Origin of the sequence: Nonomuraea sp. NPDC048901, assembly GCF_040649695.1 — a bacterium.
In the GTDB taxonomy this organism is placed as follows: domain Bacteria; phylum Actinomycetota; class Actinomycetes; order Streptosporangiales; family Streptosporangiaceae; genus Nonomuraea.
The window spans coordinates 455,887-513,557 of sequence record NZ_JBEZFW010000001.1; the positions used below are offsets into that span (position 1 = coordinate 455,887).

The 57,671-nt window shown below is 69.0% G+C and carries 46 protein-coding genes (2 of these 46 only partly in view); 32 read left to right on the forward strand and 14 right to left on the reverse strand.

Going from position 1 to position 57,671, the window contains the following annotated elements:
* Positions 1-522, forward strand: the 3' portion of a protein-coding gene (locus AB0C30_RS02345) for an NAD(P)-dependent alcohol dehydrogenase (RefSeq protein WP_357938703.1). Its footprint begins 519 nt before the window's first position; the window shows 522 of its 1,041 coding nt (coding positions 520-1,041); the start codon falls outside the window, past its left edge; its stop codon occupies positions 520-522.
* A 96-nt stretch (positions 523-618) separates the two neighbouring features.
* Here the strand turns inward: AB0C30_RS02345 and AB0C30_RS02350 are convergent, their stop codons facing one another.
* The 4 genes from AB0C30_RS02350 to AB0C30_RS02365 form a co-directional block, all read right to left on the reverse strand.
* On the reverse strand, positions 619-861 hold the full coding sequence (locus AB0C30_RS02350; protein ID WP_357938705.1) for a hypothetical protein: 243 nt from the start codon (positions 859-861) through the stop codon (positions 619-621).
* A 305-nt stretch (positions 862-1,166) separates the two neighbouring features.
* On the reverse strand, positions 1,167-1,292 hold the full coding sequence (locus AB0C30_RS02355) for a hypothetical protein (protein ID WP_357938707.1): 126 nt from the start codon (positions 1,290-1,292) through the stop codon (positions 1,167-1,169).
* Positions 1,293-1,397: 105 nt separating this feature from the next.
* The gene (locus AB0C30_RS02360) at positions 1,398-2,435 is read right to left on the reverse strand and encodes a class I mannose-6-phosphate isomerase (RefSeq protein WP_357938709.1); all 1,038 of its coding nucleotides are present in this window, start codon (positions 2,433-2,435) and stop codon (positions 1,398-1,400) included.
* A 15-nt stretch (positions 2,436-2,450) separates the two neighbouring features.
* Positions 2,451-3,449: a tagatose 1,6-diphosphate aldolase gene (locus AB0C30_RS02365; RefSeq protein ID WP_357938711.1), complete on the reverse strand. Its 999-nt coding sequence runs from the start codon at positions 3,447-3,449 to the stop codon at positions 2,451-2,453.
* Between the two features lie 463 nt (positions 3,450-3,912).
* Between AB0C30_RS02365 and AB0C30_RS02370 the strand changes: the two genes are divergently transcribed.
* Complete coding sequence (locus AB0C30_RS02370) at positions 3,913-4,692, forward strand: DeoR/GlpR family DNA-binding transcription regulator (protein WP_357938713.1); 780 nt, start codon at positions 3,913-3,915, stop codon at positions 4,690-4,692.
* 12 nt (positions 4,693-4,704) lie between these two features.
* On the opposite strand, the gene AB0C30_RS02375 is transcribed toward AB0C30_RS02370, so the two are convergent.
* The 4 genes from AB0C30_RS02375 to AB0C30_RS02390 form a co-directional block, all read right to left on the reverse strand.
* Positions 4,705-5,505 (reverse strand): ABC-2 family transporter protein, encoded by an 801-nt coding sequence (locus AB0C30_RS02375; protein ID WP_357938715.1) that lies wholly within the window; start codon positions 5,503-5,505, stop codon positions 4,705-4,707.
* Positions 5,498-6,304 (reverse strand): ABC-2 family transporter protein, encoded by an 807-nt coding sequence (locus tag AB0C30_RS02380; protein ID WP_357938717.1) that lies wholly within the window; start codon positions 6,302-6,304, stop codon positions 5,498-5,500. The genes AB0C30_RS02375 and AB0C30_RS02380 overlap by 8 nt, the downstream gene beginning before the upstream one ends.
* Entirely contained in the window at positions 6,301-7,227 is a 927-nt protein-coding gene (locus AB0C30_RS02385; RefSeq protein ID WP_357938719.1) for an ATP-binding cassette domain-containing protein, read from the reverse strand. The genes AB0C30_RS02380 and AB0C30_RS02385 overlap by 4 nt, the downstream gene beginning before the upstream one ends.
* A 229-nt stretch (positions 7,228-7,456) precedes the next feature.
* Entirely contained in the window at positions 7,457-8,440 is a 984-nt protein-coding gene (locus tag AB0C30_RS02390; RefSeq protein WP_357938721.1) for an LLM class flavin-dependent oxidoreductase, read from the reverse strand.
* 131 nt (positions 8,441-8,571) lie between these two features.
* On the opposite strand from AB0C30_RS02390, the gene AB0C30_RS02395 reads away from it, so the two are divergent.
* The 10 genes from AB0C30_RS02395 (at position 8,572) to AB0C30_RS02440 (ending at position 32,750) form a co-directional block, all read left to right on the forward strand.
* Complete coding sequence (locus AB0C30_RS02395) at positions 8,572-21,579, forward strand: hemopexin repeat-containing protein (RefSeq protein ID WP_357938723.1); 13,008 nt, start codon at positions 8,572-8,574, stop codon at positions 21,577-21,579.
* Positions 21,580-21,590: 11 nt separating this feature from the next.
* On the forward strand, positions 21,591-22,574 hold the full coding sequence (locus AB0C30_RS02400; protein WP_357938724.1) for a T3SS effector HopA1 family protein: 984 nt from the start codon (positions 21,591-21,593) through the stop codon (positions 22,572-22,574).
* A gap of 16 nt (positions 22,575-22,590) precedes the next feature.
* Positions 22,591-23,598: a T3SS effector HopA1 family protein gene (locus tag AB0C30_RS02405; RefSeq protein WP_357938726.1), complete on the forward strand. Its 1,008-nt coding sequence runs from the start codon at positions 22,591-22,593 to the stop codon at positions 23,596-23,598.
* 125 nt (positions 23,599-23,723) lie between these two features.
* Complete coding sequence (locus AB0C30_RS02410) at positions 23,724-24,425, forward strand: FCD domain-containing protein (protein ID WP_357938728.1); 702 nt, start codon at positions 23,724-23,726, stop codon at positions 24,423-24,425.
* Between the two features lie 17 nt (positions 24,426-24,442).
* A complete protein-coding gene (locus AB0C30_RS02415) occupies positions 24,443-25,690 on the forward strand; it encodes an extracellular solute-binding protein (protein ID WP_357938730.1) in 1,248 nt (415 codons plus the stop codon).
* A 22-nt stretch (positions 25,691-25,712) separates the two neighbouring features.
* Entirely contained in the window at positions 25,713-26,558 is an 846-nt protein-coding gene (locus AB0C30_RS02420) for a sugar ABC transporter permease (RefSeq protein ID WP_357938732.1), read from the forward strand.
* Complete coding sequence (locus AB0C30_RS02425; protein WP_357938734.1) at positions 26,555-27,364, forward strand: carbohydrate ABC transporter permease; 810 nt, start codon at positions 26,555-26,557, stop codon at positions 27,362-27,364. The genes AB0C30_RS02420 and AB0C30_RS02425 overlap by 4 nt, the downstream gene beginning before the upstream one ends.
* Entirely contained in the window at positions 27,364-30,411 is a 3,048-nt protein-coding gene (locus tag AB0C30_RS02430; protein WP_357938736.1) for a hypothetical protein, read from the forward strand. Before AB0C30_RS02425 ends, AB0C30_RS02430 begins: the two co-directional genes overlap by 1 nt.
* Positions 30,408-31,640, forward strand: a complete 1,233-nt coding sequence (locus AB0C30_RS02435) for an enolase C-terminal domain-like protein (RefSeq protein ID WP_357938737.1) — start codon at positions 30,408-30,410, stop codon at positions 31,638-31,640. The genes AB0C30_RS02430 and AB0C30_RS02435 overlap by 4 nt, the downstream gene beginning before the upstream one ends.
* A gap of 171 nt (positions 31,641-31,811) precedes the next feature.
* Positions 31,812-32,750: a hypothetical protein gene (locus AB0C30_RS02440; RefSeq protein WP_357938739.1), complete on the forward strand. Its 939-nt coding sequence runs from the start codon at positions 31,812-31,814 to the stop codon at positions 32,748-32,750.
* Between the two features lie 3 nt (positions 32,751-32,753).
* Here AB0C30_RS02440 and AB0C30_RS02445 read toward each other — a convergent pair whose 3' ends face one another.
* Positions 32,754-33,359 (reverse strand): TetR family transcriptional regulator, encoded by a 606-nt coding sequence (locus AB0C30_RS02445; RefSeq protein WP_357938741.1) that lies wholly within the window; start codon positions 33,357-33,359, stop codon positions 32,754-32,756.
* 110 nt (positions 33,360-33,469) lie between these two features.
* On the opposite strand from AB0C30_RS02445, the gene AB0C30_RS02450 reads away from it, so the two are divergent.
* Genes AB0C30_RS02450 through AB0C30_RS02465 form a run of 4 tightly spaced genes read left to right on the forward strand, consistent with a single transcriptional unit; the run spans position 33,470 to position 36,078 of the window.
* Complete coding sequence (locus AB0C30_RS02450) at positions 33,470-34,333, forward strand: oxidoreductase (protein WP_357938743.1); 864 nt, start codon at positions 33,470-33,472, stop codon at positions 34,331-34,333.
* Positions 34,334-34,388: 55 nt separating this feature from the next.
* A complete protein-coding gene (locus AB0C30_RS02455; RefSeq protein ID WP_357938745.1) occupies positions 34,389-35,000 on the forward strand; it encodes a TetR/AcrR family transcriptional regulator in 612 nt (203 codons plus the stop codon).
* Positions 34,997-35,671, forward strand: coding sequence for a VC0807 family protein (locus tag AB0C30_RS02460; RefSeq protein WP_357938747.1), 675 nt, complete (start codon positions 34,997-34,999; stop codon positions 35,669-35,671). Before AB0C30_RS02455 ends, AB0C30_RS02460 begins: the two co-directional genes overlap by 4 nt.
* Before the next feature lie 23 nt (positions 35,672-35,694).
* Positions 35,695-36,078, forward strand: a complete 384-nt coding sequence (locus AB0C30_RS02465) for a DUF6069 family protein (RefSeq protein WP_357938749.1) — start codon at positions 35,695-35,697, stop codon at positions 36,076-36,078.
* On the opposite strand, the gene AB0C30_RS02470 is transcribed toward AB0C30_RS02465, so the two are convergent.
* Genes AB0C30_RS02470 through AB0C30_RS02480 form a run of 3 tightly spaced genes read right to left on the reverse strand, consistent with a single transcriptional unit; the run spans position 36,075 to position 39,027 of the window.
* Positions 36,075-36,851: an SDR family oxidoreductase gene (locus AB0C30_RS02470; protein WP_357938751.1), complete on the reverse strand. Its 777-nt coding sequence runs from the start codon at positions 36,849-36,851 to the stop codon at positions 36,075-36,077. The genes AB0C30_RS02465 and AB0C30_RS02470 overlap by 4 nt on opposite strands.
* Positions 36,848-37,861, reverse strand: a complete 1,014-nt coding sequence (locus tag AB0C30_RS02475; protein WP_357938753.1) for a DUF4432 family protein — start codon at positions 37,859-37,861, stop codon at positions 36,848-36,850. Before AB0C30_RS02475 ends, AB0C30_RS02470 begins: the two co-directional genes overlap by 4 nt.
* The gene (locus AB0C30_RS02480) at positions 37,858-39,027 is read right to left on the reverse strand and encodes a DUF4185 domain-containing protein (protein ID WP_357938756.1); all 1,170 of its coding nucleotides are present in this window, start codon (positions 39,025-39,027) and stop codon (positions 37,858-37,860) included. The genes AB0C30_RS02475 and AB0C30_RS02480 overlap by 4 nt, the downstream gene beginning before the upstream one ends.
* A gap of 174 nt (positions 39,028-39,201) precedes the next feature.
* Here AB0C30_RS02480 and AB0C30_RS02485 point away from each other — a divergent pair, with 174 nt between their 5' ends.
* Positions 39,202-40,740 (forward strand): serine/threonine-protein kinase, encoded by a 1,539-nt coding sequence (locus tag AB0C30_RS02485; protein ID WP_357938758.1) that lies wholly within the window; start codon positions 39,202-39,204, stop codon positions 40,738-40,740.
* A 526-nt stretch (positions 40,741-41,266) separates the two neighbouring features.
* On the opposite strand, the gene AB0C30_RS02490 is transcribed toward AB0C30_RS02485, so the two are convergent.
* Entirely contained in the window at positions 41,267-41,860 is a 594-nt protein-coding gene (locus AB0C30_RS02490) for a hypothetical protein (RefSeq protein ID WP_357938760.1), read from the reverse strand.
* Positions 41,861-42,035: 175 nt separating this feature from the next.
* Here AB0C30_RS02490 and AB0C30_RS02495 point away from each other — a divergent pair, with 175 nt between their 5' ends.
* The 5 genes from AB0C30_RS02495 (at position 42,036) to AB0C30_RS02515 (ending at position 48,003) form a co-directional block, all read left to right on the forward strand.
* Positions 42,036-43,646, forward strand: coding sequence for an ATP-binding cassette domain-containing protein (locus tag AB0C30_RS02495; protein ID WP_357938762.1), 1,611 nt, complete (start codon positions 42,036-42,038; stop codon positions 43,644-43,646).
* An 85-nt stretch (positions 43,647-43,731) separates the two neighbouring features.
* Positions 43,732-44,532, forward strand: coding sequence for a hypothetical protein (locus AB0C30_RS02500; protein ID WP_357938764.1), 801 nt, complete (start codon positions 43,732-43,734; stop codon positions 44,530-44,532).
* Positions 44,533-44,700: 168 nt separating this feature from the next.
* Positions 44,701-46,146 carry a hypothetical protein gene (locus AB0C30_RS02505; protein ID WP_357938766.1) on the forward strand — a complete coding sequence of 482 codons (1,446 nt, stop codon included), beginning with the start codon at positions 44,701-44,703 and terminating at the stop codon, positions 46,144-46,146.
* A 9-nt stretch (positions 46,147-46,155) separates the two neighbouring features.
* Positions 46,156-46,824, forward strand: a complete 669-nt coding sequence (locus AB0C30_RS02510; RefSeq protein ID WP_357938768.1) for a hypothetical protein — start codon at positions 46,156-46,158, stop codon at positions 46,822-46,824.
* Positions 46,825-46,881: 57 nt separating this feature from the next.
* Positions 46,882-48,003: an NlpC/P60 family protein gene (locus AB0C30_RS02515; RefSeq protein WP_357938770.1), complete on the forward strand. Its 1,122-nt coding sequence runs from the start codon at positions 46,882-46,884 to the stop codon at positions 48,001-48,003.
* A 5-nt stretch (positions 48,004-48,008) separates the two neighbouring features.
* On the opposite strand, the gene AB0C30_RS02520 is transcribed toward AB0C30_RS02515, so the two are convergent.
* Positions 48,009-48,500: an inorganic diphosphatase gene (locus AB0C30_RS02520; RefSeq protein WP_225293326.1), complete on the reverse strand. Its 492-nt coding sequence runs from the start codon at positions 48,498-48,500 to the stop codon at positions 48,009-48,011.
* 72 nt (positions 48,501-48,572) lie between these two features.
* On the opposite strand from AB0C30_RS02520, the gene dacB reads away from it, so the two are divergent.
* The 10 genes from dacB to folK all read left to right on the forward strand — a co-directional run.
* Positions 48,573-49,994, forward strand: a complete 1,422-nt coding sequence (gene dacB, locus AB0C30_RS02525) for a D-alanyl-D-alanine carboxypeptidase/D-alanyl-D-alanine-endopeptidase (RefSeq protein ID WP_357938772.1) — start codon at positions 48,573-48,575, stop codon at positions 49,992-49,994.
* Between the two features lie 46 nt (positions 49,995-50,040).
* Positions 50,041-51,117 (forward strand): zinc-dependent metalloprotease, encoded by a 1,077-nt coding sequence (locus AB0C30_RS02530; RefSeq protein WP_357938774.1) that lies wholly within the window; start codon positions 50,041-50,043, stop codon positions 51,115-51,117.
* A gap of 6 nt (positions 51,118-51,123) precedes the next feature.
* Positions 51,124-52,116: a tRNA lysidine(34) synthetase TilS gene (tilS, locus tag AB0C30_RS02535; protein WP_357938776.1), complete on the forward strand. Its 993-nt coding sequence runs from the start codon at positions 51,124-51,126 to the stop codon at positions 52,114-52,116.
* A 10-nt stretch (positions 52,117-52,126) separates the two neighbouring features.
* Positions 52,127-52,678 (forward strand): hypoxanthine phosphoribosyltransferase, encoded by a 552-nt coding sequence (gene hpt / locus AB0C30_RS02540; protein ID WP_225293318.1) that lies wholly within the window; start codon positions 52,127-52,129, stop codon positions 52,676-52,678.
* A 225-nt stretch (positions 52,679-52,903) separates the two neighbouring features.
* Positions 52,904-54,901 (forward strand): ATP-dependent zinc metalloprotease FtsH, encoded by a 1,998-nt coding sequence (ftsH, locus tag AB0C30_RS02545; protein ID WP_357938778.1) that lies wholly within the window; start codon positions 52,904-52,906, stop codon positions 54,899-54,901.
* On the forward strand, positions 54,898-55,476 hold the full coding sequence (folE, locus tag AB0C30_RS02550; protein WP_357938780.1) for a GTP cyclohydrolase I FolE: 579 nt from the start codon (positions 54,898-54,900) through the stop codon (positions 55,474-55,476). Before ftsH ends, folE begins: the two co-directional genes overlap by 4 nt.
* Before the next feature lie 187 nt (positions 55,477-55,663).
* Complete coding sequence (gene folP / locus AB0C30_RS02555) at positions 55,664-56,470, forward strand: dihydropteroate synthase (protein WP_357939745.1); 807 nt, start codon at positions 55,664-55,666, stop codon at positions 56,468-56,470.
* Positions 56,467-56,910, forward strand: a complete 444-nt coding sequence (locus AB0C30_RS02560; RefSeq protein ID WP_214641971.1) for a nuclear transport factor 2 family protein — start codon at positions 56,467-56,469, stop codon at positions 56,908-56,910. The genes folP and AB0C30_RS02560 overlap by 4 nt, the downstream gene beginning before the upstream one ends.
* Complete coding sequence (gene folB / locus AB0C30_RS02565) at positions 56,900-57,265, forward strand: dihydroneopterin aldolase (protein WP_357938782.1); 366 nt, start codon at positions 56,900-56,902, stop codon at positions 57,263-57,265. Before AB0C30_RS02560 ends, folB begins: the two co-directional genes overlap by 11 nt.
* Positions 57,266-57,316: 51 nt before the next feature.
* Positions 57,317-57,671, forward strand: the 5' portion of a protein-coding gene (gene folK, locus AB0C30_RS02570) for a 2-amino-4-hydroxy-6-hydroxymethyldihydropteridine diphosphokinase (RefSeq protein ID WP_357938784.1). The gene runs 149 nt beyond the window's last position; only the first 355 of its 504 coding nucleotides appear in the window; the start codon lies at positions 57,317-57,319; its stop codon lies off the right edge, out of view.

Consider the following 57,671-nt stretch of genomic DNA (forward strand, 5'->3'; position numbering starts at 1 on the left):
CCGGGTACCCGCGTCGCCGTGGCGGGGCTTGGTGGCCTGGGCCATCTCGCGGTCAAACTCGCCGTGGCGCTCGGCGCCGACACCACGGTCATCAGCCGGTCGGCGGACAAAATCGACGACGCCCGTCGCCTGGGCGCCCACGACCTCATCGACTCCACGGATACGGGACAGATGGCCGCGAACCGGGACCGGTTCGACGTCGTCATCGACACCATTTCCGCCCCCCACGACCTCGGCCCGTACCTGCGGCTGGTTGCCTTGGACGGGACACTCAGCCACCTCGGACACCTCGGACCGGTCACCGTGCAGACCACCGATCTGCTCGTCGGACGGAAGAGGCTCAGCTCCGCGGGCAGCGGCGGGCGGCCCGCGACCGCCGCCATACTGGCGTTCTGCGCCGAGCGCGGTATCACCGCCGACATCGAGCTGCTTCCCTCGGCGCGCGTGAACGAAGCCCTCAGCCGTCTCCAGCGCAACGACGTCCGCTACCGGTTCGTGCTCGACATGTCTGACCTGTCCTGAACGAACGAGCAGGATGTGTTCATACTTGCTGCGCGGTCTCGACAGTGAGTGTGTAATCGACGGCCGTGTGGAAAGCGCCGGAGGACCCGCGAATGCTCAGTGTGTGATGGCCGGGCGGTAGTGGCTGGAAGCGCGCCCAGATGCCACAAGCGTAGAACGTGGTCGTACCCCCATGCCGGTCGCAGGATTGTCCGCCACGCTGGTCACGTGAACGACGGCGTCTTCCATCCGTTCCGGGGTGACCGGCTTGCCGTCAAGGGTGGCCTTGCCTTTGGCGGCGGCCATGAACTTCTTGCATCCGGCCCTGGTGGAAGCCAGATTCACCAGCGGGGCCAGCATGGGCCGCCCCGCAGGGACCCGGCAGGTCCGCTGCGCGGTGCCGCCGAAGGTCCCGGCGAGGAACCAGATGTCCTTTGGCTGATTCCGGTCGCAGAACTTCCCGGTCGGGTCCGATACAGGGTTAGTGCTCTCCTTTTCGGAGGACGCCCATGTCCACCAGCGTCCTTGGACCGGCTCGGGCGTTCCACAGGCGGAGAGGAGGCCGAGGAGTAATAGAAGTGGTAAAACCGATCTAGGGGGCATTTGAGAATCATTGCGTACACCGACTCGCACTGAAATGGCGGTTTCTGGCTCTGGGACGTCCGTCAAGGCCAGATGACGTCGTCCAGGAAGGTTTCGACTGCCGTCGTCACCTGACCAAGGACCTCGGCGGACTTGTGCAGCGGGCCGGGCAGCATCATGCCGTGGTCGGCGCCGCTGACCTCGAGCACGTACGGGGTCAGCTCTCGCGCCAGAGTGCTGTCCCAGAAGTCGTCCGCGGTGCCACCGATGAGCAGGAACGGTTCGATTCCCCTTCGGCCATGGCCGGAATATACCTACAAGCCTTCAGCGGACTTCAGGGCTGGTTTGCAGCGCACCGCCGCGGCGTCCCCGCGCAGAGTGCACCACCCGGCCGCGTACGGGAGGAGCAGCGTGTCTCCGGCCTTGACCGGGACCGGCGGGGCATGTTCGCTCGTGAGGATCCCGGCGCCATCGGTGACCGCGATGATCGAGTACGCCGGCTCCAGCACGCTGACGGGATCGGGACGCAGCCTCTCGGCGGCGAAGAACTCGTCGGCGAACTCGGCGAAGAGGCGGCGGACCCCGGGCCGGACGTCATCCGCCGGTTGGCGGGCGCGGCGTAGCTCGTTCAGCCGGTCCGCGCCCCAGCCGCTCCTGTCGACGCAGCCGAGCGCCTGGTCGTACCCGAGCCCCAGGTGCCCGACGGCGGGGCCGTCGACGGCGAAGCCCTCCCATTCGAGCAGCACGGAGAAGTCGGTCGGCTCCTGTACCTCCACCATGAGGGTCCCGGCTCCGATGGCGTGCGGCAGACCCGCGGGGCACACGATGGCGTCGCCGGCCCGCACCGGCACGCGGTTCGTGGCGTCGAGCATTTGATCGATTCGCTGGTCCGCGACCCAACGGGCGAGTTCGTCCGGCTCGACGTCCCTGGCGAAGCCGAGATGCACCGCCGCCTCCGGCTCGGCCGAGACGATCACCCATGCCTCGGTCTTCCCGTACGGCGAGGCCAGGTGGTCGGCGGCGAATCGCCGATCGGGGTGCACGTGCAGCGGTAGCCGTTCCCCCGCGTCCAGCAATTTCACCAGGATCGCGGGGTCGGCGCCGTGTTCCGCGACGTGTTGTTCGCCCAGCCACCACACGGGATCGCCGGCGATGGCCTCGGCTAGTGTCCGGCCGTCGGGCAGCGTGGTCAGTCCCGCGGGCGCCGCTCCGTGCCGGCTGGTGGTCGAGGCGACCCAATCCTCCGGGTAGTAGGGATCATCGGCGGACGGAATCCCGCGGAACCGGCCGATGCGCCCGGCACCCCGGTAGAACGAGCGCGGAGTGTTCGCGGGGAGAAGGAAGCTGGGCATGCATGTGCTCCGAGGTCAGCTGTTCCATGATCGGTACCATTCGCTGGGTAGTTCCTTGACCACTACGTCGAGTGGCCGGGCCGGTGTGAAGGGGCGCCCATACCGCCGCGTCACCTCGTTGAGCTCCTCGAGTCGCGCCCTGGCCGCCGCGGTGGCTTCCTCGCGGGCGGCGGGGTCGTGGGTGGACACGGCGTCGCGCCAGATCGACCGGCCGGCGAGGTAGCCGGCGGCGCCGGCCTGGCAGGCGATCTCGACCTGCGTCTTGAAGTCGGCATATTCCACCCCGGCGGACAGGATGACCCACGGTACGCTCACCATGGAGTCCAGCTCCGCGCAGGCGGCGGCTGCCTGCTCGCGTCCTTCTTCCGTGTCGATGTAGCCGGGGAACTCCACTTTGAGCATGTCGACGCCGAGCTTGTTGGCGGTCGCGGCGGAGGCGATGATGCCGCGCACCCGGGCGGCCTTCCACTCGGCGGTGGTCGGGTCCTCGCCCGGCAGCGGGTACCAGATCGGCTCGACCACCAGGGGCAGGCTGAGCTCGGCGCATTCGGCGACGAGGCCGGCCACGAGCTGCCGCTGCTGCTCGGCGACGACTCGACCGCCGTCGGGGCGGTAGAACCACAGCAACTTACACATGTCGGCGCCGGTCATCTTGATCTGGGTGGCGCTCCAGTTCGCGCGCAGCCGGGTACGGCGCGGTCCGTCCGCGTGCCGGTAGTCCTCGTCCTCGATGCTCGACATCAGCCCGACGGTGCCGGGCACCGCGCCGGAGGCCACGAGGTGGCCGAGGGCGTACAACGGGTCGAGCAGCACGGCCGAGATCGACGGGGCCACGGCGCGGACGACCGCGTCCTTCGCGGCGACGACATCGGCGAAGGTGACGCTCGCCGGATCGGGCGCGAGCAGTTCGGCGAAGTCGGATAGGTGGTCGAGAGCGCAGATGAGGAAATAACCATCGGCGCTGGTGACGCGCTGCAGACCACGGATCTTGCCAGGATCAATGATCGAGTTCACTGGGTGTCTCCAGGTGCTACTTGAACGTAGGGCTCAAGCGGTGGCCTGCTCCGGCTCCCCCGCTCATCGTGCGGGCAGTCGGAGAGCAGCACCCCGGCGACGAACGTGTCGTCGAGCCCGATCGTGGTGGGCCCGGATGGGCCAGGTACGGCGTCGGCCCGCCTGACGGGAACCACAGCAGGCCGGCAGCGGCGCCGTGGCCGCTGCGCCGCCAAGTCGCAGTGCGGCGCGCCGCATGAAGGGCCGAGGCCTGCTGGCTGTCATCGCTTCTCCTAAGACGCAGGAGTCTGAACACAGTGGTCCGGGGGATGACAAGGTTGCGGGTTCCTGCCGTATTCGCTCAGGCAGACTTGCCTACATCTTCCACAGTATGCTGGTTATTGCGAATGGGTCAATGGTTAGGTTGCAAGAAATCGCAGGAACCTGAAACTAGCCGCAATTAGCCGCATCGCAGGAGTGAATCATGCAGGACACGGCACTGCCCGCGAAGCGTCGCGCCGAACTCGTGAGGCACGTCCGCGAACGCGGTCACGCCACCGTCGCCGAGCTGGCAGAACGTTTCGCCGTGTCAATGGACACCGTCCGTCGTGACCTCGACCACCTCGCGGAGCGGCAGCTGATCGCCCGCACCCACGGTGGCGCGATGCGCACGGACGAACTGGCCACGGCCGACATCCCCTTTGACCGCCGCGCGGCCGTGCACCACCAGGCCAAGCAGGCCATCGGCATCGCGGCGGCGCAGCTCATCTCCAACGGCGAGACCCTGATCGTCAACGGCGGCACGACCACGCTCGCGGTGGTCCGGGCGCTGGCCGGCAAGCGTGACCTCACGGTGGTGACGAACAATCTGCGCCTGCCCCCCGAGATCCCGCAGGACGCCGTGCGCGACCTCTATGTCATCGGCGGCAGCTGCCGTATCTCGTCGAATGTCACCATTGGGCCGGTGACTTTCGCCGACACCCAGGGCATCAGCGCCGACACCGCGGTGATCGGCGTCGGCGGCATCTCGGCCAGTGGTGGGCTGTCCACCAGCAACCTGCAAGAGGCCCAGATGATGCGCCAGATGATCGACGCGGGCACGCGGGTCGTCGTGGTGGCCGACGCGTCGAAGTTCGGCAGGAGCGCTTTCGTGCACATCTGCGGCCTTGACCGGGTATCGGTCCTGGTCACCGACGCGCCGCCGCCCGAGGACCTCGCCGTGGCATTGAAGGACGCCGAGGTGGAGCTGGTCACCGTGGGATGAGGCCCCGACGTCCTAGCTGCCCACGCTCTGGTAGTGCCGGAGTTGGTGACACCAGAAGCGGTAGGCGAGGGCGAACAGGGCGATGCCCAGGAACGGGCTGCCGTACGCCACGAAGGCGGGTACGTTCAGCGACGCTGCCTTGCCCAGCAGTACGCTCGCCGGTACGTAGGCCACAAAAGCGACCGGCAGCACGAACGTCAGCAACCACTGCGTAACCCCGCCGAACACACTCATCGGGTACGAGCCGAACTTGCTGAACACGTCATCCAGGAACCCGCGCAGAGCGGCGGTGTCCAGCATGCGCATCGACAGGGACGCCAGCGACAGGTGGACCGAGGCCTCCACCAGCGCGCCGCCCATGACGGCCAGCAGGCAGAGAGCTGCCATGGACGGACTCCAGGCGGGGGCCGCCACCAGCAACAGGACCAGGCCGGTCAGCAGGTCGCCCACCTGGCCGACACCCATGCGTTTGGTCATGATCTGGAGGAGTGGGTTGAGCGGGCGGAGCAGGACGCGGTCCAGTTCGCCCTCCCGGACCAGCCATTCCATGAAGATGAGGCTGCTCAGCGGCAGCATGCAGAGCGCGTGGGCGGTCAGGCGCAGGCCGTACAGGAAGGCGATCTCCCGCAAGGTCCAGCCGGCCATGGAGGGGAAGGTGTGCATGACGACCCAGACGAAGGCGAAGCCGCTGCCCTGGTAGACCGCTCCGGTCGCGATGCCGATCAGCGCGTTGAGCCGATACTGCAGGGCGCCGCGCATGGTGGCACGCTGGAGTCGCCAGTACAGGCGCAGGGTGCGGGTGAGCTCAGCCACCGTTGATCACCACCCTGCGGTGGGCCCGCTGCCATACCGCCCAGAGCAGGACCGTGAGCCCGGCGACCCACGCGACCTCGGCGGCCAGCGCGTGCAGGACAGACGCGCCCGACAGGTGGCCTACGTAGACGGCCGCGGGGACATAGCCCAGGTACTTGAACGGCAGCGCCTCGGCCAGGGTGCCCAGCGCGCCGGGGAAGAACGACAGCGGGACCAGGGTCCCGGCGAAGAACTGGCTGGTCAGCCGGTACAGCAGCGCGATCGCGCTGGTCTCAAGCGTCCAGAAGCCGATCAGGCAGATGAGCAGCGACAGCTGCACCGAGATGGCGTAGCCGAGCAGCAGCGTCCCGGCGTAGGCGAGCGGCTGGCCGGTGGGGGTGATCGAGCCGACCAGCAGGACCACCGGTATGGCGGGGGCCAGCAGGAGGAGGCCGCCGGAGGTGTGTCCGGCCTGGAAGGCGGCCAGCTGCGGCAGGTAGCCGGTCGGCCGGGACAGGTCGAAGAACACCATGCCGGTACGGATCCTGAACAGGGCGATGTACGAGATGACCGGCGTGGTGGCGAACGCCTGGAGGTTGGCCAGGCTCAGGTAGGCCAGGAGCTGCGGGAGCGTCATGCCCTGGGCCTGCTGCTGCGCGCCGTATACCGAGGTCCAGACCATGCGCAGCAGGAAGACCTGCGCGATCAGCGTCAGCACGGTCATGATCACGTCGCTGCGGTACGCGAGCTGGAAGCGCAGGCCGATGCGGGCCATGCCGAGCAAAGGGCCGATCAAAGGGCCGATCAGGGGGCGGATCATCGCGCGCCCTCGATGTACAGCTGCTTGATCACGCCCTCCAGGTCGGGCTCCTGGATGGACAGGTCGCGGATGGTCTGTTCGGCGGCGACCTGGCCGATCAACTCGGGGACGGAGGCGCCGCCGGCGATGTCGAAGGTGCGGGTCTGGCCGTCGGCCAGGTGAATCGCCAGCCGCCGGGGCGGGGCGTAGGCGGTGACGAGCGCGTCGATGCCGCCGTCATAGAGCACCCGGCCCTTGTCGATCACGATGATGCGCTTGCACAGCGCCTCGACGTCGGCCAGGTCGTGGGTGGTCAGGACGACCGTGGTGCGACCGGCCTGGTTCGTGTCGGAGATGAACTCGCGTACCGCCTGCTTGGCCAGGACGTCGAGGCCGACGGTCGGTTCGTCCAGGTACAGGATGGGCGGTTCGTAGAGCATGGCGGCCGCCAGGTCGCCGCGCATCCGCTGGCCGAGGCTGAGCTGGCGGACGGGGGTGTCCAGGAAGTCGTCGAGGCCGAGCAAATCGCGCATGCGGCGCAGCGAGGTGGTGAAACGGTCGGCGGGTACGTCGTACAGGTCGCCGACCAGGCGTAACGACTCGATCAGCGGCAGGTCCCACCAGAGCTGGCTGCGCTGGCCGAACACCACGCCGACGGACCTGGCGTTGGCCTTCCGGTCCCGCCACGGCACCCGTCCGGCCACCTCGATCAGGCCGCTGGTGGGGGTGAGGATGCCGGTCAGCATTTTCACGGTGGTGGATTTGCCCGCGCCGTTGGGGCCGAGGTAGCCGACGACCTCGCCTTCGGGGATCTCGAAGCTGACGTCGTCGACGGCGATCCGCTCGTCGTACTGGCGGGTGAGGAGGGTACGCAGGGTGCCCATGGGGCCGGAGAAGGTTCGAGGCCGGCGGAAGACCTTCGTCAGTGACTCGACCTTGATCATGAAGACATCCTTCAGTGAAGGATGCGGCGTGGCAACTAATTTCCGGCCGAGAAACAGCTGAGGCCCCGCCAATGTTCTGGCGGGGCCTCGGCCTTACGAGTGCGTACCGGTGTGCGTGTCGCCTCTCGGCGAAAGGCGCAACGCGGCTCCAGCCGAACGGTATTCCGCGAAGGCAATAGGTGAGGCCCGGGGACACTGGGCACACCGGCCACGAGTTATGTAACTATGGTCAGCCGCCGATTGTTCCCGGCGCTAGCAATTCGAGGGAGCGCAGCCAGGCCTTCCGGTCGGGGGCCATGGAGACGACGATCAGCTCGTCGGCCTGGGCCTGCTTGGCGAAGCGGTCGAGGTAGTCCCGCACCTCGGCGGCGGTTCCGACGCCGGAGTACTTGGCCATCTGCAGGAGCTGCTGCCCGGCCGGTGAGGCGAGGATGACGTCGGCCTCCTCGGGGGTGAATGTCTGGCCACGGCCGAGGAACCGGGTCACCCGGCTGCGCTTGGCCTCCAGGAACTGCGCCTCCGCCTCTTCCGTGGTGTCCGCCGCGATGACGTTGACCCCGGCGATGACGTACGGCTCCGCCAGCTGCCTGGACGGCTGGAACTCGCGCCGGTAGAGCGCGACGGCGTCCTCCAGCGCGGTCGGGGCGAAGTGGGAGGCGAAGGCGTACGGGAGGCCGAGCATGGCGGCGAGCTTGGCGCCGAACAGGGACGAGCCGAGGATGTAGAGCGGCACGTCAGTGCCCTTGCCCGGGGTCGCGTCGATGCCCGGGATGCGGGATTCGCCCGTCAGGTAGCCCTGGAGCTCCAGTACGTCCTGCGGGAAGTCGTCGGCGGAGGCCGGGTTGCGGCGCAGGGCGCGCATGGTCTGCTGGTCGCTGCCCGGCGCCCGGCCGAGGCCGAGGTCGATGCGCCCGGGGTGGAGGGTTTCGAGCGTGCCGAACTGTTCGGCGATGGTCAGCGGGGCGTGGTTGGGCAGCATGATGCCGCCGGCCCCGAGGCGGATCGTTTGGGTCTGTGAGGCTACGTGGGCTATGAGGACGCTGGTCGCGGATGAGGCGATGGAGGGCATGTTGTGGTGCTCCGCGTACCAGATCCGCTGGTAGCCCCACTCCTCCGCGCGCTGGGCCATGGTCACGCTGGCGCGGAAGCTGTCGCCAGCCGTCTCTCCGTCGCCGATATGTGCAAGGTCAAGGATGGAGAGCGGGAAAGCCATGAATGGTGCAACCGCAGACGAGTCTGGGTTATTTCGGCACCGAACAGTTACCTCGGCGGCCAGTATTCCTCCCCCCATGGCTAGGCGAGCATGGGGCGGCACACACGGGGATCCAAACAGGGGGGATCACATTGCGCAGGGACGACGCGTTACCCAGCTATGAGCAGCTCTTCGGTGAACTCGACTTCTACGAGGGCGACGAGGCCCGGTCGGTCTACTCACCGGCCGCCTATCTCGTAGACCTCCTCAGGCTCCTGGAAGGCGTCTTCCGGGACCCCGACCTGCTGGCCCGGCGGCCCGATCTGGCCAGGATCCCGCTCGACGCCGAGCACACGTTCACCGAGTCGCCCTACCTCGACATCGTCAACGAGGTGCTGGAGACGGTCGTCGGGAGCGACCCGTACGAGACGCTGCGCGCGGCCCGCCACCCGTTCGGGATGCCGTTCTCCCTGCTGGCCGAGCAGTTCAAGATGTACCTGCGCCAGCTCAAGGTCGCGCCCGAGGAGTTCTACCGGCTCTTCGCTCCCGATGTGGATCCCGACGTGGTCGCGCGGCTGTCTCTCGCGCTCTCGGCCGAGGACGTCCAGGTCGTGACCGTCCCGGTTACCTCGGAAGAGCAGCTCAGAGCCGACTACGGGCTCGGCGCGGAGGAGCCGCTCAGCGCGCTGGAGGACGTCGAGCGGTTCAGGCGGGCGACCGGGCTGACCACGGTCGAGGTACGCGAGCTGGTCTACGAGGGCGATGATCCGCAACGGCCGCCCGCCAAGTTCTTCGTCAATGGGGGAAATGAGGCCCCTACGGCCATAGACGGCCGGCGACTGGTCGGTGCCGGGTTCGCGTGGTTCGAGCGGGTCAACAGGTTCGTCCGGCTGGCCCGCAAGACCGGTCTGAGCATGACCGACCTCGACCGCGTGCTCACCACCTGTTGCGACAACCAGCTGGACGCGGCCGCGCTGCGTACCATCGCCGTGGTCGTGTTCCTCCAGAAGGGCTACGAGCTGACGGTCGACGGGGTGTGCGGCCTGGCCGTGCCGATCGAACCGGCCGAACTCGAGGACCTGCCCGAGGTGTCCGGGGACATCCTGGCAACACACAACAAGGAGTACCGTCGCCGTTTGGCACGTTCCATCGAGACGGCCGAGAACGACATCGTCGACATCGTCCTGCGCTACCGCGACAGGTACGCCGCGCTGGAGCCGAGCCCGTTCGACCGGGGGGAGATCGGGCTGTCCGCGATCGCGCTGCTGCAACGGGCCGGGCGGCTCGTCGCGGCGCTCGGCCTGTCCGTCGGCGAGCTGTTCGACCTGCTGGAGGTCCTGGAGAGCGATCCGTCGCTGCAGCGGTACACGACCTTCCCGATCCTCGGCGGTACGGAGCCGCGGACCCGCGACTGCTACCGGATCCTCGAGGGCTCGGACGTGGCGTCGAGCCTGTGGCTGGCGCAGACGCTGCTCGCCGTCGGGCGCTGGATGCAGGCCGGCGGGTTCAGCGCCCAGGAGCTGGCCGACATCCTCGGCGGCGGGGCGCCGGCCGACGACGACCAGGTGGCCGTGCTCGACGGGATCAACCAGCGGTTCGAGTCGGTCGCGATGACCCCCGAGCTGTTCGTGTCGCGCCGGTTCGGCGAACGGGCGGCCCAGGTGATCCACGACGTCCTGACCGCGTACGACGACGGCGTGGTCTCCGACCGGGACGAGCGCCTGCTCCGCCTCGACCGGACCAAGGCGCGGCAGGCCGCCTACGACGCCGTCACCGACCTCGGGGTGATCGTCAAGGAGGACTTCGTCGACCTGGGGCTGGACGAGCGGCTGACGGCGAAGATCTTCGCCAACCTGGTCTTCGCCGGCCGCCTCCAGAGTGACGGCGCGCTCGTCGCCGACGGGCTGCCGAAGACGGTGGCGGAGCTGCGGCTGGCGAGGGACTACAGCTCGTTCGCCGAGCCGCTGTTCAAACTGATCAACAGCCTCGGCAACGGCACCGCGTCCTTCTTCCCCTCCGACCTGGCCTCCCTCGGCAATCTGAGGGAGGAGCAGCAGGCCGAGCTGTACGACAACCTCGTCTTCAACGGCTACCTCGACAGCGAGGGCGACGTCCTCGACCCCGGCTTCTTCGCGGACGAGGCGAACGCCGGGCGGTTCATGGTCAACGCGGATCTCGACGACGTCGCGCCGGGCGTACTGGCCGAGCTGCTCGACCGGGTCGAGCGGTTCCGGCGGGAGCGGCTCACGCTCGATCCCGAGATCTTCGCCGAGCTGCGGGTGGACGAGGCGGCGCTGTTGGCCAGTCTGCGCTTCAACGGCTACCTCGACGAGGACGGCGGCTATCTCGACAAGGTCGCGCTCGCCGGGCTGCGGCTGGACGACTTCGGGCTGGCGCTGGAGTTCTATCCGCGCCGACGGGCCATCCTCGACGCGATGAAGGAGCAGATCGCGGCCTTCCAGAAGGAGACGTACGCCTTCACGCCCGACGACTTCGTGGACGTCGCCGACGACGCGATCGCCCAGCGGGTGATCGACGCCCTCGAAGGCCCCTACCTCCAGGAGGGCCGGGTGCTCAACGAGAGCGTTGAGGTGGACCTGGGGGACGGGTTCCGGCCCGCCGAGCAGGTGATCGTCGCCGGCCGGATCGCGGAGATCCTGAAGGACGAGCAGCCGTACCGGCTCGACCTCCAGGCGGTCACCGAGCTCGGCTTCGACGACGGGGAGCGGGCCGACCTGGTGAGCGTGCTCGTCGCGGCCGGGCATCTCGACGAGGCGCTGGCCGTGCCCGAGGACCGGCTCGACTACTTCCGCGTCGCGACCAACGCGCTCGACTTCACGGTGCCCGGCGTGGAGGACTACGCCAAGGAGCTGTTCTTCCTGCTGCACCCCGTGGCCAAGGAGCTCAGCGCGGCGGTCGACGAGATCACGGACACGCTGGAGCGGCTGGCCGAGCAGCAGCAGGCGGCGTTATGGTCGGTGCTCGCCGACGCGTTCGGCGTGCCCGCGGCGACCGTCGAGGCGATCTGCGTCTCGGTGACCGGCGGCGTCCAGGAGGCGCTCGACGTGCTGGCCGCGCCGGCCCTCATAGCGGCCGAGGAGAGCGGCGAGGTCACGGCCGTGCCGCCGGATCCGCACTTCCGGCAGGCCTACCGGCGGATCCGGCGCTTCGCGCTGCTCGCGGCCAAGCTCGGCCTGGACTCCACCGAGGTCACCGTGTCCTTCCAGGACCAGGACCTGGTCGGCAAATACCCCGAGCCGCTGGCGCTGCCGCCGGGACTCGACCGGTTCGACGCCGTGCTGGACAGCTCCGACGGCAACATCTACCTGTTCGGGGAGGGCGGCTACTGGACTTACGCGAAGGCCACGTACGCGCTGGCCGACCCGCGGCCGAAACAGCTCATCGAGCTGTCGACCCGGTTCACCGGGCTGACCGGCGTGGACGCCGCGTTCGCGCACCCCGACGGCACCGAGTGGATCATCGGCCACGGCGGCGACGGCGCCTCACGCGCCTTCGTCAGGGAGCGTGGCGGCACCCGCTGGGCGGCGAAGGAGCAGGTCTGGGGCAAGGTCAGGAACAACTTCGACGACCCCCAGCGGATCGACAGCGCGTTCGTAGATGAAGACGGCAAGACCTACCTCTTCTCCGGCGATCAGTACATCCGCTACACCACCCCTGACTACACGGTGGTCGACGAGGGCTACCCGCGCGGCATCGACGAGTGGTGGCAGGGGGAGGGCCACGACACGCCGCTGCCCAAGGCGTTCAGGAAGTCGGTCGACGCCTCCTTCCAGGACCGCGACGGCGGGATCCACCTCTTCACGGGACAGCGTTACCTCGCGGTAGGGGGCACGGAGGAGGCGATCGCCAACCGGTGGGGCCGGGTCCGCAACGTCTTCGACGGCGCCGAACGCGTGGACGCGGCCTACGCCGACGCGACCGGCGTCCACCTCTTCGCCGGTAACCAGGTGATCCGCTACTCCGGCAGCATCGAGAACGACGGCTTACGTGTGGACGACGGCTACCCACGGCGCATCGAGTCGGACTATCCCGGCATCCCCGGGCAGTTCGAGTCGGGTATCGAGGCGGCCTTCGCCGACTGGGACGGGGCCGTCCACCTGTTCAAGGACGGCCGGACGGCCAAGGGCGACGGCGCCGCGGTCCCGACGGCCGAGCGCTGGGGCGTGCAGGCCCCCGTGCTGCCCAGCGGTACGGTCGACGCCGCGTTCACCGGGCTGGACGGGAAGACCTACCTGTTCAGCGGCGGGAGATATCTCAGATACTCCGGCGCCGACTACTCCGTCGTGGACCTCGGTTACCCGCGCGCGATCGCCCCCGACTGGGGCGGGCTGCGCGCGGTGGGCGCCTCGTTCGTGATGGACGGCAAGACGTACCTGTTCGGCTCGGGCGGCGAGCTCTTCGACGTGCCGCTGGAGCAGGAGAACGAGCTGAAAGCCGGTCGCCTGTCGCCCGCGCTGCGGCGGCGGTTCATGGAGCACGGACTGACCTTCGCCGACAACGTGATCATCGGCGGAAGCGGCAGCGATACGGCCACGGACTGGCACGTCGTCACCGAGCAGCGGATCGACGTCACGCTCGTCCGCGAGGCCAAGCGGATCCGGGTGCAGGCCGACGCGGGCCACTTCTACGTCCGCTATTCGACCAGGGACTACACCACGCCGGACGTCGGCTACCCCAAACCGGTCGCCGACAACTGGTGGAACCTGCCCGCCGCGCTGGCGGACGACCCCGCCTTCACCACGATCGACGCGGTCTTCAGCGCCGGGGACGGCCAGACGTACCTCTTCTCCGGCGAGCGTTTCGTGGTGTTCGACCACCGGCACCGCTGGTGGTCCGAGCCCCGCACGCTGCGCGAGCACTGGGACAGCATCCCCTTCAGCAGGGTCGACGCCGCCTTCATCGGCAAGGACGGCCGGACGTACGTGTTCTCGGGCGACCAGTACGCCCGCTACTCCACCCGCGACTACACCAGGATCGACGACCGTTATCCCGCGAGTGTCCCGGCGTTCTGGGGCAACGTGATCAGCAACCTGGCCAGGACCGGGCGGGTCGACGCCACGCTGGTCATGGACGCGACGGAGCTGGTCGAGGGCGTCGAGGTCACGCGTACGTACACGTACCTGTTCTCCGGGAACCAGTACGTGCGTTACGAGGGCTATGACTACACGACCGTGCAGGAGGGTTACCCGCGCGCCCTCGCGGACCTGCACCGGGAGCCGCGGCTGGGCAACCTGAGCGTCACGCTCGACGGCGTGGACGCGGCCTTCGCCGATCGGCGCAACGTCTACCTGTTCAGGGGGGCGCGGTGCCACGTCGTCTCCAGCGAGCTGTACCGGAGCTACGACGATCTCGCGCCGGTGAGCTGCGCCTTCGTCGAGGACGGCGCGGTGCTGGTCGAGGGGCCGGACGGCTGGCGGCGGCTGTCCGCGATCGAGGGGACGACTGTCAGGGCGACGCCGGTCCGGCCGCGGACGCTGCGCCCGGTGCCGGAGGAGTTCAGGACCGGCCTGGACGCCGTCCTGGAGGGCGCCGACGGCACCACGTACCTGTTCAAGGGCCCGAACTGCTTCAACACCCGGCTGAACCGGGCGTACCCGCTCACAGAGGAGTGGGGCCGACCCCGTAACACGATTTATCAGGACAACGCGGTGGATGCGGCGTTCACCGGACAGGACGGGAAGACCTACCTGTTCAGCGGGGACCAGTTCGTCACCTACACCGGCACCAGCGACACGATCGATGGGGACCCGCTGCCCATCGCCGACCACTGGGCCGGGCTGACCGGCGTGGCGCTCGCGTACGTGCGCGACGGCAAGACCTACGTCTTCGAGCACCCGGACGACGACGGCATGCTGCGCTACCTGGTCTATTCGGGGGAGGATTACCGGCAGCCCGACGACGGCTACCCCATGGTCACGGACGCCGGCTTCTGGGAGGTCCCCGGCGAAGAGCGCGCCGCGGTACCCGACGCGGTGCTGTTCGAGGGCGGCACCATGCTCCTGCTGTACGGGGAGCGGTGCGTCCAGTTCGACGAGGCGACCGGGCGGTGGTCCTACCCGCGGCCGACCGAGCGGATCTGGCGGGACTTCGGCCGCGGCCTGGAGCCGGGCGACGCCCTCAGGACCGCGTTCACCGCGACCGACGGCGCGACGTACTTCTTCTTCAGGGAGAGCTACGCCCGCTACGCCGACCGCGCCTTCTCGCCGCTCGCCCCGATCCGCGAGCGGTGGGGCCGGGCGCTCCACCCGTTCACCACGGTCGACGCCGCCTGTGTGTACGGGGGCCAGACCACGTTCCTGTTCTCCGGCGACCAGTACGTCCGCTACACCAACGCGGATTACCGCTACGTGGACCCCGGCTACCCGAAGAAGATCATCGGGAACCTGCGCCAGGAGGAGGCGTTCGCCCGCCTGCCCGAGGCGTTCGAGGACGCGGTGACGGACCGGCCGCTGGACGCGGTGCTCGCCAACCGGCGCAACCTGTACCTGTTCGTGGGCGGCGCCTGCCACGTCGTGTCCGTGACGGCCGAGGCCGACTACGACCTCGGGCTGCTCGGCGGCGTGCGCAACACGCTTGTGGAGCGGCAGAAGGTCGACGCGGCACTGGTCAGGGGCCCGCACACGTTCCTGTTCTCCGGTGACCAGTACGTCCGCTACACCGGTACCGAGTACGACACCGTCGACGACGGCTACCCGCGCACGATCGACGGCTCGCTCAGCCAGGACCTGGACCTGCCGAACCTGCCCGACGCGTTCGCCGACGGGCTCGACGCGGCCTTCCGGGGGCTCGACGGCGGGACGTACCTGTTCAAGGGCACCCGATACCTGCGTGCCGACCGGGCCGAGCCGGACCAGCCGGTCAACAGCCTGTGGGGCAAGGTGCGCAACGCGTTCGCCGAGGGACCGGGCATCGAGGCCGCCTTCGCCGCGCCGACCGGCGAGCTGTACGCCTTCAAGCAGGGGCAGTACATCAGATACCAGCCCAACGACCTCGAAGACGTCGCCACCGGCTATCCCCGGACCGTCAAGGACGACTGGGGCGACCTGCCCGCCGCCTTCGAGGAGGCGGGGCCCGACGGCGCCTTCGTCTTCGAGGGCCGGACGTACCTGCTCAGGGACGACGAGTACGTCCGCTACTCGGGCGCCTACGACACGATGGACCGTACCTTCCCGCAGCCGATCAAGCACCGCTGGTCGGACAGCGCCGACTACCGGCTGAGCGATCTGCACACCATCGTCAGGTTCGTCGAACTGGCCCGGTCGCGTCCCGACGGCCTGGCCGCGTTCCTGCTGAACGGTCCGGCGGCCGTCGAGGATCCGTACCGGTACCTGGCGGACCTGTTCGGCTGGGACGCCGACGAGCTGCGGTGGGCCAAGCGCAACGCCGCCCTGCTGACGCCCGACACGCCGGAGGAGGACCGCTTCGAGATCGAGTTCGTGCTGAAGCTGGTCGACGTGTTCGCGGTCGCCGACAAGTTCGACGCGGGGCCGTCGACGATCTACACCGACGTCTGGTCCCGCGTCTTCGGCGCGACCCCGGCCCCCGAGGCCGCCAACACCGCCCTGTCCGGCCTGCTCGAACGGACATGCGCCCCGGCGGACTGGGTCACCCTGTCGGGCCGGCTCCACGACGAGCTGAACCTGCTCAAGCGCGACGCCCTCGCCCCGTCGGCGATCATCCGGCTGGACGGCTTCAGATCCACCCGCGACCTGTACGAGAAGTTCCTGATCGACGCGGACATGGGCGGCGCCGGCCGGACCTCGCGCGTCCGGGAGGCCATCGCGGCCACCCAGCTCTTCGTGCACCGCTACCTCCTCGACCTGGAGGAGGTCGCGCTCCCGCCGGGCCGCGACGAGGACGAGGTCAGGCGGCGGCTGAAGACCTGGTGGGGCTGGCTGAAGAACTACCGGCTCTGGGAGGCCAACAGGAAGGTCTTCCTCTATCCCGAGAACTACCTGCGCCCCGAGCTGCGCTCCGACAAGACGCCCGCGTTCAAGGCGCTGGAGAGCGACCTGCTGCAGGGCGAGATCACACCGGAGACCGTACAACGGGTCTACAAGAGATATCTGGACGAGTACACAGAGGTGTCCAGGCTGGCCATCGCCGGCGGGTACGTCTACCCCGAGGACGGGGCCGACGAGGGCACCCGGCGCCTGGTCCTGTTCGGCCGGACGCGGACCGAGCCGCGCCGCTACTACTACCGGGGCGCGGAGTTCAGGGACGGCGTGAACCTCTCCGCCACCTGGGAGCCGTGGCTCAAGGTGGACGTCCAGATCGACGCCGACCGGGTCTACCCCGTGCACGCCTTCGGCCGCGTGTTCGTGTTCTGGACGGTCGTGGAGACGGTCCCGGTCGTGGTCACGTCCGACACCACCATCGACGCCACGAAGACCGGCGACACCCAGAACGTCAAGACCCCGCCGCCTATGTACCGCGTCAAGATCTACTACTCCTTCCTCAACCTGAACGGGGAATGGGGCGCCGCGCAGTTGCTGGCCGCCGACGGCGCCCAGGCGAAGCAGATCACCGGCGTCCGGCTGTACGTGCAGGCGTCGAGGACCGTCCCCGGCGGGCCGGACGGCCTGCACGACTCGATCATCGTCACCTGCTCCGACGCCGCCGGGGTCAGGTCGGCGTTCGCGCTCACGCCCGAGCTGTACGCGGTCAACGCGGAAGGCGTGGCGGAGCCCCCGCGCGCCATCCGGCTGGACAAGATCTTCGCCGAGCCCGACAGCAGCCCCGTGGACGAGCCCGGTGCCGTCCGGTTCAACATGCCGGCCGGGACCCTGGACCGGCCTTGGCTGAGCGTCGACCACAAGGGCGGCAGCTTCCTGTGCCGGCCGGTGACCGCGCCGAGCGGGGCGGAGCCACTTCTCCCGCTGGGGAGCAACCCGGACGGGCTGCCGAAATGGAAGCGGATCGACGCCGCGTTCGAGCTGCCCGATGGCCGGCGATGCTTCTTCGACAACGCGGGCAAGCGCTTCAAGCTCGGCACCGAGAAACTGGCCCCCATCAAGGAGCGGTGGGGGATCGTCGGCACCGGCCTGCTCAGGTCCGGCGTCGTCGACGCCGTCCTCGTGCGCGGCGGACACATCTACGTCTTCTCCGGCGCCGAGTATTACCGCTATTCGGGCGCACCGTTCGGGGCGCCCGACGCCGGATACCCGAAGCAGCTCGACACCAACCCCGACAACCTGCCGCGCTGGGCGAAGGTGGACGCCGCGTTCACGCTCGACGGCACGGAGTACTTCCTCTCCTTCTCGGAGAACGTGTATGTCGACTCCTCGAACCTGCGCGACGTGAAGCGGATCAACACTCGCTGGGAACTGCCCAAGGACGCCGTGGCGGACTCGGCCTTCGTCCACCGCGACCACCTCTATGTCTTCACGGGCGAGACGTACATCCGCTTCAGCGGCGCGGACACCGCCGACGCCCCGCAGCCGCTGAGCGAGAACACCGAGGGCCTGCCCCAGAGCGGCCCTGTCGGCGCGGCGTTCTCCTACGAGGAGCGCGGCTACTTCTTCGACAACACGGCGGGCACTTACCTCGCCCCGGACGGCCGGACCTACCCGACCAGGGAGCTGGGCCGCATACCCACGGCCATAGGCACGACCGAGTCCGTCGACGCCGCGTACGTGGACGACGGCAAGCTCTACCTGACCAGCGGCTTGGAGCTGATCCGCTACACGCTCGCCAAGGACGGAACCGTCCCCGACTACGTCGACGACGGCTACCCCAAGCAGCTGAAGAGCCAGGTCAAGGCCGTGATCCAGCGCAACCGGCAGCGCTACGTGCTCGGCACGAGCGAGTACGCGCTTCTGGAAGCGGGGCAGGAGCCGACGGGACAGCTGGCGTACCGGCCGGTCGCCGGCAACTGGGGCGGCCTGCCCGAAGGCTTCCAGACCGAGTTCACCGGCGTGCTCGACGGCTCCAAGCTCTACCTGTTCCTCGGCGCCGACTACGTCGTCTACTCGTCGGAGCCGACGGCCCAGCGGCCGTACGAGTTCGCCGGGCTGCCGCACGAGATCGTCCGGCTGACGTCGAGCACGGCCTACCGGCTGAACAAGGAGCTGCTGACCGGCGGCGTGGCGGCGCTGCTGGCCCCCGAGACCCAGGAGACGGACGAGCTGCCCGCCTTCAGCTTCGACGACTCCGACGCGACCACGATCAAGGTGCGGCCGCAGGTGGCCGGGACGCCGTCCAGCTCGCACCTCGACTTCCAGAGCGCCAACGGCATCTACTACTGGGAGATCTTCTTCCACGCCCCGCTGCTCATCGCGCAGGCGCTGAACAACGCCCAGCGCTTCGAGGACGCGCGAATCTGGTACGAGTACGTCTTCGACCCGACGGAGCGGGTGAGGTACTGGCGGTTCCTGCCGTTCCTGGCGGTCGACCTGCGGGCGCTGGTCGACAGCTGCCGCGCCGACCTGGCCGGGCTGGGCCTCGACGGCTCGGCCGTCGCGACCGCACTCGAACCGATCCTCGACCGGCTGGCGGCGCTGGCCCCGGCGTTCGAGCAGGCCGGCGAGCTCTCGCAGGAGGACAAGGACTTCCTGGCCGGCCTCGCGGACACCAGGCTGAAGGACATCGACAAGGCGCTGAAGGCCCTGCCGGGGACGTCCGGCCTGCGGGAGCGGATCGCCATGATCGCCTGGCTCCGGCGGCAGTACGACCTCATGGGCGACCGTGGGAAGTTGATCAAGGCGTACATGGACGATCCGTTCGACCCGCACGCGATCGCCGAGCTGCGCCCGTCCGCCTACCGCCGGGCCGTGGTGATGGCCTACATCGACAACTTGCTCGACTGGGGTGACCTGCTCTTCCGCCAGTACACGGCCGAGAGCGTCGACGAGGCCAGGATGCTCTACATCTTCGCCTACGACCTGCTGGGGGAGCGGCCGGACGTCCTCGGCCCGCGCCCGCTGCCGGCCGCGCTGACCTACGAGGACCTCCGCCACCTCCCCCTGGAGGAGCTGGACGGGCTGGACGACGAGCTGAAGGCGCTGACCGCCGGGGGAGCGCTGCTGGAGGGACCCGGGGAGGTGCACAGGAGCGTCGCGAGCCCGTACTTCTACGTGCCCGAGAACAGCGTCTTCTTCGAGTACTGGACCCGCGTCGAGGACCGGCTGCGCAAGATCCGGCAGTCGCTCGACATCATGGGCGTCAGCCGGCCGCTGCCGCTGTTCGAGCCGCCCGCCGATGTCATGGCGCTGGTCCGCGGCGCCGCATCTGGTGCCTCGCTCGACCAGCTCACGCAGGGGATGGCGGCTCCGGTGCCCTACTACCGGTTCGCCTTCGTGTTCAGGAAGGCCCAGGACCTCGCCGACAAGGTACGGCAGTTCGGCAACGACCTGCTCAACGTGCTGGAGCGGCGGGACGTGGAGGAGCTCGCCCTGCTGCAGAACCGGCAGGAGGGCACGATCCTCGCCCTGACGCGCGGCATCAAGGAGGCGCAGATCAAGGTCGCCGAGGAGAACCTGGCCGAGCTGGAGGCCAGCAGGGACGGCGCGACGGCGCGGGTCCAGCACTACGAGAAGCTGATCGCCGACGGGCTCTCCGCGCTTCAGGTCGAGCAGCTGGCCCGGATGAAGAGCGGCTCCGACGCGCACTTCGTCGCGGGCGGCCTGAAGATCGCCGCCTCGATCGCCCTGGGCGTGCCGCAGGCACTGCTCGGCCCGTTCATCTTCGGTACGGGCTTCGGCGGCGAGCAGGTCGGCAACGCCCTCGACAAGGTGGCCGACGTCTCCTCCACGCTGGCCGAGGGATACAGCACACTCGGCGAACTGATCGGTGTGCGGTCGGAGCAGCAGCGCACGGCGCAGGACTGGGATCTCCAGCTCAACATGGCCAAGAGCGACGTGACCCAGCTCGGCCACCAGCTGACCAGCGCCCAGCACCAGCTGACGATCGCCCAGCGCGAGCTCGCCGTCGTCGCACAGGACATCGCCAACCAGGAGGCGGTGGCCGCGTTCATGAAGGACAAGTTCGCGGGCGCCGAGCTCTACCACTGGATGGCCGGGCGGATGTCCGGGCTGTACTTCCAGACCTACAACCTGGCGTACGAGATGGCGCGATCCGCCGAGCGGGCCTACCAGTTCGAGCGGGGCGAGACCAACGGCGACGGCGGCTACATCCAGCCGATGTACTGGGAGAGCCGGCGCAACGGCCTGCTCGCCGGCGACAGCCTCGGCTTCGACCTGGAACGGCTGGGCAAGGCGTACGTCGACACCGACAGCCGTGGGATGGAGATCACCAAGAAGGTCTCGCTGCTGGGCCTGGACCCGCTCGCCCTGCTGGCCCTGCGCGGCGAGGGGCGCTGCGAGTTCGCGCTGACCGAGGCGCTGTTCGACCGGGACTTCCCCGGGCACTTCCGGCGCCGGATCCGGACGCTGTCGGTCTCCTTCCTGGGCGCGGACGGGCCGCTCGGCGTCTACGCGACGCTGACGCAGCTCGACAGCAAGACCGTCCTGGCGGCCGACCCGAAGGCGGTCAAGTTCCTGCTCGACCCGAAGGGCGCGCCGCCCGACACGCTGCGCCCGGACTGGCGCTCCGGCCAGCAGATCGCGCTGTCGGACATCGAGGAGTACAAGGAGAACAACGGGCTGTTCGAGCTGCGCCTGGACGACGACCGTTACCTGCCGTTCGAGGGCACGGGGGCGGTCTCGCGGTGGCGGCTGCAGCTGTCGGGCCCGGCTCCGGCCGGTCTGAGCGACGTGGTCGTCACCGTCAAGTACAGCGCGGACCAGGGCGGGGAGGTCTTCGCCAACGCGGTCAAGGGCATGCTCAAGCCGTACGCGTCGGCCCGCTACTTCGACGTGGCCGGCGAGTTCCCCGACGAGTGGGCCCAGTTCCAGGAGGGCGAGGACGACCAGCTCGTCCTGCCGTTCACGCCGGAGCTGTTCCCCGCCATCAGCGGGCGGCAGATCACCGGCGTCTACCCCAGGTACGAGCTGGCCGGGCGCGGTTCGGTGCGCTTCCTGCTCAACGGCGACAAGAGGCTCGCGCTCAACGACGGCAAGCTCCTGCGCACCCCCGGTCTCAGCGTCGGCGGGAACCCGTGGGTGCTGGTCCTGGAGGGTGACAAGGCGGCTCTCACCAACCTCGGCCTGGTGCTCACGTACCGGGCGAGCGTTCAGTAGGGGAGCCGGACATGTCGCTATTGAGCAAGCTCAAGAAGGCCACGACCAGGAAGAAGACCCGTCAGTCCCCGGAGCCCACCACCGCGAAAGAGCTGGCCGGGACGGTCGTCCTGACCAAACCCAAACGGTCGGACTCGCTGGTCGACCTGGAGCCCCTCGCCCCCCAGCCCAAGCCGCCGGTGAACCCGCCGTCGGACCGGGCCTTCCTGGAGAACGCCTACCAGAGGTACTACGTCAACGGGGTCCATACGAAGACGGCCAAGCTGCGCAAACGCCTGTACTCCTTCATGGGCAAAGGCGAGACCGGCTACCTGGAGCACGCGGTCACGGACGCCGAGTTCCGCGACTTCACCGCCGACAATCCCGACTACAGGGTGTCCAGCCAGAACGGGAAGCTCCTGGATGAGGCGCTGGCAGTAGGCGACTATTTCCACGTCAGCAACAAGGCCTACAAAGAGATGCCGCTGGAGGGCCGGGCGCGGCGCATCATCGTCAATGTGAAGACGCAGGCAGCCGGGCTCAAGGTGGCCAAGGCCCTGACACCGCTCTTCAAGGACAAAGACGTCTCGCCGTACTTCAGGAAGTTCAAGATCTACCTATCGGGGACGGCGGCCGCGAAGAAGAAGGTGAAATACGACAAGCTCGTCATCTACTACGCGACCTCCGACGCGGACAAGAACGGGTCGGACCTGGTCGGGGACCGCATCGCCGAAACCATCACCGACACGGTGAAGCCGGACGAACTGGACAGCGCGTTCGCGCCCTTCTACAAGACGCGCACTCCGGGGGTCGCCTTCGCGGAGGAGCCGAAGTACTTCCTGGACAGGCAGGCAGGCAGCTTCACCAGCAACCGCCGCGACATCATCGCGGACGTCATAGAGCACAACGACAAGGTGGGCAGCGCGGAGGCGTTCATCGACCTGGTGAACGCGGCCTTCACGGCCAAGGGCGTGAACCCGGCCGCGCCGCACACCCACCTCGCCAAGACGCCCTGACCCCCGGAGACGGTCGATGCCGAAGAACACGCTCAAGAAAAAGAAGAAGAAGAACAAGCGTTCCACCACTCCGGGCGTTTCCGGTGCCTCACACGGCGTCGTCAAGTCGGTGAGCAAGACCAAGCGCGGGGCGGGCTCGAGTGTCGTCTCCCAGCCGGCGAGGCCGGCCTCGGCCCCGGCCCGCCGCCCGAGTGACGCCGTCATCAACCGGAACTTCCTCGCCAAGGCCTACCGGGAGTACTACAACAGCGCTGGCCGCAGACGCCCCACCTCGCGGACCAAGCGCGTGTACTCCTTCATGGGTGACGGTCCGCCCGGCTACCTGAACACGCCGATCGGCAACTCGGAGTTCCAAAATCTGCTCAATGGCCAGACGCAGGGCGACTACAAGGTGGAGGCTCAGAGCGCGTCGGACAACTGGAGGGGACTACGGGCCGGCGACTACTTCCACCTGACCAACGAGGCCCACCCGCTGCCCAGCGCGCAGAAAGCGCAAACCCTGGCGAACCGCGCCCGGCGCCTCATCGTCAACGTGAAGAACCAGGCGGCCGCGCTGAAGGCGGTGCGCGGTCTCGTCCCGTTGTTCAAGGACGGCAACGTCGGTCCGTTCTTCAGGTCGTTCAAGGTGTTCCTGTCCAGCAAGGCGGACACCCAAAAATCCGTCAAATACGACAAACTGGTCGTCTATTACGCGCTCAAGGACCCGAATGCCGCCGACGACGACGTCGGCAAGCAGCTCGTCTCGGCTATCGAGACGGCCGTCCCCGAAGGGGACCGGGACTCGGCGTTCGCCCCCTTCTACTCCTTCCTCACCCCCGGAGTCGCCTGGGCGGAGGAGCCGAAGTACTACGTCCAGAAATTAGACAACAGCTTCACCGAGACCCGGGCGAACGTCATCGATGACGTCATAAAGAACAACGACGCGGTGCCCAATGAGGCCGCGTTCGCCACGCTGGTGGACAACGCGTTCCGGAGTGAGCGCATAGATCCCGTGAAGCCGCACCGGCATGTCAAGACGCCCTGAGGCCGCTGGTCGCCGCCTGCGCGAGCACCCCGCCAGGCGGCGACCTGGCCTGAGCACTGAGGTTCTTTACTCAAAGCTAATCTCCTCATAGACGGCCATGAGGAAAAGTGATTAGATGACTTGATATGTCCGAGGTAACGCGGCCAAGCCTTTCCGACGCTCTGACCGAGCGCATGCTGGAGCTCATCCGTACAGGTGGGCACCGGCCGGGCGACAGGCTGCCCTCGACGCGGGAGCTCTCCCAGCGCTTTGCCGTCACCACCCCGACCCTGCGTGAGGCGCTGCGCAGACTCGAGGCCACCGGGGCCATCGAGATGCGGCACGGGTCCGGCATCTACGTCGGAGCCGACATCGAGCGGCTCGTGCTCCCCAACCCCAACATGCGGGAGATGCACGCCGCCCAGCTGCTCGAGTTGCTCGGCGCGCGCATCGTCATCGAGCCGCCGCTGGCCGCGATGGCCGCGGCACGCGCGACCGGCGAGGAGCTGGTCGCGCTCCAGCGCGTGCTCGAGGCCGCCGCCAGGCACCTGCGCGGCCAGGACGCCGAGCTGCACGACACCAACATGACCTTCCACCGGGCGACGGCCCGGCTGGCGGGCAACAGCGTGCTGCACGAGGTGGTCGACTCGCTGCTGACCGTCCACGGTCCCGAGCAGCGGGAGATCCTGCAGCTCTTCGACGACCGGCGCCGTGACTACGACGAGCATCTGGCGATTCTGGAGGCCATCGAGGCGCGTGACGCCGCGGCGGCCGAGGAGCGCATGCGGGCTCACCTGGTGGACGTCAAGACCGTAATAGAGCAGAGGTTGCAAGACCCCCCCAAATGAAACAAGGAGGCCGGGGCATGATCCGGTCACGCGTTGTCACGCTCGGCGTGGCAGCTCTCTTTCTCGCCGCCTGTGGCGGCAATACCGAGGCGCCGCAGAAGAAGTCCGAACTGTCGCTGTACAACGACAAGGGCGCCTGGAGCAAATACTTCGACGAGATGGGCGCTCTGTCGAAGCAGCAGATCAGCTTAGGCATGAAGCCGGTCGGCTACACCGATTCGGCCCAGTATCAGGCGTTCATCAAGGCGTCGTTCCGTACGAACGTCAAACCCGACCTCTTCACCTGGCAGACCGGCGGGATGCTGGAAGAGATCGTCAAGCAGAAGCAGGTGGCCGACACCTCGGCCATCTGGCAGGAGGCGATCAAGGCCGGCGACCTGTCGCAGGACCTGGCCCCCTATTACACGGTGGGCGGCAAGCAGTATTGCGTGCCGATGAACGTCGCCTACTGGGGCATGTTCTACAACAAGAAGGTCTTCGACAAGTACGGCCTGCAGCCCCCCGCCACGTGGGACGAGCTGGTCAAGGTGGCCGAAACCCTCAAGAAGAACAACGTCAAAGCCTTCTACCACACCAGCGTGCTGTTCTCCTTCGTCTGGTTCGAGCAGCTCATGGCGGGCATGGACCCCGACCTGTACGACCGCCTCTCCACGGGCAAGGCCAAGTACACCGACCCCGGCGTGGTCCAGGTGATGGAGAAGTGGAAGCAGCTCATCGACGCCGGATATTTCATCAATCCCGGTGATAAAACCGACCCGGGCGATGTGCTGAAGAACGGCAAGGCGGCGATGGTCTCCTTCGGCACCTGGTTCAACACCAGCATGACCCAGCGCGATCTGAAGGCCGGCACCGACTACGGCTTCTTCGCCATCCCGAACGTGAACGCCTCGCTCCCCAAGACCTCGATGATCTTCGAGAGCGGCCCGCTCTGCTCGTTGACCAAGGCGGCCGACCCCGAGGCCGGCCAGAAGTACCTCAAGTGGTGGACCACGCAGCCCGCCCAGGACAAGTGGGCCACGACCCGCGGCGACGTCAGCGCCAACCCCAAGGTGACGATCAAGGACGAGGCGCTCGGCCAGGTCACCAAGGACGCGGGCGGCGGCAAGTATCGCCTGGTCAACCGCTACTTCGAGGCCACGCCACCGCCGATCCTGACGGCCGCGCTCGACGGCTTCAGCAAGTTCGTGACCGAGCCTGGCACGTACAAGGAAGTGCTGGAGACCATCCAGAAGGCCGCTGACGACTACTGGAGTACGCACCAGTGAGCCCGCCGAACGGAGTGAGGCCATGAGCACGCGCGCGCCTATGCTTGGCCGTTTCCGGTACGGCTATGTCGCTCCTGCCGCACTGCTGGTCGCCGGGCTGCTCTACGTGCCCTTCCTGTGGACGGCGTACCTGAGCTTCACCAAATACGACGGGCTCGCGCCGCCCGAGTGGGTCGGCCTGCGTAACTTCGGCAAGCTGCTCGACGACCCGGCGCTGCTCACCGCCCTGGGCAACACGCTCATCTGGGTGGTCGGCACGATGGCCCTGCCGGTCGGGCTGGGCCTGCTGGTGGCGGTGCTGTCGTACGACCTCAAGGGCGGCGTCTGGTACCGGGTGCCGTTCATGCTGCCCTACGCGCTCAGCGGCGCCGGGCTGGCCATGGTCTGGAGCCCGATCCTCTCGCACGACGGCATCGCGAACATCCTGCTCGGCGTCGACACCGCGTTCCTGCAGAAGGCGCCGCACAACACGATCGCCATGCTGCTGGTCTGGACCTGGCAGCAGCTCGGCGTCAACACGCTGTTGTTCGTGGTGGGGCTGCAGTCCATCCCCAAGGCGCCGATCGAGGCCGCGCGGATCGACGGGGCCTCGGGATGGACGCTGTTCCGGCATGTCATCTGGCCGTTGATGGCGCCACTCACCGCGGTCGTGGTGGGGCTGGCGCTGGTGGCGAGCCTGAAGACGTTCGACATCGTCTGGGTGCTGACGCAGGGTGGTCCTGGGCGCAACTCCGAGACGCTCGCGGTGACCATGTACAAGGACACGTTCGTGGCCAGCGACTACGGCTACGGCGCCTCGGTCGCGGTGATGCTCACCGTGGTCACGGGGCTGGCGTCCTACCTCTACCTCAGGAGGCAGGTGCGATGATCCGGCGTGCCGTACTCATCGTGCTCGGCCTGATCTGGCTGGGCCCGACCTACCTGCTGCTCGTCAACGCCGCGCGGCCCGCGGCGTCGTACGACCCGTCGAAGGCGTGGCAGCCGTCCGGCAGCTTCGCGCTGTTCGACAACATCGCCCGGGCCGTCGACAGCGCGAACCTGTCGGACAGCCTGGCCAGCACCGCGCTCTACAGCATCGTCTCGCCCACGCTCGGCGTGCTCATCGGGGCGCTGGCCGGCTACACGATCGTGGTGCTCCGGCTGCGGCACGGTTTCTGGTGGTTCCTGCTCATCTTCGGCGGCACGATCTTCCCGTCGCAGATGCTGCTGGTGCCGCTGTTCGTGGGTTACAGCGACCTCGGCCTGTACGACACCAGGGGCGGCCTGCTCCTGGTCTACACGGCGATCAACGTGCCGTTGGCCGCTTTCGTGCTGCGTAACTTCTACAGTGGAGTGGCGTTCTCGATCTTCGAGGCGGCCCGCATGGACGGGGCCACCACCTGGCGGATCTTCTGGCGCATCTACCTGCCGCTGTCCGTCAGCGCGCTGGCGGCCGTGTTCATCCTCGAGTTCACCTTCATCTGGAACGACCTCATCTTCGGCCTGACACTCACGCAGACCGAGGACGTACGGCCGGTGATGACCGCGCTGGCCGGACTGATGACCGACGTCTACGCGGGCACCCCGGTGCCCGTGGGCCTCGCGGCGGGGCTCATGGTCTCGCTGCCGACGGTCCTGCTGTTCCTCGCCACCCAGCGGTTGTTCGCCCGTGGCCTGTCTCTAGGGAGTGTTTGATGACCAGCCGGTTGCTGCAGCGGAGCCTCGGCTCGCCGGACTACGACGGGATCAGGCAGGCGCTGCGCAACGACACCTCGACCGCGGTGATCGGCGTGCGCGGAGTGGAGGTGCGTGTCGCGGTGCTGCCGCTGTTCACCCACGACGGCCGGCAGGCGGTCAGGGTGACGAGCACCGTGCCGTTGACGCACGTGCTGGTGGGCGAGGACAGCGCCTCCGGCACCGACGTCACACTGCTCGTGCCCGAGGTGACCGCCCCCCGCGTGCTGACCCTGGAGTCGCGCGACGACGCCGGGCTCATCGGCTCCGCGGAGATCACGATCACCCCCCAGCGCAAGTGGAGCGTGTTCGTCGTCCACCACTCCCACCTCGACATCGGCTACACCGACCCGCAGGGCACGGTGCTCCGCCACCACCTCGACTACCTCGACGCGGCACTCCGGCTGGCCGAGGAGACCGCCTCCTGGCCGGACGACGCCAGGTTCAGGTGGTCGGTCGAGTCGTCGATGCCGGCGCTGAAGTGGCTCGACGCCCGGCCCGCCGACCAGGTCGCCAAGTTCGCCGCGCTGGCCCGCGCCGGCGTCATCGAGGTGACCGCGCTGCCGTTCCAGCTGCACACCGAAGCCTGCTCGACCGAGGAGCTCTACCGGCAGCTCCGCTTCACCACGCGGCTCCAGGAGAAGTACGGCTTCGCCACCAAGTCGGCCATGCACACCGACGTGCCCGGCGCGGTCGTCGGCGTGATCGACGCGCTGAACGCCGCCGGGGTGCGCTACCTCGCCGCGGCGCACAACTGGGCCGGGCGGTCCGTGCCGTACCTGCACGGGGGCGACAAGCTGACCCGGCCGTTCCGGTGGCGGGCGCCGAGCGGCAAGGAGGTGATCGTCTGGTTCACCGACACGCCCCACGGCATGGCGTACATGGAGGGCAACACGGTCGGGCTCACCGACTCCTACGAGCTGGCCGACGACCTGCTGCCGCGCTACCTGTCGGCGCTGGCCTCGCGCGGCTACCCCTACGGTCCCGGTACGTTCGGCTGGCAGGGTCCTGACGCGCCGCGCGAGCCGTACGAGCTGGACGTGCTGCACCTGCGGGTCCAGGGCGCGCACGCCGACAACGCGGGACCCTCGATCGTGCCCGCCTCCATCGCGCGCAGGTGGAACGAGCAGTGGGCCTTCCCCCGGCTGCGGTCCGCGGTCAACAGCGACTTCTTCGAGCACGTGGAAGAGCGCTACCACGACCGGCTGGCCGTACACGAGGGCGACTGGACCGACTGGTGGGCCGACGGGCTCGGCTCCGGCGCGCGGCCCCTCGGATACGTACGGCGGGCGCAGTCCGCGCTGCGCATCGCCGAGACGCTGCACACGATCGCCGGTGCCGACGCCACCGAGCAGATCGATGAGGCCTACGACAAGGTGGCGCTGTTCAACGAGCACACCTGGGGCGCGGCCAACCCCTGGGAGGACGCCGAGGAGGCGGGCGACTCGGGCGGCCTGCAGTGGACCCGCAAGTCGTCGGGCGCCTACGACGCGCAGGACGACGCCGCCGACCTGCTGCACGCCGCCGCCCGCCGGTTCGGCGCGGCGCTCTCCGACGGCGGTGTGCTTTCGGGGGGCGGCGCGCTCTCCGACGACGGTGTGGCCGATGCGTCGGCGCTCGCGTCCTTCGCCGTCTTCAATCCCGGGACGGCGAGCAGGACCGACGTGGTCCGCGCGTTCCTCCCCCGGGACGTGGTCCCGGCGGACGTCCCGATCGCCCTCGTGGACGCGCGCACCGGCGAGACGATCCCGCACCACGAGGAGCTCGTGGATCCGGCCGACTGGCCGACCAGGCCGATCGGGCGGCACCTCCACGCCGTGGTGCCGGAGGTCCCCGGCTACGGCTACGCGCGGATCGACGTCGTCAGAGGTGAGGTCCGGGCGGCCGAGCCGGTCGAGCTCGACCTGGGCGGAGTGATCGAGAACGAGTTCTACCGGGTTGGGTACGACGTCCGCGAAGGCGTCATCCGCTCGATCTTCGACAAGGCGGCCGGGCGGGAGCTGGTCAACGACAGCGCAGCCGCCGGGTTCGGCCAGTACGTCTACGACCGCTACGCCACCGCCCCGCACTTCAACCACCTGTCCGGGCACGTCGGGGCGCACGACCGCACCCTGCTCGGCGACCGGGCGATTGGCAGGAACGCCACCATCGTCAAGGCGCAGCGGACCGCCGTGGGCGAGAAGCTGGTCGTCGAGCTGCAGGGCAAGGGCGTCGACTGGCTGCGCACCACGATCGAGCTGCACAACGGCGTCGCCCGGCTCGACCTGACCTACCAGCTGGCCAAGCAGGGCACGCCCGCCAAGGAGGCGGTCTTCCTGGCCTTCCCGTTCGCCTCGGGCCCCGCGACGGCCTGGGAGCTGACCGGCGGCGTCGGCGGCCCGGACGTGCCGCGGGTGCCGGGCTCCGCCGAGTACATGCTGCCGATCAGGCACTGGATCGCCTTCGAGGACCCCGAGCTGACCGTCGCCTGGGCCACGCTGGAGGCGCCGCTGGTGCAGCTGGGCACCATCCACATGCCGTACGCGCCGTTCCCGCCGACGCTGGACGAGGAGCCGGGCACGGTCTACTCCTGGGCACTGAACAACATCTGGGACACGAACTTCCCCGCCCAGCAGCAGGGAGAGACCACGTTCCGCTACTCGATCATGTCGGCCCCGGGGATCGAGGGCAGACGGCTGGGCGCGCGGGCGGCGGCCGGGCTGACGGACCAGTTCGTCGGCGCGCTGCTCACCAGCGCGCCCGACGCGGTCAAGTCGTTCGTCTCGGTCGACCACCCCGACGTGCTGGTCACCTCGCTCGGGCAGAACGGCGACAACGAGATCGTGGTCCGGCTGCAGTCGCTGGCCGCCGAGCCGGTCGAGGCGACGGTCCGGCTGCCGAGGCTGCGGCGCGCTCTGGTGAGCGCCGGTCTGGAGCGGGAGCTGCGGCCCCTGGAGGTCTCAGCTGAATCGGTCAAGGTACGGCTGCCCGCGTGCGGTGTGGCCGCTATTTGGGGGACGTGCGAGTGAAGATCGTTGACATCCGGGCCACCACGGTCGCCGTTCCGCTGGAGGCGCCACTCCGGCACAGCAACGGCGCCCACTGGGGCCGGTTCGTCCGCACGATCGTCGAGGTCGAGGCCGACAACGGGCTGATCGGCCTGGGGGAGATGGGCGGGGGCGGGGAGAGCGCCGAGGCGGCGTTCCGGGCGCTCATGCCGTACTTGCAGGGGCATGATCCGTTCCAGCTGGAGGCGCTGCGGTTCAAGATCGCCAACCCGACCGCGTCGCTCTACAACAACCGCACCCAGCTCCTGGCGGCCATCGAGTTCGCCTGCATCGACCTGATCGGGCAGCATCTCGGCGTACCCGCCAGCGACCTGCTCGGCGGGCGGCTGCGCGACACCGTGCCGTTCGCCTCCTACCTGTTCTTCCGCTACGCGGCGGAGGGGTACGCCGAGGTGCGCACGCCGGACCAGCTCGTCGAGCACACCAGGCAGCTCAAGGCGGCCCACGGGTTCACCGTGCACAAGCTCAAGGGCGGGGTGTTCCCGCCCGACTTCGAGCTGGAGTGCTACCGGGCGCTGGCGGCGGCCTTCCCCGACGACCGGCTCCGCTACGACCCGAACGCGGTGCTGTCGGTGGCCGAGGGCCTGCGGTTCGGGCGGGCCATCGAGGAACTGAACAACGAATACCTGGAGGACCCGGTCTGGGGGATGGAAGGGCTCAGGGCCATCCGCGAGCAGGTCCGGGTGCCGCTGGCGACCAACACCGTCGTGGTCAACTTCGAGCAGCTCGCCTCCAACGTGCTGCGCCGGGCGGCCGACGTGGTGCTGCTGGACACCACGTTCTGGGGCGGGATCCGGCCGTGCGTCAAGGCGGCAGGAGTGTGCGAGACCTTCCAGCTCGGGGTGGCCGTGCACTCCTCCGGGGAGCTGGGCATCCAGCTGGCGACCATGCTGCATCTCGGCGCGGTCCTGCCCAACCTCACGTACGCGGCCGACGCCCACTACCACCAGCTGCGCGACGACGTGATCGAGGGCGGCAAGCTGTCCTACGCCGACGGGGCCATAGCGGTGCCGACCGGGCCGGGGCTGGGCGTCCGGCTCGACAAGGACCGGGTCGCCCGCTACGCCGAGCTCTACCAGGAGCTGGGCGGATACCCCTACGACCGGGACCCGGGACGCCCCGGCTGGTACGCCCAGGTGCCGAACGAACGCTTCGCTGACCCGACCGTATCCCTGGAAGTCAGCACATAGGAAAAGAATCGTCCTTGTTCGCGTGAGTCTGCTTCTGCTGCCCCCGGGCCCTGAATCAGGGTGGGGGTACTCACGCGAGCAAGGAGGCAACGTGCGGCTCATCAGCAGCGTCGTGGCGGCCCTCTGCACCGTGGTCGTCCCGAGCTCCGTCGACATCTGGTGTCGCTGACCATGGACGGCGAAGCCGGGTTCCGGAGCGGCCGACCGGAGACCGGCCGCCTGGGGCGACCGGAGACCGGCCGCTGGAGAGCGCTGCCATCCCCACCCGCCGCCGCTCTCTGGGCCGGGGCGTCGTTGCTGCTGGTCGTCACGGCCTGCGCGGCCGCGCCGCGCCCGGACTCTGCGTCTGTGTCTGTGGCGTCGGTGGCCGATCTCGTGCTTCCGTTCGACGCCTACAAGCCCACCCCGGAGCAGCGCGTCCTGCTGGCCAACGCCCAGGCCAAGCTGGTCGCGCGGTGCATGCGCCGCCACGGCGTCTCGGCGGCCCCGCCCATGGTCGCGGTGGCCGCCGTGAAGGCCGGCGATCCGGGCAACGCCCGCCGCTACGGCGTCGCCGACCCGGCACAGGCCGCGCTCACCGGCTACCACCTGTCCCGCTCGGACTCACACGGCAGACCACCCCAGTGGGCGGCTAACCTCTCCAAAACCGCCAGAACCCACTTGTACGGCGACACCGCCGACTCCGGCTGCATAAGCCGCGCCGCAGCCGTCCTGAACCGAGGCGCCGAGCCGGCCGACTGGCCCTGGCTCGCCGTCCAGGACGCCGAGACCCTGGAGAAGGCCGCCACTGATCCGGCCGTCGTCCAGGCGGCCACCCGCTGGCGGGCCTGCATGGTCAAGGGCGGATACGCCTACCCCACCGCCGAGGCCGCCATCGCCGACGCCCGCTGGAACCTGGATCAGCCCACGGTCACCGCCGAGGAGAAGCGCACCGCCACGGCCGACACCAGGTGCAAGTGGGAGTCGGGGCTGGTGGCGGCCTGGTTCGCCGCCGATTCCGCCCTTCAGCGGAAGATCGTCGTCGGCAATCCGGACCGCTTCGCCGCCCTCCGCGCCAACCTCGGCAGCCGCCTGGCGCGCGCGTCCAAGGTCTTCCAGGAGACCCGCTGACAACTACCGCCTGTCGACGCCTGGCGGTCGGGCGAGGCGTTGTGCCGCGCGCACCACGCTTGCGCGGCGCCGGGCGTGCTCCGTCGCATCGTCGTCGTCGGCGCCGGTGAGCATGCGGGCGAGTTGGGGCGCCGAGACCCACCATGCGGACAGCGCGATGACCATGAACGCCAGATGATCGGGGTCGACGTCGTCGTCGAGGATCCCGGCGCGCTGGGCGGCCGCGTAGGCCCGCGTCTTGCCCCGGTAGAAGGCGGTGCGCTGCGCCTCGTCGGCCACGGGGCCACCGGCCAGGCCCTCCCACAGCAGCAGGCGGACGAGATGGGGATGCGCCACGTGGTAGTCGAAGTTGCGCCCGACGAACTCACCGATGTTCTCGAAGTCACCCGGGGGTGGCCCCACCGTCTCGGCGAGTTTCTTGAGCTCGTCGGTGAGCACCGTCTCGAACAGGGCCTGCTTGTCGCCGAAGTACTTGTACAGGCGTTCCTTGTTGATCCCGGCCCGCTCGGCGATGCGGGCCATGGTCGTGCCGTCCGGTCCGCGCTCGGCGAACTCGACCGTCGCCGCTTCCTTGAGCCGCCGCCGCGTCCCCTCGGTGTCCCACGCCATGGCGACATCCTAGCGCCACCCCATCTGCAACGTTGCGGTTGGAGTTTTCCGCCGCTAGCATCAAAAGCAACCGCACCGTTGGAGATGGATTTCAGATGAAAGGTACGGACATGGCAGGCAGCCTTCCCGGTGGGACTCTCACACTCGCGGACGACCTCACCATCACCCGCATGGGCTACGGCGCCATGCAGCTGGCCGGGCCCGGCGTCTTCGGGCCGCCCAAGGACCGCGACGCGGCCATCGCGGTGCTGCGCGAGGCCGTCGAGCTGGGCATCACCCACATCGACACCAGCGACTTCTACGGGCCCTTCGTCGTCAACGAGATCATCAAGGAGGCTCTGCACCCCTACCCGGCGGACCTGCGCATCGTCACCAAGGTCGGCGCTCGCCGTGGCCCGGACGGCAGCTGGAATCACGCACTGGAGCCCGAGGACCTCAAGGCCCAGGTCCACGAGAACCTCCAGCGTCTCGCCCTGGACGCCCTCGACGTCGTCAACCTGCGCCTGGCCGAAGGAGGCGCGGGCGAGGAGTCGCTCGCGGAGCCGTTCGGCGCCCTGGCCGAGCTGCAGCGGGAGGGCCTGATCCGCCACCTCGGTCTCAGCGCCGCCTCCGGGGCCCAGCTCACCGAGGCGCAGGCCATCGCACCCGTCGTCACCGTGCAGAACCTCTACAACCTCGCCAACCGGCAGGACGACGCTCTCGTCGACCGATGCGCGACCGAGAACATCGCCTACGCCGCGTTCTTCCCTCTGGGCGGCTTCACCCCGCTCCAGTCCGAAGCGCTCACGAACGTGGCCGCCCGCCTGGACGCCTCGCCGCAGCAGGTCGCGCTGGCCTGGCTGCTGCGGCGCTCGCCCACGATGGTCCTCATCCCCGGGACCTCGTCCGTGGCCCACCTCCGCGAGAACATCGCCGCGGCGAGCCTGGTCCTCCCGGCCGACGCGATCGAGGAGCTCGACGCCATCGGAGGCTGACGCTATTGGAGGAGGAGGACTTGCCAGAATTACTCGCGTGAGTTAAAAATTACTCATGCAAGTAAGGAAGGAAGACTCCGTCACGACCTCTGCCCGTCGGGCGCAGATCGTGACGGCCACGATCGAGACGATCGCCGACCTGGGCTACCACCAGGCGTCCTTCGCCCGCATCGCGGAGCGGGCCGGGCTCAGCAGTACGCGGCTGATCTCGTACCACTTCGATGGCAAGGACGACCTGATGGGCCAGGCGATTGTCACGATCTACGAGGGGATCGCCACGTTCATGACCGAGCGGGTCAGCGCCCAGACCAGCCCCGGCGCCGCGCTGGACACCTACATCCGCTCGCTGATCGGGTTCATCCGGGACCACCGCCGTGAGATGCGCGCGGCCACCGAGATCTTCCTGAACTTCCGGCCGGAGAAGGGGACCACCGCGCAGGAGGCGGCCATGGACCCGGCCTCGCTGGGGCACATCGAGCGGTTGCTGTTCTGGGGGCAGGAGACGGGCGAGTTCCGCCGGTTCAACACCCGCGTGATGGCGATGGCCATCCAGCGGGCCATGGACGGCCTGCCGTTCCTGCTGGAGGGCGACCCCGGCGCGGACCTCGACGTGTACGCGGACGAGCTGGTCGAGCTCTTCCGCCTGGCGACCCGGGCCACGCCGTGAGCTCTCGCGCCAAGACGTTGCTGCTCGTCCTCGTCGACCTGGCCCTGCCCATCGGCCTCTATTACGTACTGCGCGCGATGGACGTGAGCTATCACTCCGCGCTGCTGATCAGCTCCCTGCTCCCCGGTCTGAGCGTGGTCGCCAGCCTGGTGCGCCGCCGCCGGCCCGACGGGCTCGGCCTGTTCATGACGGCCATGATGGTCGGCAGCGCGGCCGTCTCCCTGCTCGTCCACGACCCCCGCTTCCTGCTGGCCAAGGACGGCTGGATCACCGCCATCTCGGGCCTGTGGTTCCTGGCCAGCGTCCGAGGCCGGCAGCCGCTGGCCTTCGCCTTCACCCGCTTCGTCCTGGAAGGCCGCATCGGTCCCCTCAAGGGGGGAGACGGCTCGGGCCGCGAGTCCTGGGACGTCCTGTGGGAGCGGCTGCCCGCCTTCCGCAGGATCTGGCGGGTGGCGACGGTCATCTGGGGCATCGGCCTGCTGGCCGACGCCGCCGTCCGCGTGACCATGGCCTACACCCTGCCGCCCGACGTCGTCCCCGGCCTGGGCGGTCTGCAGTACGGCGTCTTCATGGTGCTGATGCAGGTCGTGATGGCGTGCTACCTCGTCCCCACCGGCCTGTACAACCGCTGGTCCCCGCTGTACTTCCCGCTCAAGGAGACACCCGCGTGATTCCCGCCCAAGGAGAGACCCGCGTGACCGCCCCCCGCACCCTGGCCGTCCCCCGCATCCTGGCCGTACTCGGCGCGGCCGCCGCCGCCCTGGCCGTCTGGGCGGTCGTCCACGTCCTCGCCGGCGTCGAGCTGGCCTCGACCTCCGGAGAGGTGACCGCGGCCTCTGTGATCGTCGCCGCCCTGATCGCAGGCCTGGCCGGCTGGGGCCTCCTGGCCGTGCTCGAACGCGTCACGGAACGGCCGCGCGCGATCTGGACGTGGATCGCCGCCGTGTTCCTCATCATGTCCCTGGCCGGCCCACTCACGATGGGCACCACCGGTGCGGCCAAGGCGTCACTGGCCGCGCTGCACGTGGTGACCGCGGCCGTCCTCATCGTCCTCCTGCCGCGCCGGCGCACGCGCTAGGCCTGCTCAGGCAGCACAGCCGGGTTGCGGGCGAGCAGCCCACCATCCACCCGATGCTCGGCCCCGGTGATGAACGACGACCGCGGCCCCGCCAGGAACGCCACCAGCTCAGCCACCTCCTCCGGCCTGCCCACCCGGCCGAGGGGGTGCGCCCGGCCCCACTCCGCCACCTGCTCCTCCTGCGACAGCCCGCCACGCCACAGGTCGGCGGCCCAGCGCAGCATCGGTGTGTCGACCGAGCCGGGGCAGACCACGTTCACCCGGATGCCGTCGGCCGCGTGGTCGAGCGCCATCGCCCTGGTCAGGCCGTTCAGCGCGGCCTTGCTGGCGGTGTAGGCGGCCACCTGCGCCTGCGAGGCGAACGCCTGCACCGACGACATCACCACGATCGAGCCGCCGCCGCGCGCCCGCATCCTGGGGATGGCGGCCTTGCAGGCCAGATAGACGCCCTTGAGGTTGATGTCGAGCACTTCGTCCCAGACGTCCTCCGGTGTGTCCTCGACCGTGCCGTAGCGCTGCACACCCGCGCACGTCACCACGATGTCGAGCCCGCCGTACCTGGCCACGGCCAGGTCGACCAGGTCGCGCATGTCGCCCGCCCGCCGTACGTCCGCGACCCGCCCGGTCACGTGCTCGCTGTCGAGCTCCGCCCCCTTGTCGGCCCCGCAGAACACCACGGACGCCCCGCCGTCGGCCAGCCGGTCGACCACCGCCCGCCCGATGCCCATCGAACCGCCCGTCACCAGAGCGACTTTCCCATCGAACTCACTCACGCCAACACCTCCGCGCGCAACCTCAGCACCTTCGTCTCGTGTGGGCCCAGGGTGAGCGCCGTGCCGTTCGCCACCGCCTCGGCCAGCCCGTTGGTGGGCATGCTGGAGAACGGTTCGAGCCCGACCGTGTAAGCCCGCCCCCACCAGGGATAGCCGGTGGTCGCACCGACCTCCTGCCACATCCACAGGTACGGCAGGAGCGTCGCATCCCACTCCACACGAATACCTACATCCCCGGAAATTTCGTACCAGCCCTCGGTAAATCCGGTTAGGTAGACGATCTCGCTCGGCGACCCGGGCTCCGGCACCACGCTCAGATCCGTCTCGCCGCCACCGTCGGCGGGCACCACGGGCCACTCCCACGGCCCGCCCGCCTTGACCCGGCGGCCGTGGGCGTCGATGGCGCTCTCGTGCGGGATGACCGTCACGCCCGCCGGCAGCCGTACGCGGGCGCCCGGCTTGAGGAACGGCCGGCCGTACACGATGTGCTGCCCCCACATGGCATGCAGCTCGACGCCGGACTCGTTGGTCGCGCGCCCCTCGATCTCCAGCGCGGCCGTACCCGCCGCCAGCCGGAACGTCTTCTCGATCCGGTACGGCAGGCGCCGGGTGCGCACGCTGAGCCGTACCGCGACCTCCTGCTCGGAGTCGGCCACGACCTCGGCCTGCCACGGCAGCCCGGCGACCTCCCCGTGCTGCGCCAGCCGGGCGCCGCGGTATTCGCTGGGCGCGCCGCCGTTGGGGAAGATCTCCTGCCAGCCGCCCTCGTAGTGGTCGATGAACTGGGCGACGTCGTCGGCGGCGCCCTGGAGGTGGTCGTGCGGGTCGCGCAGCCCCTGCGGCGAGAGCCAGACGAAGTCAGTGTCGGTTGGCTTGTGCAGAAATTCGATGACATCGCCGCCCTTGTCGGGCACGACGGTCACGCGGAGCCGTTCGTTCTCCAGCACGACCGCCCGCAGCCCGTCGATCACGACGTGCCGCAGGCGAGCCGCCCAGTTCCGTGTACTCACCCGAAAGTCACATCGATGAAGCGCGGCCGGTAGATCGAGGAGTCCCGGTAGTGGTCGGTGTTGACGAAGCTGTTGACGTTGTAGGAGACGACGAGTCCGTTGCCCGCCACGTCGGGGTGGGCGTGGGCGTTGTAGGTGAAGATGTTCCCGTTCGTCTCGGGGGTGGTGTAGACGGCCTGCTTGCCGGTGAACGGGCCGAACGGCGAGCACGAGGTGTAGGCCACGATGTGCGAGCTCAGGACCTCGGTCGTGTCATGGGTGATCAGCACGTAGCCGTTGCCCACCTTGGTGACGCTGTACTCGTTGGCCACGCCGCTCATGATCCGGGCCGAGTCGGCCTCGTTGGTGGACCAGGTGCCGTCGGCCTTGAGGTACTCCCACTGCCCGAGCAGGCTCTGGCCGGACACCCTGGCGATGTGCATGTACTTGGGCGAGCCGAGATCCTCCACCCCGTAAACGTAGGTGTAGCCGCCGTCCTTGAGGATCCCGGAGGCCCAGGACACGCCGGCCGACGACGGCAGGTCGGTCACGCTGATCGGCCGGTCGAGCCGGCTCTGCGCGAACCTGGCCAGCACGTTCCGGTGCCAGCGCCAGTCCCACGCGCCGGTGCCGTAACGCTCGTACTCCTGGTAGGTCACCTCCACGATGCCGCCCGCCAGGGTGGCGTCGCCGGCCCAGTACCAGTGGTTCTGGTCGCGCGGGGGCATCACCGCGGTCGGCTTCTCGGTGGTGCCGGCGTGGATCGTGGAGAGCCTGCCGTCGCGCTCCACGGCGAAGGAGTTGTTCAGGAAGACGGTCGTGCCGCCCTCTTCGACCACCGGCGGGCGGCTGCCGTCAGGGTTGATCTTGCCCAGGAAGGTGTCGGAGAAGACCCACACCTCTTTCCCGCTGGGCAGCTTCAGCGAGTAGGTGCCGTCGGCGCCGGTCCAGTCGTCCAGGCGGCTGTTGTCGTTGCCGTACGCGGTGAACAGGCTGGTCAGCCTCGCGTCCACGGACGCGCCCCGCACCGTCGGCCCGCATGTCGCACGGGTGGTGGCCTGCTGCGTCGTGGTGGCGGAGACGGACGGCACCGGCTTGGGCGGTGCGGCCAGCGCTTGCTGCGGCACAGCCGCGAGGCTCAGCAATCCGATGGCGAGGGGGATGAGGGCGGACCGGAATCGCGTCATCACACGTCCTAAGGGAGGGGGGTTCCCTACAGTTCTAGTCATTTGATCACTTTGTGTCTAGGGCCTCACGGCGCAATGATCCAAATGTTGTGGAAGGCGGGGTTTCCGGGGTTTCGTAGCCATCTTGTGGCTTTTTTCGGGCATGACGTGAGGATGATCGGGTAACCCGCCCCCATGTCCTTTGCGCGCTACGAGGGATGGCTGCTGGCCGGGCGCTACCGGTTGCTGTCCGAGCTGGGCCGGGGCGGCATGGGCAGGGTCTGGCGGGCTCATGACGAGCTCCTGGATCGCCAGGTCGCGGTCAAAGAGGTCACCATCGTCGGCCCGCAGCACGAGGAGCTGATCGGCCGGACGATGCGGGAGGCCCGCATCGCCGCCCGGCTGAGCCATCCGCACATTGCGGCCATCTACGACGTGGTGCTGGTCGACGAGCGCCCGTGGATCGTCATGCAGCTCGTCCCCGCCCGCAGCCTCGCCCAGGTGATCGCCGAGCAGGGCCCGCTGCCCGTGGCCACCGTCACCCGCATCGGCCTGGAACTCCTGGACGCCCTGCGCGCCGCGCACGCCGCCGGGGTGCTGCATCGCGACATCAAGCCCGCCAACATCCTGCTCACCGACGACGGGCACGCGGTCCTGACCGACTTCGGCCTGGCCACCACCGTGGACGACGAGTCCCGGGTCGCCCGGACGAGCATGGTCGTCGGCACCCCCGCCTACATCGCTCCCGAACGGGCCGGCGGCGCCCCGTCCACACCACAGGCCGACCTGTGGTCGCTGGGCGCCACCTTGTACACGGCTGTGGAGGGCCACTCACCCTTCGGCCGCAGCACCGAGACGGCCACGCTGACCGCGATACTGACCAGCACCGCCTATCCGTTCAACCTGGCGGGCCCGCTCGCTCCGGCCATCGCCGGCCTGCTGGACAAGGACCCCGACCAGCGCAGCGACGTGGCCCGCGCCCACGACCAACTCCGGCGAGTGGCCACCCGAAGCGAGCCGGCCCTCGCGGCGCTGTCGTACTCGGGGGGCCGCGCTGCGAACGCGCCGGATGAGCCCCACCATCCGCACCCGAGATTGCACCCGCGCCCGCGCTCGTCGAAGAGGGCGCGAGGGCTGGTGCGCTGGTCGGGAGCGATGCCACGGTCAGCGACGATGCCACGGTTAGGGACGATGTCACTGTCAGGCTCGACGCCAGGGTGGGTGGCGATGCCCCAGTCTGGCGTGATGTGGCGGTCCGGCATGATGCGGCGGTCAGGCGTGGTCCGACAGTCGGAAGCAGCGCGGCGCTCGGCGGCGCTGCGGCGGTCAGAGGCGGTGCGGCGGCTGATCACCGAGCACTGGCGCGAGACGGCCTTGATCGCCGCCTTGATCGTCAGTGTGATAGCCACCGGCTCCTGGTGGAACACCGTTCCCAGCAGCCCGGCTCAAAGCACACCAGCCGACATCGCACCCGATGTCGCACCCGCCCTGGCATTCGACCTGACCAGCATCCCGCAGGTCCACGCTGTGTCTCGCCAGCGACTCACGGAGACATCCGACGGCCGCGAACGAGCCGACATCCGCCCCAACCCGGCCCCGGCCACCTCCTCCAGCAAGACCGCCACCGCGCTGAAGAAGGCCAAGAAAGCAGCCAAGAAAGCAGCTCAGAAGGCGGCGAAGAAGGCAGCCAAGCAGGCGGCCAAGCTCGGCAAGACCCACGGCAACAAGCATTAGCCGACCTGACCCCCACACCGATGTCGGCACGGGCTTCTCATGGAGATTGGGGCCGGCGATCGTTTTAGTACGGCTGCATCTGGTCCAGCACCTTGGTGGCTAGTGTCAGAAACTCCTCAGCCTTCGGCAAGTCTCGGTTGACATCGTCGGCAGAGATTTCCGGGCTATCGGGGCAGCGGGTATTCGGCGCCGTTGCGTCGGCGGCGCATCCGGTCGAAGGGGCGGAGTGACTGCCCGAGAGGCGGGTCTAGTTGGGCTGTGACCGCATCAAGCACTGCGATGTGGCCACCCCTGCTGGTGGCTCGCAGCCCTTGATTCTCCAAGATGGATGCGAGGGCTTTCCTAGAGGCGTCATAGAGAAGTTGATAGGCGCCCGTAGGATCTGTCCGGCAACCGCTGCGCGCGAGTTCGACATGTCGCCTGGCTTGGGCGATTAGGGTTTCGGCATGTTCCCGGCTCGCCGGTACGCGTTCCAACTGCCCTGACGACAGCATCATGTCGATCTGGTCGCGGCCTTGCATCCATCTCATGGGCTGTCCTCTTTCTGGATCAGGGGATGAAGGGGCTTGCCTCGCAGGGATGCCATGAACGGTTCGGGCCTGTCGCTGGTCCATGACGTCGATGAGATCCGGGTGATGTTCACCTCGCGACCGAGGGCCCGCTCGGCTGTCCTCGCCGCGTCATAGAGCTCGTCCTCATCGGCTGACCCCACGATGAGGACATCGACGTCTTGGGGCGGTGGTCCCGGCTGGTTCGCGTGTCGCGCGGCCCAGGAGCCGTAGATGTACGCCTCGTCGATACCGGAGATGGGCCGGAGCAGTGGGGGCAGTACGGCGGCCGGACCGAAGGTCACGATCAGCAGATCGGTGAGGGGTTTCGCGATGATCGTGTCCATGTCGGCGCGGATCAGGCGAAGGTTGCCATGCCGCCTTTCCCGGGTCAGGCCGGCTGCGGCGAACCGGTCCGCTTCTCGGCTCACCGTCGACTGCGACGTTCCGGTCCATGCGGCGAGATCGGTGGTTGAGTACTCCTTTTCCGGGTGGAGGTACAACCAGGCGAGCAGCTCGCCGACAGCGTTGGAGCGAAGGAGAGGCAACAGCAAGGGCGAGATTGGCCTCATAGATGCATACTACTATGCATCTATAGCAAGTCAAACACTCTATGTGATCGACGCGGCTCATACCGTCACGTCCGAAGAACCGCGCGAAGCGCCGCCAGGCCGGGGGAGTAAAAGGAGGTGCTGTGCGGAGTTCTCGGTAGATACCCTGCGCGGGGGAATTGCGAAGGGAATCGCCGTGGCGCACGTCGAAGTAGGACATCTGACATACGTACTGCCCGACGGGCGGCCGTTGCTCAACGACGTGTCCTTCCGGATCGGCGAAGGCGTCAAGGCCGCGTTGGTCGGGCCCAACGGGGCGGGCAAGACCACGCTGATGCGGCTCGTCGCCGGGGACCTGCAGCCGGTGGCGGGGAGTGTGGCCAGCTCCGGTGGGCTGGGGGTGATGCGGCAGTTCATCGGCAGTGTGCGTGACGGGAGCACGGTGCACGATCTGCTGCTCAGCGTCGCTCCGCCGGCCGTGCGGGAGGCGGCCGCGCGGCTGGAGCGGGCCGAGCTGGTGATGATGGAGCGCGACGACGAGAAGGCGCAGATGCGCTACGCGCAGGCCATCACCGACTACACCGACGCCGGTGGCTACGACATCGAGGTGCTCTGGGACACGTGTACGGTGGCCGCGCTCGGCGTGCCGTACGACAACGTGAAATATCGGGATGTGGCGACTTTGTCCGGCGGCGAGCAGAAGCGGCTCGTGCTCGAAGCGCTGCTCCGCGGACCGGACCAGACGCTGCTGCTCGACGAGCCCGACAACTACCTCGACGTGCCCGGCAAGGAGTGGCTGGAGCAGGCGCTCAGGGAGACCCCCAAGACGGTCCTGCTGGTCAGCCACGACCGGCAGTTGCTGGCCAACGCGGCCGACCGGATCGTCACCGTCGAGTCCGGAAATATCTGGATCCATGGTGGTGGTTTCGCCACGTACGCGGAGGCCCGCAAGGCCCGCAACGAGCGCCTCGACGAGCTGCGCAGGCGCTGGGACGAGGAGCACGCCAAGCTCAAGGCCCTGGTCATCATGCTGAAGAACAAGGCCAGGTACAACGACGGCATGGCCCCCGCCTACCACGCGGCTCAGACCCGGCTGCGCAGGTTCGAGGAGGCGGGGCCGCCCGAGGAGGCTCCCGCCGACCAGAACATCAAAATGCGCCTCAAAGGCGGTCGCACGGGCAAGCGCGCGGTCATCTGCGAGGGCCTGGAGCTGACCGGCCTGATGCGGCCGTTCGACCTGGAGGTCTGGTACGCCGAGCGCATCGCGGTGCTCGGCTCCAACGGCTCGGGCAAGTCCCACTTCCTGCGGCTGCTCGCGGGCGAGCAGATCGGCCACTCCGGCGTCGCCAGACTCGGCGCCCGCGTGGTCCCGGGTCACTTCGCCCAGACGCACGCCCGGCCCGACCTGCTGGGTCGCTCGCCGGTGGAGATCGTCATGACCGAGCACGCCAGGCTGAAGAACGAGGCCATGAAGGTCCTGGCCCGCTACGAGCTGGCCGGGCAGATCGCGGAGCAGCGGTTCGACACGCTATCGGGCGGTCAGCAGGCGCGGCTGCAGATCCTGCTGCTGGAGCTGTCCGGCGCGACGCTGCTGCTGCTCGACGAGCCGACCGACAACCTCGACCTGGCCAGTGCCGAAGCGCTCCAAGCGGGTCTGGACGCGTTCGCGGGTACGGTGGTGGCGGTCACGCACGACCGCTGGTTCGCGGCGGATTTCGATCGCTTCCTGGTGTTCGGCGCGGATGGCACCGTTTACGAGGCTTCCGAACCGGTCTGGGATGAGGCCAGGGTCGTCCGTCCCCGCTGAACGCGTTAAAGAGCTCCATAAAGAGTTGGTACGGCAGGCGCGTGTCCCGCCCCTGCCGTGCCCATAGACCGGCTATCACGGCAAAGTGATCCCGCGTAGCCGAACCGTCAGCCTCCTCGCACTCGGGGCGATCTGCCTAGCCGGGTGCTCCAGCGAGGAACCGTCCAAACAGCAGCTCAAGCCCCTCGTCCTCAAGGAGCAGGTGTCGAACGTCGTCAAGTCGTCCGACGGCTACGCCGTGAACTGGGCAGGAATCCTCACCAACGCCAACCCGTGGCACTTCGGCGAGCATGTGGTGGCGACGATCGTCGGGCGTGACGCCGCCGGCACCGAGGTGGTCCGGATGGACCAGTCGCTCGACGCCGTGCCGCCGGGCGGCTCGCTGGCCTTCACCGGCCAGGTCAACGCGCCCCAGAAGCCGGCCAAGGTGACCATCGACTATCGCCCCGCCCAGTGGCGGCCCGCCGCTCGCATCGCGTCGGCGTTCAAGGAGTTTCCCGTTTCGCGGGTGCAGACGCTCCGGCAAAAGGACCGTTCTTATCTTATTACCGGCTATGTCGACAATCCCTATCAGCTGCCCGCCAGCAGCCTGGTGGTGAACGTGTTGCTGCGCGACAAGGCGGGCAAACTCCTCGGCGGCGGCAGTACGTTCGTCGACGACGTGAAGGCGGGCAGCCCGCCGCGCTTCATCCTGACCGTGAGCGGCCTGCCCGCGGGCAGCGTGGTGGCCAAGACCGATGTGACCGCCCGGACCTGGGGTTCGACCGGCCGCCCCTTCGAGGACCTGGCGCTCGGTGGCGCGGTGCCGCTGCACACGATCAAGCCGACCACCGAGCCGTTCGCGATAGACCGCGGCAGTCAGGCCATGACCGAGCACCAGCAGTGAATTGCTCATCAAATATCAATCAAATAAGCCGATAAATCGGACAGAGTGGCCATTAGCTGCAAACCAGGCCGAGCGCAACAAATTCCTTAGGCGGAGTGTCGTCGGCAAGGGCTTCATTCTCACAGAAGGAGTGGAACTACTAGTTACTAATCCATTACCTTCAGTCATATGAATGACCGCGCCCTGGTCGAGTCACTCCGCGCCCGTGACCCGGGTGCCCTCGCCGCGCTCTACGACGCCTACGCCGAGGGCATCCACAGATACTGCTGGTCCCTTCTCCTCAGCTCCGACGGCGCCCAGGTGGCGCTCCGCGACACGATGATCGCGGCGGAGGCCCACGCCGGTTCCCTGGCCGATCCCGGCCGCCTGCGGCCATGGCTGTACGCCCTGGCCCGCGCCGAATGCCTGCGACGGCGGATGGCCGAGCCGCCGAACGCCGACGAGGCCCTGGCGCAGGCTCCGCCCCCCGACAATCCGGCCGACGCCGACCTGCGCGTCGTGGCCTGGAACGCGATCCAGAGCCTGTCCCACGACGACCGTGAGGTGCTGGAGCTGTCGGCCAGGCATGAGCTGCCCACCCCGGAGCTCGCCGCGGTGCTGGGGGTCGCGGCGCGCCACGTCGAGGCGGCCCAGGAGGAGGCGCGCGAACGACTGCGCGACGCGATCACGGCGGAGCTCCTGGCCAGGAAGAGCCCCTACGACTGCGCGTCACGGGCCGGCATCCTCAAGGGCTTCTCCGGCAGGCTGACGCCAGAGACGCGCGCGCGGCTGGTCGGGCACCTCGCGGGCTGCCTGACCTGCTCCCCCCACCGCACGCGCCAGGTGTCGGCGGCCAAGGTCTTCGAGCTGCTGCCCCGGATCCCGCTGCCGGAGTCGCTCGCGGTCAGGGTGATGAGCTGCTTCGCCGACCCCGAACTCCAGCCCTACCGCCGCTACGTGGCCCGGCGCTCGGGGGCGCTGGACGCCGCCGGGTTTCCCGTTGCCCCGCGCAAGAACGCTCGGAGGTGGCCTCAGGCGCTGGCTGGCGCGATGGCGGCGGCCGCGACCGTGGTGGCGATAATGATGATCTTCCAGCAGTTCGGGGTCGAGGGTGGAGTGCCGGGCCTCGCGTCCGCCGCCTTCCCCGCGCCCGGCGAGCCGCCGGGCATCAGGCTGCCCTGGCAGCCCGAGCCCCAGGACCCGCGGATCAGCGTCGAGCCCATTCTGGACAGCACGGCCACTGTCCCGCTGGGTGCCCTGCCCCCGACGGCGACGCCGTCAACGGGCAGCGTGCCCACCATCGGCGACCCGGCGAGCTCCGCCTCGTCCAAGGCCCCCGAGACGCCCGGGCCCCAGTCCGACCAGGTCACCCCCACCCCCGACCACCAGTCCGCCGAGCCCGGGGAGCCGGGCGCGCACCCGGGCAGGGAGCCGGACAAGCAGCCCGGCAGACACCCGCACAAGCACTCCCGCACACCCCGCCCCAACGACCTCCCGACGCCCGCCGCGACACCGACCCAGACACCGGTCGCCCCGCCGATCGTCACACCGGCACAGACACCGGCCCAGACACCCGGCCAGACGCCGGCACAGACGCCGACCGCGACGCCGCCCGCCACCGTCCCGGCCGGCTGAGGCCCCTGCATGGAGGCGTACCAACTGCGCGAGGACCCTCAACTGGGCTGCCGGGTCTGCCCCCTCCCGGTCAGCGAGGAGCGGGCCGAGCTGATGGCCAGGAGCCATCACGTCGCCTGGCCCACCTGGCTCGATCAGGGCCCCCGCATGCTCCGGGACGTCCTCGAACTGTGCCGCCTGCGCACCGCCCGCGGCCTCGCCGTCCTGTCCTGGCTCTCGGGGAGCGAGCCGCCCGGCGGCCCGCCCGCCGAGCTCGGCTGGCTCTGGTCCTCACGCCGCCTGACCGGGCAGCGCCAGGAGCGCCTGTACGCGGCCGCCGCCGCGGTGCCGGAGCCCGTGCTCGGCCTCGTACTCGCCAACTGGACCTGGGCGCTCGGCACCTGCCACGGCGGCCGGGTCGCCGCCCCCTACCTGGCGGGCACCGCCTACCCCGGCGACGGGTCGGTGGCCGCCGCCGCCACGATGACCCTCTACCAGACCTTCGACCGCCATCCGGAGTCCCGCCCGGCCATCGCGGCCGCCTGGGCCGCGGCTCGGGCGGGCGCCGACTGGTGCCGGGCGGCCGAGCTGCACGCCGCTTACGGCACGCAGACGCCGGTCTTCACCTATCCCCGGGGTACGAGCCCGATCCCGGTCGGTGTGCGGCCGTGGATAGAGCGCCTGTTCCGCCTGCGTTGACGATGTTACGAAAGTGACCAGGATTACGCAGAGTGACAGGCGGGAACTGTGTGCACTATGCACGCCCTCAGAGCCGGACTCATGGCAGTCTGCCTGGTCGTCACCCTGTGCCCGCCGGCCGACGCGGCTCCCGGGCCGTCCCGCCGGAAGGTGACGCAGGCCCGCCACGCCGTACGGGATCGTACGCGGCAACTGGGCACCGCGAGCGCGCGGCTCGCCGAGGCCCAGTCACGGCTCGACGACCTGGCGGCCGGGGCGGAGCGGCTGGTGGAGGCGTACAACGGGGAGCTCGTCCACCTCGAACGCGCCAGGCGGGCCCGCGACCAGGCCCAGGCCCGGCTGGCGCTGGCCGACGCCGAGGTGGAGAAGGCCCGCGCGCCCGTCGCGCTGCTCGCGGCGCAGGGCTACAGCGGGCTCGACATGATCACGCCGATGCTCGGCATGATGACCGACATCGGCGACACCGACGGCTTCCTGCACCGGGCGAGCGTCCTGGAGCAGCTCAGCGGCGAGCAGGGCGCGGTGCTCGACCGGATGCGCGACGCCCAGGAGGTCTCCGCCATCCTGCGGAGCGCGGCGGCCGACGCGTACGCCGAGCACCAGGCCGTGTCCGAGCGCGCCAGGCAGGCGAAGGTCGCCGCGGAGGCGGCCGTCGCCGCGCAGAAGCGTGAGACCAGAGGGCTGGAGGCCGAGCGCGCCGCGTGGCAGCGGCGGGTCGACGCCGCGCGCACCCACGCTAACCTGCTGGCCAGGCGGCGGGAGGCGGCGCTGGCGCAGGCGCGCCTCAGCGGCGGGCTGCACGCGTCCGGCTCGCTCATGGGCGACGTCGCGGCCAACTGGGCGCTGACCCAGCTCGGCAAGCCGTACGTGTGGGCGGCCGATGGCCCGGACAGCTTCGACTGCTCGGGCCTGACCATGCGAGCCTGGGAGCAGGCGGGCGTCGGCATCGACCACTGGACCGGCACGCAGTGGACCTCGGGCCCGCACGTGCCGCTCGACCAGTTGCGCCGCGGCGACCTGCTGTTCTTCGGCTACGTCACCAGCGACCCGAGCACGATCCACCACGTCGGCATGTACGTGGGCGACGGGCTGATGGTGCACGCGCCACAGACCGGCGACGTAGTGCGGGTCGCCTCCATGTGGCGAGGGGACCTGGTGGGTGCCACCCGTCCTCAGTGACCTACTCAGCTATGGCCTTCGTCTTTGGCGCGCTGGAAGGAGCGCTTGATCTCGACCTCGGCTTCCATCCGGCCCACCCAGTTGGCGCCCTCGACGGACTTGCCGGGCTCCAGGTCCTTGTAGACCTCGAAGAAGTGCTGGATCTCCAGCCGGTCGAACTCCGGCACGTGGTGAATGTCGCGAATGTGCTCCATCCGCGGGTCGGTGGCCGGGACGCACAGAACCTTGTCGTCGCCGCCCTTCTCGTCCGTCATCCGGAACATCCCCACCGCGCGGCAACTGATGTAACAGCCCGGGAAGGTCGGCTCCTGGAGCAGCACCAGCGCGTCGAGCGGGTCGCCGTCCTCACCGAGGGTGTGCTCGATGAAGCCGTAGTCGGCGGGGTACTGCGTAGAGGTGAACAGCAGCCGGTCAAGCCTGATGCGACCGGTTTCGTGGTCCACTTCATACTTGTTCCGTTGTCCCTTGGGAATCTCAACGACAACGTCGAACTCCACCGCGGTTCCTCCGCTCACGCCGAGTGGGCGTTAATGTCTCGTAGGCGAACACCAGGAGAGAGGTAAGGCGACGTGGCGCGGCACGAGCGGTGGGTGATGCTGACCACTCTCGCCATGCTCCAGGTGCTGACCATCGTCATCGGCCTCTATGCGATGACCAATGACTTCAGCCTGGGCGCGCTGACGAGGGGATCGTCACCGACCGAGCCGACACCGTCTCCTCAAGGGTCTCCCCCCGTCTCCGTGGTCACCGCGGGGCCGGTGCTGGCCCAACTCCAGGTGAGGGCCGGAGACGGACCTCTCACTACTAAGCGTACTTTGACCCAGCAGCTCACCCGCGCCCTGGGTGACGAAGCGCTGGGCGCTCGGGTGGGCGCGGTGGTCCTCGACGCCGCCACCGGCGAGCAGGTATTCGCCGCCAACCCCGACGTCGGCATCACTCCCGCCTCCACCACAAAGTTGGTCACCTGCACGGCCGCGCTGGCCGCGCTCGGCCCCGACACCCGTCTGTCCACCCGGGTGACGCAGGGCCAGTCGGCCAACTCGATCGTGCTGGTGGGCGGCGGAGATCCGACGCTCGCCGGGCCGTCGGCCAAGTCCCTGTCCTATCCCAAGCAGGCGTCCCTCGCCACGCTCGCCTCGCGCACCGCCGCCGCGCTCAAGGCCAAGGGCGTCACCAAGGTCACGCTCTCGTACGACGCCTCCCTGTTCACCGGTTCCACGCTGGCACCCGGATGGAAGCCGGGCTACGTGCCCGACGGCGAGGTGGCGCCGGTCTACGCGCTGGCGATCGACGAGGGGCGGCGCGACCCCGCCGCGAGGCAGCCGCGCGTGTCCAACCCGCCGCAGTACGCCGCCGCCGCGTTCGCCCGCCTCCTGACCAAGTACGGCGTGGGCGTCGCCAAGTCCGTACGACCGGGCAAGGCACCCGCCGGGGCCGCCGAGCTCGGCCGGGTCGACTCGGCACCGCTCTACGCGCTGGTCGAGCACACGCTGACGTTCAGCGACAACGACCTGGCCGAGGCGCTGGCCAGGCACATCGCCATCAAGGAAGGGCAGCCGGCGTCCTTCGAGGGCGCGACCAAGGCGGTGGTCGGGGTGCTGCAACGGCTCGGCGCGGCCAAGGGCGTACAGGTCTTCGACGGCAGCGGCCTGTCCGCGCGCAACCGCATCAGCGCCGACGCGATGGCCCGGGTCATCGCGGTCGCCTCCGCCGCGTCCCACCCCGACCTGCACCCGATCGCCTCCGGCATGCCGATCGCCGGATTCTCCGGCACCCTGGGCAACGGCAGACGCTTCACCGGCGGCGACAGCAAGGGCCAGGTCGGCCTCGTACGCGCCAAGACCGGCACCCTCAACAACGTCAACACGCTGGCCGGCATGGCCACCACCAAGGAAGGGCGCCTGGTCACTTTCGCCTTCCTGGCCGACCGCGTCCCGAGCACCGCCGAGCCAGTACTGGACAGACTCGCGGCCATCGTCGCAAGGTCATGAGGGCAGGTCTTCGCGGGCGAGAAGAGAACCACGTACGGTGGACGGTATGCAGGTGATCGACTGGGATCTGGCCGTCACGACCGGCACGCGCCTGGTGCGCCCCGGTCCTCAGGTGAGCCGGGAGGAGGCCAGGCAGGCCGTCACCGAGCTCCGTGCGCTGTCGCGTGAGGCCGAGGGGCACGTACGCGAGTTCACCAAGATTCACACTGAGACCGCGCCGCAGGCGGCGACCATCGTCGACCGTCCCGGCTGGATCAAGGCCAACGTCGAGGGCTTCCGTGTGGTGCTCGAACCGCTCACCGAGCGGGTCGGCGCCGGAGCCAACCCGCCGCCGGCGATCGTCACGGCCGTGGGCTCCCGCATCACCGGCGTCGAGGTGGGCGCGGTGCTCGCCTTCCTCGCCTCGCGGGTGCTCGGCCAGTATGAGCTGTTCCTGCCGCCGGACCCGACGGGCCGCGAGCCGGCCGGGCGTCTGACCCTGGTCGCGCCCAACATCGTGCACGCCGAGCGCGAGATGAACGTCGACCCGCACGACTTCCGCCTCTGGGTGTGCCTGCATGAGGAGACGCACCGCGTGCAGTTCACCGGGGTGCCGTGGCTGCGCGAATACATCCGCTCGCAGATGACCGAGTTCCTGCTGGCCTCCGACCTCGACCTGGGCACGCTGCTGGAGCGGCTGCGCAGCGCCGCCGACACGGTGGCCGACGTGGTGCGCGGCGGCGAGGGCAACCTCATCGACGCCATCCAGTCGCCCGGCCAGAAGGAGATCCTCGACCGGCTCACGGCCGTGATGACGCTGGTCGAAGGGCACGGCGACTACGTCATGGACGCCGTCGGTCCTTCGGTGGTGCCGTCGGTGGCCGACATCCGCGCCAAGTTCGCCCATCGCCGCGAGGGCGGCTCTCGCCTCGACCGTACGGTCCGGCGGCTGCTGGGCATCGAGGTCAAGATGAAGCAGTACGCCGAGGGCTCGGCCTTCGTCCGCGCGGTGGTGGACCAGGTCGGCATGGACGGCTTCAACCGCGTCTGGACCTCGCCCGAGACCCTGCCGACGACACCCGAGATCACCGACCCCAGCGCCTGGGTACGCCGCGTCATCGGCAGCAACGCCCTGCCCGCCTGACTCGTCATGGGCCCGCACCCGGCCGTCGCGGACGTCCGAAGGGCCGTCCGTGAGGCGCTGGCCGACGTCGGTGACGGCGCGCTCGTGCTGGCGGCGTGCAGCGGGGGAGCCGACTCCCTCGCACTCGCCGCCGCGCTCGGCTTCGTCGCGCCGCGCGCGGGCCTGAAGGCCGGGCTGCTGACGGTAGACCACCAACTCCAGGAGGGTTCCGCCGCCCGCGCCGAGACGGTGGCCGCGCTGGCCCCGGCCCTGGGCCTCGACCAGGCCGAGATCCTCACCGTCGACGTCGGCACGTCCGGCGGCCCGGAGGCGGCGGCCAGAGACGCCCGCTACGCCGCGCTCGCCGAGGCGGCCGACCGGCTCCAGGCCGCGACCGTGCTGCTCGGCCACACCAGGGATGATCAGGCCGAGACCGTGCTGCTCGGCCTGGCCAGGGGGAGCGGGCTCAGATCACTGTCCGGCATGGCCCCGGTGACCGGCCGCTACCGCAGGCCGCTGCTGTCCCTCTCCCGTGCCACCACCGTCGCCGCGTGCGCGGCGCTCGGCCTCAGCCCTTGGGACGATCCGCACAACGAGGACCCCCGCTACACCCGTGTACGGGTAAGGACCAGGGTGCTACCGCTGCTGGAGTCGGAGCTGGGGCCCGGCGTGGCCGAGGCGCTCGCCAGGACCGCCGATCTCGCTCGGGACGACGCCGACGCCCTTGACGAATGGGCCGACACGGCGTACCAGAATTGCGCTCTAAGCGATATCACCGGTTCGGTGACGCTGTCCGTACCCGAACTGGAACGCCTCCCAGGCGCCGTCAGGCGGCGGGTCCTGCGGCGGGCGGCCATCGCGGCGGGAACGCCGTCCGGAGCCCTCTCCGCGACCCACGTGCGTGCCGTCGACCGGCTCATCACGGCGTGGCGCGGGCAGAAGGCCGTGGATCTACCCGGGGGTCTGGCCGCTGTGCGGCGGTATGACACCCTGATACTCGCCATCAGTCCCATCCCGTAAGGAACCACAGGTGGACGCTGCCGATATGGGCAAGGACCTCGAGAAAGTCCTGATTCCTCAGGACGAGCTCCAGGCCAAGGTGAAAGAGCTTGCCGGGCGGATCGACGCCGACTACGCGGGCACGGAGCTCCTGCTCGTGGGCGTGTTGAAGGGCGCGGTCATGGTGATGGCCGACCTGGCCAGGGCGTTGCACGTGCCCGTCCAGATGGACTGGATGGCCGTGTCGTCCTACGGCGCGGGCACCAAATCGTCCGGAGTCGTGCGGGTGCTGAAGGACCTCGACACCGACATCATGGGCCGCCACGTGCTGATCGTCGAGGACATCATCGACTCGGGGCTGACCCTTCACTGGCTGCTGGAAAACCTCAAGTCGCGCAACCCGGCCTCGCTGGAGATCTGCGCCGCTTTGCGCAAGCCCGACGCGGTAAAGGTGCCGATCGACGTCAAGTACGTCGGCTTCGACATCCCCAACGAGTTCGTCATTGGTTATGGCCTCGACTACGCGGAGCGTTACCGCAATCTCCCCTTCATCGGCACCTTGGCTCCCCATGTTTACAAGTAGCCGCCGGGAACACCGCGCCACCTGACGTACGTTGGTAGGGCAAGACCGGTGTAGCGGGCGGTCCCTCCGCGCGCTTCCCCGGTGTACCTTCTGACTCCGGGAGGGTGACCAAGCGTCCCCTTCGGGTAGTCAGAAGTCGCGGCGTCGGATGCCGCGGCCCCGGGAATTCCCGGGGTTCCAGGCCATGGTCAGGAAGGGACGGGCCCGCAAGGGGTTCCGCATCGGATGGATCTCAAGCGATTTACACGTGGGCCACTGCTGTGGATCCTGGGCATCGTCGTGCTGCTCCTGCTCGTCACCCAGCTCTGGAGCGGCGGCGGCAATTTCAAGCAGGCCGACACGTCCACAGTCCTCCAGCAGATTCGCACCGGCAATGTAAGCAACGCCAAGATTGTCGACAAGGATCAGCGCATCGAGCTGACGCTGATCAAGCCGATCACGGTCAGGCCGGGTGACACGGCGACCAACATGATCCAGTCTGACTGGGTCGCCGGCTACGGGCCGAAGCTGACCGAAGAGCTGCAGGCGCAGGTTCAGGCGGGCACGACCAAGAGCTTCACCACCGAGGTGCCCCAGGAGAACTTCCTGGTCAGCATCCTGGTGAGCTTCCTGCCGATCGTCTTCATCGTCCTCATCTTCCTGTTCATCATGAACCAGATGCAGGGCGGCGGCTCACGGGTCATGAGCTTCGGCAAGTCCAAGGCGAAGCTGATCACCAAGGACACCCCCAAGACCACCTTCTCCGACGTCGCGGGCGCCGACGAGGCCATCGAGGAGCTCCAGGAGATCAAGGAGTTCCTGCAGGCCCCGGCCAAGTTCCAGGCGATCGGGGCGAAGATCCCCAAGGGCGTGCTGCTGTACGGCCCGCCCGGCACCGGCAAGACGCTGCTCGCCCGCGCGGTCGCGGGTGAGGCCGGCGTGCCGTTCTACTCGATCTCCGGCTCCGACTTCGTCGAGATGTTCGTCGGCGTCGGCGCCTCGCGGGTCCGCGACCTGTTCGAGCAGGCCAAGGCCAACGCGCCGGCGATCATCTTCATCGACGAGATCGACGCCGTCGGCCGGCACCGCGGCGCGGGCCTGGGCGGCGGTCACGACGAGCGCGAGCAGACGCTCAACCAGCTGCTCGTCGAGATGGACGGCTTCGACGTCAAGGGCGGCGTGATCCTCATCGCCGCGACCAACCGGCCCGACATCCTCGACCCGGCGCTGCTGCGTCCGGGCCGATTCGACCGGCAGGTCACCGTCGACCGCCCCGACCTGGAGGGCCGCAAGGGCATCCTCAGGGTCCACGGTCGCGGCAAGCCGTTCGAGCCGGCGGTCGACCTCGACGTCATCGCCCGTCGCACGCCCGGGTTCACCGGTGCCGACCTGGCCAACGTGATCAACGAGGCGGCGCTGCTCACCGCGCGCGCCGACAAGAAGCTGATCTCGATGGACATCCTCGAGGAGTCGATCGACCGCGTCATGGCAGGACCCGAGCGCAAGTCGCGGGTCATGTCCGACAAGGAAAAGAAGATGATCGCCTACCACGAGGGCGGTCACGCGTTGGTGGCGCACGCGCTGCCCAACTCCGACCCGGTCCACAAGATCACGATCCTGTCCCGTGGCCGCGCCCTGGGTTACACCATGACGCTGCCGATGGAGGACAAGTTCCTGGCCACCAGGTCCGAGATGATGGACCAGCTCGCGATGCTCATCGGCGGTCGTGCGGCGGAGGAGCTCGTCTTCCACGAGCCCACCACCGGCGCCTCCAACGACATCGAGAAGGCCACGGCGGTCGCCCGCCGCATGGTGACCGAATACGGCATGAGCGAGCAGCTCGGCGCCCGTAAGTTCGGCTCCGGCCAGGCCGAGGTCTTCCTGGGCCGCGAGATGGGTCACGAGCGCGACTACTCCGAGAAGATCGCTTCGACGATCGACGAGGAAGTCCGCCGGATGATCGAGACGGCGCACGACCAGGCGTGGGACATCCTGGTCGAATACCGCGACGTGCTCGACAACCTGGTGCTGCAGCTCATGGAGAAGGAGACGCTCTCCCGCGACCAGGTGCTGGAGGTCTTCGCCCCGGTCGTGGTCAAGGAGCACCGCCCGTCCTACGCGGGCTACGGCAAGCGGCTCCCCTCGGACCGCCCGCCGATCCTGACCCCGAAGGAGCAGTCGGCCAACGGCTCGCTCGCCGCCGCCAGTCACCAGGACGCGCTGCCCTCTGGAGACAGTGCGTGAGTTCGCAAGACGTAGACCTGGGCCGGATCGAGAAGGCCGTCCGCGAGATCCTTTACGCCATCGGCGAGGATCCCGACCGTGACGGCCTGCTCGACACGCCCTCTCGGGTGGCCCGGGCCTACGCCGAGCAGTTCTCCGGCCTCGGACAGACGCCGGAGGGCGTGCTCAACAAGGTCTTCGACGTCGACCACGACGAGATGGTGCTCGTCAGGGACATCGAGGTCTACTCCACCTGCGAGCACCACCTGGTGCCCTTCCACGGGGTGGCCCACGTGGGCTACATCCCCAACGAGCGCGGCCAGGTGACCGGGCTGTCCAAGCTGGCCCGCCTGGTGGACGTCTTCGCCCGCCGCCCGCAGGTGCAGGAGCGGATGACCTCGCAGATCGCCGACGCGCTGATGCGCGTGCTGGAGCCGCGCGGGGTGATCGTGGTGGTGGAGTGTGAGCACCTCTGCATGACCATGCGCGGGGTCCGCAAGCCGGGCGCGAAGACGGTGACCTCGGCGGTGCGCGGCGATTTCCGTACGAGCGACAAGACCCGCGCCGAGGCGATGGCGCTGATCCTGCACCGATAAGCGCCAGCCGGTCAGCCTGGGGCGCTGACCCTGCACCGATAGGCAGCTGCCCTGATAAGCACCAGTCAGCGGGCCTATGGCACTGATCGGATTGTTATTTGTGTGTGGGCACCCTCCACAGACCCCATCAACCACGACCGCCTAGGCTTGGGGCATGGTTGTCGGAGCAGAGGCGCGGTGCCTCGTCATGGGCGTGGTCAACGTCACGCCGGACTCGTTCTCCGACGGGGGCCTGTGGTTCGACGAGGCGGCCGCTATCCGGCACGGACTGGAGCTGGTCGGTGAGGGGGCCGACATCGTCGACGTGGGTGGCGAGTCCACCCGCCCCGGCGCCGCCAGAGTGCCGCTCGACGAGGAGCTGGCCCGCGTCGTGCCAGTGATCAGGGCGCTCAGCGCCGAGGGAGTGGCGGTCAGCGTCGACACCATGCGGGCCGAGGTCGCCAAGGCGGCGGTGGAGGCGGGGGCGAGGCTGGTCAACGACGTGAGCGGCGGCCTGGCCGATCCCGAGATGCCGCGCGTGGTGGCCGCCACCGGCGTCGACTATGTGGTCATGCACTGGCGCGGCCACAGCCATGACATGGACCGCCGGGCCGTCTACGACGACGTCGTGACCGAGGTGCGCGAGGAGCTCGCCAAGCGGGTCGACCTGGTGCTGGCCGAGGGCGTGTCCGAGGAGCAGATCGTGCTCGACCCCGGGTTGGGCTTCGCCAAGAACCCCGCGCACAACTGGGAGTTGCTCGCCGGGATGGGGGAGCTGGCCGAGCTCGGCTATCCGCTGCTGATCGGGGCCTCGCGCAAGCGGTTCCTGGGGCGGCTGCTCGCCGACGCCGACGGCACGCCGCGCCCGTTCAGCGGCAGTGACGACGCCACGGTGGCCGTGACGGCGCTGGCCGCGCACGCCGGTGCCTGGTGCGTACGAGTGCACGAAGTAGGTCCCAATGCCGATGCCGTGCGCGTGGCCGCCGCATGGAAGAGACCCGGAGCCAACACATGAGTGTCGACACCGCCGCGATCGAGACGGTCAACCAGGACTTCTATCTCGCGATCGAGGACGCCAACCTCGACAAGATGACCGAGATCTGGGCCGAGGACTCCGCCGACGAGCAGGTCAGCTGCGTACATCCGGGCTGGACCCTGCTCTCGGGGCGGTCCGAGGTGCTGCGCTCCTGGGCGCTCATCATGGCCAACACCACCTACATCCAGTTCGTGCTGACCGACGTCAACACCACCGTGCTGGGCGATGTGGCCGTGCTCACCTGCGTCGAGAACATCCTCACCGCCGGCGAGGAGGGCGAGTCCAGCTTCGCCGCCGGCAAGGTGGTGGCCAGTAACGTCTACGTGCGCACGGCGCAGGGCTGGCGGCTGTGGATGCATCACGGTTCGCCGGTGCTCCAGGGTGACGACGACGAGGAGGAAGGCGAGCTTGAGGTCTGATCGCATCGCGCTGAAGGGCCTGCGGGCCCGGGGCCGGCACGGCGTGCTGGCGGCCGAGCGTGAGCTCGGGCAGGAGTTCGTGGTCGACGCGACGCTGTTCCTCGACACCGCCCCCGCCGCCGCCTCCGACGACCTCGGCAAGACGGTCCACTATGGTGAGCTCGCCCAGGCGCTGGTCGCCGTGGTGGAAGGCGAGCCGGTCGAGCTGATCGAGACGCTCGCGCAGCGCCTCGCCGACGTGTGCCTGGCCGCCGGCCTGGTGGAGTCGGTCGAGGTGAGTGTGCACAAGCCCGCGGCACCGATCCCGCTGCCGTTCGACGACGTGGTCGTCACCATCCATCGGAGTCGCGAATGAACTTTGGTGAGCAGAACGTGGTGAGCAGTAGGTGAGCGAGAGGAGTAGCACGTGAACGTCGTACTGTCTCTCGGTAGCAATCTCGGACGGCGCTTCCAGACCTTGCAGGACGCCATCGACACCCTTTTCGACGCACCGGGGCTGGAGTTCGTCGCGAGCTCGCCCGTCTATGAGACCGACCCGGTCGGCGGTCCCGCCGGGCAGCGCCCCTACCTCAACGCGATCGTCATCGCCGAGACCTCGCTCCAACCGCAGGCGCTGCTGGAGCGGGCGCAGGGCGTCGAGAATGCCTTCGGGCGGGAGCGCAAGGAACGCTGGGGCCCGCGCACGCTCGACATCGACCTGATCGTCGTGGGTGACACGGTCTCCGACGACCCCGACCTGACGCTGCCGCACCCGCTCGCGC

Excerpts from the sequence above, each read along its gene's own strand:
- tilS (WP_357938776.1), top strand. The coding sequence starts at position 51,124 with ATGGGCCCGCACCCGGCCGTCGCGGACGTCCGAAGGGCCGTCCGTGAG.
- AB0C30_RS02440 (WP_357938739.1), top strand. The coding sequence starts at position 31,812 with ATGGACGGCGAAGCCGGGTTCCGGAGCGGCCGACCGGAGACCGGCCGC.
- ftsH (WP_357938778.1), top strand. The coding sequence starts at position 52,904 with ATGGATCTCAAGCGATTTACACGTGGGCCACTGCTGTGGATCCTGGGC.
- AB0C30_RS02360 (WP_357938709.1), bottom strand. The coding sequence starts at position 2,435 with ATGCCCAGCTTCCTTCTCCCCGCGAACACTCCGCGCTCGTTCTACCGG.
- AB0C30_RS02480 (WP_357938756.1), bottom strand. The coding sequence starts at position 39,027 with ATGACGCGATTCCGGTCCGCCCTCATCCCCCTCGCCATCGGATTGCTG.
- AB0C30_RS02405 (WP_357938726.1), top strand. The coding sequence starts at position 22,591 with ATGCCGAAGAACACGCTCAAGAAAAAGAAGAAGAAGAACAAGCGTTCC.
- AB0C30_RS02410 (WP_357938728.1), top strand. The coding sequence starts at position 23,724 with ATGTCCGAGGTAACGCGGCCAAGCCTTTCCGACGCTCTGACCGAGCGC.
- AB0C30_RS02515 (WP_357938770.1), top strand. The coding sequence starts at position 46,882 with ATGCACGCCCTCAGAGCCGGACTCATGGCAGTCTGCCTGGTCGTCACC.
- AB0C30_RS02370 (WP_357938713.1), top strand. The coding sequence starts at position 3,913 with ATGCAGGACACGGCACTGCCCGCGAAGCGTCGCGCCGAACTCGTGAGG.
- AB0C30_RS02425 (WP_357938734.1), top strand. The coding sequence starts at position 26,555 with ATGATCCGGCGTGCCGTACTCATCGTGCTCGGCCTGATCTGGCTGGGC.
- folP (WP_357939745.1), top strand. The coding sequence starts at position 55,664 with ATGGGCGTGGTCAACGTCACGCCGGACTCGTTCTCCGACGGGGGCCTG.
- AB0C30_RS02385 (WP_357938719.1), bottom strand. The coding sequence starts at position 7,227 with ATGATCAAGGTCGAGTCACTGACGAAGGTCTTCCGCCGGCCTCGAACC.
- AB0C30_RS02450 (WP_357938743.1), top strand. The coding sequence starts at position 33,470 with ATGGCAGGCAGCCTTCCCGGTGGGACTCTCACACTCGCGGACGACCTC.
- AB0C30_RS02530 (WP_357938774.1), top strand. The coding sequence starts at position 50,041 with ATGCAGGTGATCGACTGGGATCTGGCCGTCACGACCGGCACGCGCCTG.
- AB0C30_RS02445 (WP_357938741.1), bottom strand. The coding sequence starts at position 33,359 with ATGGCGTGGGACACCGAGGGGACGCGGCGGCGGCTCAAGGAAGCGGCG.
- AB0C30_RS02350 (WP_357938705.1), bottom strand. The coding sequence starts at position 861 with ATGCTGGCCCCGCTGGTGAATCTGGCTTCCACCAGGGCCGGATGCAAG.
- AB0C30_RS02390 (WP_357938721.1), bottom strand. The coding sequence starts at position 8,440 with ATGGCTTTCCCGCTCTCCATCCTTGACCTTGCACATATCGGCGACGGA.
- AB0C30_RS02420 (WP_357938732.1), top strand. The coding sequence starts at position 25,713 with ATGAGCACGCGCGCGCCTATGCTTGGCCGTTTCCGGTACGGCTATGTC.
- AB0C30_RS02560 (WP_214641971.1), top strand. The coding sequence starts at position 56,467 with ATGAGTGTCGACACCGCCGCGATCGAGACGGTCAACCAGGACTTCTAT.
- AB0C30_RS02485 (WP_357938758.1), top strand. The coding sequence starts at position 39,202 with ATGTCCTTTGCGCGCTACGAGGGATGGCTGCTGGCCGGGCGCTACCGG.
- AB0C30_RS02415 (WP_357938730.1), top strand. The coding sequence starts at position 24,443 with ATGATCCGGTCACGCGTTGTCACGCTCGGCGTGGCAGCTCTCTTTCTC.
- AB0C30_RS02505 (WP_357938766.1), top strand. The coding sequence starts at position 44,701 with ATGAATGACCGCGCCCTGGTCGAGTCACTCCGCGCCCGTGACCCGGGT.
- AB0C30_RS02430 (WP_357938736.1), top strand. The coding sequence starts at position 27,364 with ATGACCAGCCGGTTGCTGCAGCGGAGCCTCGGCTCGCCGGACTACGAC.
- AB0C30_RS02400 (WP_357938724.1), top strand. The coding sequence starts at position 21,591 with ATGTCGCTATTGAGCAAGCTCAAGAAGGCCACGACCAGGAAGAAGACC.
- AB0C30_RS02455 (WP_357938745.1), top strand. The coding sequence starts at position 34,389 with ATGCAAGTAAGGAAGGAAGACTCCGTCACGACCTCTGCCCGTCGGGCG.
- AB0C30_RS02490 (WP_357938760.1), bottom strand. The coding sequence starts at position 41,860 with ATGAGGCCAATCTCGCCCTTGCTGTTGCCTCTCCTTCGCTCCAACGCT.
- AB0C30_RS02510 (WP_357938768.1), top strand. The coding sequence starts at position 46,156 with ATGGAGGCGTACCAACTGCGCGAGGACCCTCAACTGGGCTGCCGGGTC.
- AB0C30_RS02380 (WP_357938717.1), bottom strand. The coding sequence starts at position 6,304 with ATGATCCGCCCCCTGATCGGCCCTTTGATCGGCCCTTTGCTCGGCATG.